The organism is Comamonas sp. SY3, assembly GCF_041730275.1.
Classification (GTDB): Bacteria; Pseudomonadota; Gammaproteobacteria; order Burkholderiales; family Burkholderiaceae_C; genus Comamonas; species Comamonas sediminis.
This window is the reverse complement of record NZ_JBGTYN010000005.1, coordinates 113914-171443: the sequence shown is the minus strand read 5'-3', so window position 1 is coordinate 171443 and position 57530 is coordinate 113914. Positions and strand designations below refer to the sequence as shown.

Genomic DNA, 57530 nt, shown 5'->3' with positions numbered 1-57530 from the left:
GGACTATTCCCAGATCGACTCCCCGATCCAGAAACGGCTGCGCGGCACTGGTCTGGGCCTGTCGCTGAGCAAGCGGCTTGCCGAACTGCTGGGCGGCGAAGTAGCATTGGAGAGCGAAGCGCACAAGGGCTCGACTTTCTATGTCACGATCCCGATCAGCGTGGCGCCTGCGTCCGCGCATGTTTTTGATGAAAGCTCACCCTCCTGAGCGCCATGCCCTCTGTCTCAGCCCGGCTCAATGTCAGCATCGACCGCTCGAAGCACACGGTGCTGGTGGTCGATGACAACCCTGCGACCTGCTATGCCACTGCCCGCGCCCTGCGGGCGGCCGGCTTCAAGACGGTCGAAGCAGGCACCGGACAGGAAGCCCTGGATCTGTCGCTCGGTGATATCTCCGCCGTCGTGCTGGATGTCCACCTGCCTGACATCGGCGGTTTCGAAGTCTGCGCGATGATGCGGGAGCGGGAGCAGACCATGTCGCTGCCGATCGTGCATCTGTCTGCGGCCTTTGTCGCGGACACCGACAAGGTCGCAGGCCTGAACGCCGGCGCCGATGCCTACCTGACCCACCCGGCCGAGCCGGCGATGCTGGTGGCGACCATCCAGGCACTGGTACGTGCCAGAATGGCCGAAGTGCGGGTGCACCGCAGCGAAGCCAAGTTCCGCTCGATCTACGAGCAGGCCCAGAGCGGCATTGCGTTGATCGACGACGACGGGTGCTTTGTGGATGCCAACCCGGCCATGCTGGAGATGCTGGGCCGCAGCGCCGCAGAGGTGTTGGGCCGTCCGGTATCGGCCTTTGCCGCACCCAGTCATCAGGCCCGCATCGAGGCGATGTGCGCCCCCCAAAGCAGCCAGGCCCTGTGGCGCGAGGAAGTGGTGCTGCTGGACGCCACCGGCCAAGCGCTGCATGTGGAGTGGAGCATGGCCGCTCGCGTCAACGGCGAGCTGCGCGTGGCCGCCGTGGCCAACGTCTCCAACCGCATCCAGCTGGAGCTCGAGCGCAAACAGCTGCTCGAGCGTGAGCAGGCGGCGCGCGCCACCGCGGAGCGCTACAGCCGCTCCAAGGATGACTTTGTCGCCGTGCTGTCGCATGAGCTGCGCAACCCGCTGAGCGCCATCATGATGAATGTGCACCAGGTGCTGCGCAAATCACCGCCGCCTGAGTTCGCGAAAAACCTGGACGCGATCAAGCGCAATGCCAGCACGCAGGCGCGCATCATCAGCGATATCCTCGACGTCTCGCGCATCAATTCCGGCAAACTGACGTTGGAGCGGGAATGGGTGGATCCGGCGGCACTGATCACCTCCTCGCTTGACTCGCTGAAGGCGGCGATCGATGCCAAGAAGCTGGTGCTGCATGTGGCGATGGACACCCAAGGCCGCAAGGCACTGGTCGATCCGGCGCGGTTCCAGCAGGTGTTCTGGAACATCCTGAGCAATGCCGTGAAGTTCTCGCAGGATGCAGGCCTGCTCGAGGTGGCGCTGGCCGTGCAGGACACGCAGCTGGTACTCAGCGTGCGCGACCATGGCAAGGGCATCGAAGCGGCCTTTCTGGAGCGCATATTCGAAAAATTCACCCAGGCTGCCAGCCCCGGCAGCCGCCCTGCCAGCGGCCTGGGCCTGGGCATGCCCATCGTCAAGCACCTGGTCGATCTGCATGCCGGCACCATCACGGTGGCCAGCGAAGGTCTGGGTCTGGGTACCTTGGTGACGGTGACGCTGCCGCTGGGCCATGGCGCCCCGAAGGAGCTGCCCAAGCACGAATCTGCGGGCTCTGCCCAGGATGGCGGGCAGGATGAACTGGGCGGCATCCACATCCTCGTCGTTGAAGACGATGCGGAAGTCGCCAATCTGCTGGTGCTGATCCTGCAGGAGCGTGGCGCCAGCGTTGCGCTCGCAGGAGACTTTGACAGCGCGCTGGCGTCGCTGCAATCGTCGCAAGCCGACATCGTGGTCAGTGACATCGGCCTGCCCGGCAAGGACGGTTATGCGCTGATGCGCCATATACGCGCTGCGCAGGACCGCTTTTCCCGCGTTCCGGCGATTGCGCTGACGGCCTTTGGCCGCGAAGAGGACCGGCAGGCTGCGCTTGCCGCAGGCTTTGATGTCCATATGGCCAAGCCGCTGCAGCCTCAGAAACTGGTGGCGCTGATCAAGTCATTGAGCGACAACCCGCGCGCCTGACTGCGCAGGACACGCGTGGGAGGTCCTTTAGCACCTATTGGCGCTGGGCGGCCAGCAGCGTCTCGATGTTGGTCAACATCGCTTCCAGGTCCTCGGGCTCGCAGCTTTTGAGCAGGGCCCGCACGTTGGTGCCGATATTGGTCAGACCCTGCTTGAACTCATAGCCGGATATCAGCAGCACATGGCGTTGGCTGTCATTTACCAGCCACTGCCGGGCCAGATCGCTGCCTGACATACCCGGCAGGCTCACATCGGTCACCAGCACATCAAAGCGTTCTTGGCCATCGAGCGTGAGTGCAGCTTCCGCATCGGCCACGCCAACGATCTTGCGGTGCGGCGCTTCCATCACGGCCATAAAGCCTTCGCGGATGTCTTCGTCATCCTCTACATACAGATAGGTGATCATGGCTTCCATCGTTACAGCATGCTCCGCCGCCGTTGCGGCTGGGAAAAAGCATCTTTAGCCATTCTGCGATCCACAGCCCGCTGTCTCTGCCGGAGCGGTCTGCTTGCAGTGTGGGACAGCGGCCACACCGGCCAGCCATTGGCGCGCGCGTCAGCATGGAAGTTGAAGGCGCCTGCCGGCTGGCAAAGCCCGCCTGGCCTCAGAAGAAGGGCCTCGCAGCAAGCTCCAGTCCCAATACGACCAGGACAAGAAGGAAGCACTGCCGAAAACGCCTGGGGCTGATACGCGCTCTTATGCGGGTGCCCAGCCACATCCCCGCCAACGCAGGCAGCACGCTCAGCGCCGACAGGCCCAGCTGGTGGACGCGAAACACGTCATTCAGCAGCAAGCCTGCCGCAAGGGCCAGGGTCGACACGGTAAACGACAGCCCCAGTGCTTGCACCAGCGCGTTCTTTGGCAGTCCCAGCGCGCCCAGGTACGGGACGGCAGGCACCACAAAGACACCGGTAGCTCCCGTCACCAGCCCCGTGACAAGCCCCACGGCCGGGGACAGCCATGGTTCGGTTCCGCGCGGCACGGACAGCGCCGGTGCCCACAATGCATACAGCGCGTAGACGACCAACGCCGATCCGAGCGCCAGGCCGGACCAGGCGGGGTCGGTGTGCACCAGCAGCGCGGAGCCACCCACGGTACCGGGCACAATGGCCACCAGCATCGGCCATAGGCGCCGCACGAGCCCTGCCACAGCGCCGCCGGAAAAAAGCTGCCAGGCATTGGTCACCAGCGAAGGCATGACCAATAGCGACGCCGCCATCGCCGGGGGCATGACCATGCCCAGCAGCCCCATGGCCACCGTAGGCAGCCCCATGCCGGTGACGCCCTTGACCATTCCGGCAACAACGAAGGTAGCGGTCAGCAACCCGTGGAAAAGCAGATCATTCATTCCAAACCTTGAGGCAGCCCTTTGCACAGCCCTCGCTACAGGGGCTGCACACCGGTCCGTGAAACACCAGGCGTGTCGTGCAGCGGGGCCCATGGCCAGCAAGACAACGCGGCAGCCCCCCGGCGGTCCCAACCAGCCAGCGGGCTTGCAGCGCAACGCCATAGGGTGCTATTGGACGGGTTCGCACACCGCAGCACAATTCGGAATTTGCGGTCCTTGCTTCGGCCCATCCTGAGGATGGCCGCCACCGCGCCCGCAATGGCAGCGGATGCGCAACGCTACCGTCGTCGCACGGGCGGCTGGCACGGCCCGCGAGGCCAAGACCGTTGGCAGGCGGTAGGGTTGGCTGCCAGCGGCCCGGACTGCTTCGCCGCAAAGCAATGGCGAAACAATGATTTACCGCCACACGGAGCCAACCTTATAAACTCAACCTCTGATCACTTCAGGTAGTTCTATGAAAAAGCTTTTCTCACTCGCTGCGCTGGCCTGGGTGCTCAGCGGTTGCGCGGTCTACAGCGACGGCTACTATGACGACGCCGGCAAAAAACCGCATCCCCATGGTTGCCCGCCCGGCCAGGCCAAAAAGGGCAACTGCTGATGGGCAGGCCGTGCGCCGCTGACGGCAGCGGCCACGGAAGGCGTGGGTGCCTGCGTCGGTCAGAGCTCCTTTTTGGCGCGCCTTCCAATGGCTCGGCGACGGACACCGACACCCCTGCCACGGTGCCGCCCGCGGCAGCACCGACGCCTGTGCCCGCCACCAGCCTCCTGGGGCTGGTGGCACTGTCCTCATGGATGGGCTTGGCGGGTGTGGGCGGCTTCTTCAGGCGCCGCAGCTGACGGTGTCAGTACCGCCCCTGGACATGGTCGCGGAGGAACACCGGCAGATCGTTGGACGGGGGCATGAACGGCACCTGGTACATCATGTCGCCGACAAAGCCACGGTGGTAGGTGCCGTGGTTGACGACATGCAGAACGATCTGTTCGCGGGTCATCGCGCCTTGTCCACCGCCGACGAACTCAAAACGGACGACCTTCGCAAGATCGTCGTTCGACCAGCTATCGACCAGGTCGATATACCAGGCATCCATCTCCTGGACAGACGCCCATAAAGCGTCCACCGCGGGCGTGCCATCGGTATTGCGCGCCGTGTAGCGGTGCTTTTTTCCCAGCAGATGGTGGCGGAAGATATCGTCGACGACATAGACATGGTTCAAGGTGTGCACCATGTTGCCAAAGCGCGTGGGCCGCTGGCGCAACGCCTCCCCTTCAGGGAGCTCGCGCACACTGTCGAATGTCAGCCCATTGGCCCAACGCTTGTAGCGCACCAGCATTCTCAAGGTGCTGATCGCCGAAGCCGGGCTGCCCGGGCCATCGCCGTGCGGGAGGGGAAGGGATGCATTCTGCAAGCTGGTTGTCATGACCGAGATCCTTCTATGCTGTCAAAGGCCGCGCAACGCGCCCGCCACATGGGTGCGTGTTTCTCCGCCGACCCACACCTGCTGGGCATCGTCGCGGGCCAGGTAAATGCGGCCTTGCCGGCCCAGGCAGGCGCCCTGGGTGGCCACGTAGTCGTCACCGATGAGACCGGTACCGAACAGCCATTGCGCAAATGCGCCGTTGAGGCTTCCTGTCACGGGGTCTTCAACGATGGCGCCGAGATGGTCGGTAAAAAAGGCCCGGACTTCAAAACCGGAGCCGCTTGCGCCGTGGTGCGGGCCGATGACGCCGATGTCCATGCGGGTCGGCCATCGCCTGGCGGGATCGATCGACCGCACTTTCTCCGCAGACGCCAGCCTGAGCCCCAGCCAGCCGGGCCCGTTGTCGATCCAGGCGGCATCCAGAATGTCGCTGTCGTCCAGACCCAGCAACTGCCGCGCCTGGTCGCGCTCTGCCGGCGTCGGTGGGCCAAAGCGGGCCAGCGGCGGCGCTGCGAATGCCAGCCGCTCGCCGTCGCGGCGAATCCTCACCAGCCCTGCGCCGCATTCCTGCACGATCTGCGCCTGCTGCGCGCGCTCGGGGTGGGCCGCCAGCCACACGTGGCAGCTGCCAAGCGTCGGGTGGCCTGCAAACGGCATCTCTCTGTCCAGCGTGAAAATTCTGACCCGGTAGTCGGCCTGCGCATCGGTGGGCGCAAACACGAAGGCAGTCTCGGAAAAGTGGAGCCAGCGCGTCAAGCGCAGCATCTCAGCCGTGTCCAACCCCTCGGCGCCGGAGACAACGGCCAAAGGATTGCCCGAGCAGGGGCCGGCGCCGAAAACGTCGACGATATGGATAGCCAAAGCCATGGAGAGGTCCCTTCTGATGAAATGGTCGGCGCTGAGGCTGGCGGCGCTTCATCCGCCGCGCATGGCCAGCAGCCTCAGGCCGGCCACCGCAAACACCAGCGAGAGAACGCCCTCGATCCCTCGGCGCAAACGTGCATACAGCGCCACCATTGCCGGGGTCGAGAAGAGGATGGCATAGCCACCGAACACCAGAATGCCCAGGAATACACAGCCGCCCACCACCATCAGCGGCCCCTGGGCAGGGGACTGGTGGCGCAGGCCCAGCGACATGATGGCCACCCAGGACAAAATAGCCTTGGGGTTGCCGATGTGCATCAGCACGCCCTGCCGGTAGAGGGACCGGTAGCGTGGCTGCTCGTCCGCGAGGGCCACCCCACCGGCATCGTGGCCCCGCTTCATCGCGGATTTGGCTGCGCGAGACGCCAGCCACAGCAGATAGAGGCCGCCCGCGATCTTGAGCGCCACCAGCGCCTGTGCATAGGCGGTCAGCACCGCTGAAACGCCGGTCGCCGCCAGGATCGCCCAAAAGAGCGAGCCGGTGACGACCCCTGCGGCCAGGACCAGCGCAGGCCGCCGTCCGCTGCGCATGGCCCTGGCCATGATGGCCATGTTGCTGGGCCCCGGGCTGGCGGTGGCAATCAGGTAGGTGCCATAGACCAGGGCGATCTGGCTTGCGGTCATGGCAGCGAGTCCTTGGCGGGCGTGCGCTCCATGCGCCGGGGCAGCAGGTCGGCGCGATGGACGATATGCAGCATGTTGCCGTCCGGATCGCGCAGGTAGGCGCCGTAATAGCCCGCGCCATAGCGGGGGCGCGGCCCGGGGGCACCGTCATCCCCGCCGCCGTGCTGCAGGCCCCCGGCATAGGCGGCATGCACCGCCTCGATGGACGGTGCAAGAAAGGCCACCATGCTGCCGTTGCCAGCGCTTGCCAATGCGCCATTGAAGGGGCGGTAGACGTAAAAGCGCGGCAAGCTGGCATCTGCCGCGACCCAGCACAGCGCAGCAGGCCCGCCATCGGGCGTAACCGTTCTGCGCGCCAGCCCCAACGGGGTGAGCAGCGCGTCATAGAAGCGGCCACTTCGCTCCAGCTCCCGTGCACCGACCGTAATGTGACTGAACATACCGCCCTCCAGGCCTTCCCGGCACCAACGCCGGGGCGCTTTTCACAACGACAACTGCTCTCTGCAAGCACCAGTCTGTACGTTACACTATTGGATAAATTAAATAGTGTAACGTGACACTAATATTTTTCTGGAGGCGATCCCGTGCTGCTTGCATCCCCCTGGATTCCCCATCTGGCCAGCAAAGGGGCCACCGTGGCCGAACAACTGGCGCTGGCTTTGGCCGATGACATTGTTGAAGGGCGGCTGGTCGCAGGCGATCGGCTGCCTGCCCACCGGGACCTCGCCAGGACCCTGCAGATCGGCTTGGGGAGCGTGACCAAGGCCTACGCACTGCTGGAGCGGCGCGGCCTGACGCGCAGCGTCCAGGGACGGGGCACCTTCGTGGCGATCCAGCAGGCCCATGGCCATCGGCATATCGATCTGTCCAGCAACGCGCCGCCGGCAGCGCTGGGCGCGCGCCTTCTGGCGCGCACGTTGGTGGCGATTGCGCGCAGGATCGATGCAGACCACATCAATCTGTACGCACCGGCGGGTGGACATGATGAACACCGCCGCGCGCTCGCCCACTGGCTGAGCCTGCTGGGTCTGAATGTGGAACCCGCGCATCTGTTTCTGACCAGCGGCGCCCGCCAGGCATTGGCGCTCGCTTTCGACCTGGTGTGTGACCGGCAGGGCCTGGTCCTGACCGAAAGGATCACCTACCCCGGTGCCATCGCGCTGATGCGGCGCAAGGGATACCGGGCGCAAGGGGTGGAGATCGACGCCGAGGGGATGGTGCCCGAGGCCCTTGCTCAAGCACTTGCAAGGCGCAATCGCCATCCCAAGCCCGTGGTGTACGTGACGCCGACGCTCCACAATCCGACCACGGCCTCGATGGGGATCGGGCGGCGGCAGGCCATTGCCGATATCTGCCGCGAGGCAGGGGCCTGGATCATTGAAGACGGCGTGTACGCAGCCTCCTCTCCTGGCTTGCCACCCATCGCGGCCCTGGCGCCCGACATCTGCCTGCATGTGAACGGGCTCTCCAAATCGCTGGGCCCGGGGCTGCAGATCGGCATGCTGGCCTTGCCCGCAAGCCACTGCCCCGCCGCGCAGGCGCTGCTGGCCGAGATGCCGATGGCGCCATCCGCGCTGTCCTGTGCCGTGGTCGATGACTGGCTGGCCTCTGGCGCCGTGGCGTCGATCCAGCAAGACTTGCGCCATGAGGCGCAGCGCCGCACACAGCTGGCCGTCTCACTGCTGGGTTCGAGCGGCCTGGTCGCGCACCCGGATGCCTACAACGTCTGGCTGCCGATGCCACGCGACGCTGCCCAGGCCCTGGTGGCGGCAGCCGCAGCAAGGGGCGTGCAACTGACACCGCCCGACAGCATGGTGCTCAGACCCAGTGACAGTGCGAGCGGCTTGCGCATCTGCCTGGGTGCCGCCAGTTGGGACGATCTGAATGCCGCGTTGGCGCTGCTGGCAGCCCTGCTGAGCGCAAGCGCGGCGTGAAGGGACACGCCAGCGCGCCGAGGGAAAGCGGCAGACCTGCGCCCCGGCCACCATCGGGATGTGCCGCTTGCAGTGGCCGGAGGGCGGCAAGCTCCCCGCCGGGGCGTTGTACGGTTCCTGCCGCTTTTCAAAGACGCATTGCCGCGCATCCCGGCCCGCATCCACCCTCATGAGCGACGGCTGTACGGGGATTTCTAGCCGGCACAGCCTGGAGGCATCCGATCGTGCGCTGCAGGCTGGCTGCCACCGCGCGGCAGCCGCTGCGTCACCTCGGCGATCTCGGCGTCGATCCAGGCCAGACGTGCATGGTCGCTGCTGCCGGGCACCGGCCTGCGAGCCAGCAACTCGGCGCCCTCTTCTTTCAATGCCGTCAGCCTCACCCCCGGGTCCTTCTGGTCATCCGCATGCGTTGACATTTGGTTTTCCTTGTTTTTCTTTGGAAAATTGAATATTCATATTTATGGGGCAAAAACTATCAGCCAGGGCGTGGACTACAAGAACGACAGTCCTGCGCTTACACACCCGTGCATCCCGCCTGTGGCGCTTGCACCGCATGCGGCCTGGCTGCAGCGCTGCACCGGCAGGCCCAGCGCCCGGCTCCGTCCGAAACACAAATGCGCGCAAACGACCCGCCGTCGCAAGCTGCGCTCTGACAGCGCCGCGCCTCGGCGCCCGCTAATCTCAGCGCATCACCCCCACCGCGAAGGCACAAAGGCACTCCCATGGTCAAACTCCCCAGGCCGCTGGCCTATGTGACGGACGCAACTCCGGGGTGGCAGCGCATCCCGCAGGGGGATGGCTTTGTCTACAAGAACCAGCGTGGTCAGGTGATTCGCAACGCCGGTCACCTCGATCGCATCCGCAAGCTGGTGATACCGCCCGCCTACACCGATGTCTGGATCTGTCCGGATCCGCAAGGCCATCTGCAGGCCACCGGCCGCGATGCGCGGGGGCGCAAGCAGTACCGCTACCACCCGCTGTGGCAAGAGCAGCGCAAGCAGACCAAGTTCGACCGCATGGCGGCCTTTGCGGCGAAGCTGGGGCTGATCCGCCGGCGCATTCAGCGCGACCTGAAAGCCGGAGATACCACGCAGACCTCGGTGTCGGCTGCCGTGGTTCGGCTGCTGGACACCACCGCACTGCGTATTGGCAACGACAGCTATGCGCGCGAGAACGGATCGTTTGGCCTGACGACCCTGCGCAATCGCCATGTGAAGATGCGGTCATCGCGCATACAGCTGGCCTTCAAAGGCAAGAGCGGCGTGGAGCAGCGCGTGGAGCTCGAAGACCCCCGCGTGGCCCGCATCGTGCGGCGCTGCCAGGATTTGCCAGGCCAGCGCCTGTTCCAGTACCTCGATGACGACGGCCAGCGCAAGCAACTGCGCTCCGAGCATGTCAACGCCTACCTGCACGAGATTGCAGGGGAAGATTTCAGCGCCAAGGACTTTCGCACCTGGCATGCCAGCGTGCTAGCGCTGTCGCTGGCCTTGCAGTCGCGCAGCAGTGATACGCCGCTGACCGCGCCCGACATCGTCAAGCAGGTGGCCCAGCACCTGGGCAACACGGTTTCCGTCTGCCGCAAGTTCTACATCCACCCGCTGGTGATGGAGGTGTGCGAAGGCCCCGAAGCGGGGGCCCGTTGCGATGCTTATGCGGGCAAGCTGCGGGGCAGCTCGGGATTGCATGCGGCCGAACGTGCGCTGATGGCTTTTTTGGCCGGTAGTAAGGGTAGTAAAAGAGGCGCCAAGCAAGGCCAGTGATCGCGGCAGGCATGGCGCTGCCGCATGCCCGGCAACGGATGCCCACCAAGTTCAAGGGCTTCCCCCTCCCCAGCGTGCACAGCACTTGGGCTAGAGTAGTTACACTCACTAACACTCAACAAAGGGGAGACCGTGTTCAGGCCCGTCATCTGTCTGCTGATTGCATTGGCCGCATGGGCGGTGTACAGCCGCTATGCGCATCAGCAGGCGGCGTCGCTGCAGGGCGATTCCGAGCCTGTGCTCTCCGAGCCGGATACCCCGCGCCCCAGCGTTGCCCACCCGCTGTTCAAGTGCGACGGCCGCACCCGGTGCTCGCAAATGACCTCCTGCCAGGAGGCCACCTTTTTCCTGCAGAACTGCCCTGATACCCAGATGGACGGCGACAACGACGGCGTGCCTTGCGAGCGTCAGCTGTGCACCGTCAACAAACGGCCGTAGCGGGCGTCGGCTGGCCCTCTCCGTCTGCTCTGGCAACACCATGCAGCAGCAGCCCGCCCATTTACCGTAAATGCGTGATGGCAGACCATCCGCTTTGCGTCAAAATGTAGCGATGGCTGTTTCCCCCCTCCCCGTACTGCTGGTTGATGACGATCCGGACATGCTGGCCCGGCTGGGCGAAGTGCTGGGCTCGGTGGGCGTGGGGCGCGAGCAGTTGCTCGGGGCCGGCTCGCTGGCCGAATGCCAGCGATGGGTGACCGCGCCCGACGGCGGCCTGCAGCCGCTGGTGATGGCGCTGATCGACCTGGGCCTGCCCGATGGCAATGGCATCGACCTGATTGGCTGGCTGCGTGCGCGCAACCCCCAGCTGCCGATTCTGGTGGTGTCGGCCTGGAGCACCGAGGAAATGATCCTGGGCGCGCTGCGCGCAGGCGCCAACGGCTATGTGCTCAAGGAGCGCGACGACCTGGAGATTGCGCTGTCGGTGCGCAACGTGCTCAAGGGGGGCGCGCCCATCGACCCCTTCATTGCCCGGCGCATTCTCGACCTGGTGGGACGCCCGGCCGGCCGCCCCGCCACCCCGTCGCAGCCACCCGACCCCGCGCTGCGCGAGGCCCTGACCGAGCGCGAGCGGCAGATCCTGGACCATGTCGCCGCCGGCATGAGCAACCGCGAAATCGCCGAATGCCTGCACCTATCCCGATGGACCATAGACACCCATATCCGGCATATCTACGACAAACTGGCGGTAAGCTCGCGCACGCAGGCCTTGCGGCGTGCGCGCGAGCATGGCTTGCTGCACTGATCGGCCTGGCGGCGCTGTGCCTGGCGCTGCCCGCGCAGGCCCAGGCCCAACCCTGGCCGGGCACGGCCGAGGCTGCGCGCTCCGACTGGGATGCCCAGCAGCCACCCGCTACCGGCTGGGTACCGGTGAAGGTGCCCAACGACTGGAACCAGCAATGGCCTGGCTACAGCGGTGTCGTCTGGTACCGGCTTCGCTGGGACATTGCCGGCCAGCCGCAGACCCAGGGCCTTTACATCCACTACCTGATGCAAGCGGGGGTCATTGCGGTCAACGGTGTGGAGCTGCAGCACGACCCGCAGCTCACCGAGCCGATGACCCGCGCCTGGAACACGCCACGCTACCTGGTGCTGCCGGCGCCCCTGCTGCACAGCGGCAGCAATGAGCTGCTGATCCGCGTGAGCGGCTACTACGCCTACCAGCCTGCGCTGGGCCCGGTCGAGATCGGCCCACCCGAGCTGCTGCGCACGGCGCAGCAGCACAGCTACCTGGTACGGCACAACCTCAACTGGCTGCACCTGGGCGTGGGGGCAACCTTGGGCTGCTTCTTCCTGGTGCTGTGGCTGATGCGCCGGCAAGAGGCCGCCTATGGCTGGTATGCCGCACGCCAGGCCGCCTGGGTGGGCTTTACCGTGAACTTTGTCAGCGCTACGCCCTGGCCCTTCCACAACCTCAACACCTACGCGGCCATGGTGTCGGTTGCCTATGTGCTCTACCACGGCTGCAATGCCATGTTTGTGCTGCGCTTCATGGGCCGCCGCTGGCCCAGGCGCGAAGCGGGCATGTGGCTGGCCATCGCCGTGCTGTCGGCCGCCACCTTGCTGGTGCCCGAGGCGCAGCTAAGAGACATGCGCAACGTGATGGCCTGGGCCTCGTCGGCCCTGCTGTTCACCACCGCTGGCGTATTTGTCGGCCTGGCCTGGCGCAACGGCAACCAGGCGCAGCGCCTGCTGTCGCTCACGGCACTGGCCAGCGCCCTGGCGATGGCGCATGACCTGCTGGTCTTCACCCGCATCGTGGACGACAACTTTTACCTGGCCACCTACACGGAGCCCCTGGCCACGGTGGGCATTGCGCTGACCCTGGCCTGGACCTTTGTCCAGAACACCCGGCGCGTCGAGAGCTTCAACGACGAGATGCAGCACCATGTGGCCGAGGCCCGCGCCGAGCTGACCGAATCGCTGGCTGGCCGCCATGAACTGGAGCTGCTGCAGGCCCGGCTTGGCGAGCGGGTCAACATCGCCCATGACCTGCACGATGGCCTGGGCGGCATGCTGATCGGCAATATCACCACCCTGGAACGCACACGCGGGCCGCTACCGCCCGACCAGGTGCTGGGCATGCTCCGAGGCATGCGCGATGACCTGCGGCTGATCATCGACCTGGCCTCCGCCCAGCACTATGGCGAGCTGTCGCTGGGCGAGCTGCTCGCCCCCATGCGCCACCGCATGAGCCAGCTCTTCGAGGTGCATGGCATCGAGGTGCACTGGCAGCTGAGCCATATCGAGCAACTGCACCTGCCTACCAGCGCCAGCCTGGAGGTGCTGCGGATTCTGCAGGAGGCCCTGACCAACGCCTTCAAACACAGCCAGGCCCAGCGCGTGGACGTGCTACTGGCCCGCGAGGCCGGCCAGCTGCTGCTGCAGGTGCAAGACAACGGCGTAGGTCTGCCTGCGGCCCAGGCAGCCAACACCCCCACGCACGGCACCGGCCTGCGCAGCATGCAGGCCCGGGCGCAGCGCCTGGGCGCGCAGCTGTCGGTGGGGTCGCGAGGGGGGCGGACGATGGTGGAGTTGCGGGTGCCGCTGCCGGCTGAGGCTGAAGTGCGGGATGTACCTCAGGCCTGAAACACTTGCAGGCCGATGTGACCGCAGGATGGAAATGGCTTCACAACGATACTGCGCAAAAAAGACGCTGGATCAACTCATCAGCCGCCGTGGAGATGTGGTTCATCGCTCGAAACCAGTCACCGCCGGGGCACCTGTACCTCACAGGGTCAAACGCGATGACTTGGAAAAAGCCATCCGTTTTTTAACGGGCCTTGTCACTGCCACGGAACATGCTCTTGAGGGCGAGTGATGGTACAAGCGTCGAAAAGGCAAACCGCTGACCTAGCCGCCGCTGCCAAGCCAGCCCTGCTCTAGGGTCTCGTCACCCTGCCCTCCTGCACTACCTCCTCCTCTGCTTATCCAAAAATCTCAGCAGCAGTCACGCGTCATGCAGCGTGGCCCACTCCGGCGAGCGATCGCCTGCAGCCCTCCGCTTGCTGAATTTGCTGCGGCAGCGAAGGCGGAGTTTGGTTGCGGAGTTGGGAATTGAAGCTTCCTATATGGCTAATCGATCAAGCATACCAATATCCATTCGCCATGAAAAAAATTAAATCCAGCATGGGCTTATCGAGGACCAAAGACGGCGAATCAGCGCATGCTGGTCATTAAATGACCAACACTTTCCATCCAAACTATATATCTGCATACATTCTGCTTAGCGCTTGCTTTCAAATTTGCTTAACCTCAGAATAATACCTTGGATTTTTGCGGTACATTCGCCTCCACTTCAAAAAATCAAATACGGATGAACGCAATGATTCGCACGCTGACTATCGTAGGAGCAGCCCTGCTTTTGACGGCCTGCCAACAGGGCCCAAAGCTGACAGACAAGGCACTGCCCGCACAGACTATGACCTATGCAGACGGGGTGTCCGCCTTGTACTACCAAGTCCATGCCGGGGATTGGCAGCAACGCGATACGGTGATATTTACTTATGGTGCAACAGGCTGCGTCAGCATGAAGCATCACACACCTGATTACTTCGAAGCCATTCGCTTCCATGGCGTGCTGTTTGCATTGAACAAGCGGTATGTGGGCGACCTGGACCAGGCGACGACCTGTGGCGAAGATTTCATCAGAGCTAACATCTCAGAGCAGCGCATGAAAGACTTCTCTGAGTTCATCAACACCAAGCTCGACCAGCTCGATTTCAGTCCTAGAAATGTCGTGGTTATTGGTGTCTCGGAAGCAGCCGATGCCGCGGTTCGTGCTGCGGCCTTGAATCCGCGCATCAACCAGTTGGTGGTCATCGGCAGTGGTGGCTACACCATGCGCAAATCACTCCAAGTGATGAAACAGCATGCTCCGTCACATCAGGTGCCTGACGTGGACGCCTTTGCACTGGAATATGCAGGCAAGCCCATTGACCTCAACGACAGCTGGTATGGCAACCCTGTTTACTGGTGGATGGATATTCTGGATGTGGATCCTATGGCGGATTACCTTAAGGTAGATATTCCCATTTTGGTCGGCGTGGGCGAGCAGGACGACAGCCAGCCCTTGGAGTCTGTGCATCATCTGCAGCGCCAATTCTCAATGCATGGCAAACAGAATCTGCAGGTCAACGTATATCCCGGTGTTGGTCACAGTCTCACAGCAGACGCTAAGCGCGACCTGTTTGGCACACTGAATATGCGGCTTGCCAATAGGGCCAGTTTGGCGCATTGAGCTCTCGTGCCCCATCGCAATCCCGTGCAAATAGCCACTGCTGGCTAGGCAGTCGCTGCCAGGCCAGCCGCGCGCTAGGGGCCGGTCTCCCTGCCCTCCTGCACCACCTCCACCTCTGGCTGTCCAAAAATCTCAGCATTAGGCTCCCGTAAGGCAAAGGTGACCCTAAAGCTACCTGTGCCGTCAGAAAGGGCGGCATCTGGCGGCAACTGCGCCGCTGCATCTGTGCTGCTGAAACGCACTGTGCCGCGGTGGCTCGGCATCTCATGGCTCTCGGCATCCAATGCCTTGACCGTAACCCCGCACCTTTGCCCCAAGGAGCCGCGCGCAGGTGGCCATCATGTATTGCACATGACTCGTATTCTTTTGAATCTGTAATTTGAAATGGCGATGGGGCTCGGGTGTGCTGGTTCCTATGGGTTTGGCAGGCTTTTTGACTGCTTGCAAATGAAAAGCCTGGGAAAGAACGGTGGATGGCCACGCCAGAACCCTGCCCTTTTCGACGCCGCGTTGCCACCGACGGGCGCGTCCTCTCTCACTAATTTACGTGATTCGCAGAATCGTTTATTTCCGTAGCATCACCGCGCAACCACTCAGAACCTGCGTCTGGCCTCCAGCGCTGCGGCAGTGAAGCCGCCCCTGCTGGTGCAAGTAGGGGGCAGTTGGGAATGGCGCTGTCGCGCCTGGCTGCCATGTTGAGGGTGCAGCAGCAGAGAAGGCGTGACGAAGAAAAAGCTCCGACCACGCCGGGCCCCATTCCATTTTTATAAGCGGGGGGAGTAGATGTTGAACAGCATGTCAAATGGCTTGCGCGCCAGCAATGGCGAAGCGCCAGATACCAAGGTCCTCCATAAGCGGCAGCTTTTGCTAAAGCTGCGCAGCTGTGGCATTGCTACCGGCTTGAATACCCTCTACGCCCGTGCTTCATCTTGCGCCATGCACACCGCGCTGGCCTCGTGGCAACCGCAGCCGATGCCGGAGGTCCCCCGATGAAAAACTCTGTTCTGCTTCGTTTCATCACCGCGCTCGCTGCGCGGCTGGCTGTCTTGTGCGCGGGGCTGGCATGTGCCGTGGCACAGGCTGCCGGCCCATTTGTTTTTGACCCGCAAAATCCCGCATTGGTGACCGATGGAAGCACGGGCCTGATGTGGCAACGCTGCATCGAAGGTCTGACCTGGGACGCGCAGGCCAATACCTGTACCGGCACCGTGCGCGACTTGAGTCTTGGCGAGGCCTTTGATGCCGTGCGCGCCGCCAACGCGCAAAACGCAGGAGCCGGGCGTGATGGCTTCAACGACTGGCGTTTGCCGGGCCGTGATGAGCTTTATGCACTGGCCACTGGCGAGCCGGATACATCGGGAGCGGCGTTTCCCACCGTGCCCTGGCTCAACTCGCAGCGTCGTGTGTGGTCGAGTTTGCTCTCAGACGGCGACAACACCTGGCTGGTGGATTTTCGCAGCGACGATGCAGGTTTTATGGCGCCAGCCCGCTTTTCAGGCATGGTGCTGCTGGTACGTTCGCCTGACCCCTCCCGGGTGGCGCATATCAATGCTGTTGTCACGGGTCCTGGGGGCGCAGCGGTGCCGTCGCGCTTGCCTGTAGCCTTTGGCGGTGAAGGCAGTGGTGCCCGGTTCGATATTGAGCCGGAGCTCGGCTATCAACTCGACACTGCCACGACCACCTGCCCGCTGCGCCGGATCGACGGCAACCGGATCTATGTAATGGGCTTGCCGAACGCCGACTGCGACTTGAACATCAGTTTCAAGGCCTTGATGATCACTCTCAATGCCGTTGCCGAGCCGGGCAACGGCGGGGTCGTGGCCTGTTCGCCTAACCCGCTGCGCCAAGGCACGTCCACCACTTGCGCTGCCACGGCAGCACCGGGCTACCGGCTTTACCGTTGGGGCGGCATCTGTGCGGGCACCGATACCGCCACGGCCTGCAAGCTCGATACCGTCATGGGCTCGGGCATCGTGTTAGCCAACTTCGAGCCGGTGGCACAGGCGCAGCCTGGAACGATTACCGTCACCAGCGTGGGCGACATCGGCCCCGGTGATGATCTGGGACGCGCGCAGTGCAGTGCCGACAGTGGCGATCGCCGCTGCAGCACCTTGCGCGATGCCATCAACAGCGCTCGCCACGGCGAGAAGATCGTTTTTGCGGCCGAGCTCGACGGACAGACCATCTCGCTCACGCGCCATACCAATTGCCTGAAGCTCAATCAGGAAGCTGGAGCCACTTGCCTGCCTCCTTCCCAGTGGCCGCTGGTGCCAGGATCGTTCACGCAGCGGCATGTCACGCAGTTCGGACCGAGTGCATTCTTCATCAGTGGGAAATCGATCACCATCGACGCCACGGCGGGACTTAGCCAAGGCGTAGTGCTGTCGGCAACCGCAGCCAATGCCGGTTGCTCGGCGGGTTCATGCTTTCGTCTCTTTGACATTGATGCCTCCGTGGGCAGCGGCCTGACCTTGCGGGGCGTCACCCTCACAGGCGGTGTGGCCTGGGGCGGCGGGGGCTTTGCGGGTGGCGGTGCACTGGGGGCGGGTGGCGCCATCTTCAACCGTGGCGTGCTGGTGGCAGAGCGCAGCAGTTTCATCGCAAACCAGGCCACAGGCGGGTACAGCGGGAGCTTCAGCTATGCCGTTGGCTCCGCAGGCGGAGGCGTTGGCGCATCTGCCAGCGCAGATGCAGCGACGGGCGAGCACTTCAGCGGCGGCCCCAACAGCGGTGCCTCGGCAGAAGTGTCCTGTTATGTGGGGCCAGACGGAAAGCCCGTTTGCATGTCCAACGGTGCCGGCGCCTCAGGGGGATTTGGTGGCGGCGGTGGTTACGGCACCGGAAGCAACTGGGGCGGATTTGGAGGCGGGGGTGCGACATCGGTCCCCCGCGGCTTTGGTGGAGCAGCCGGCGGCGGCGGTTTCGGTGCCGGTGGCGGCGGCTATGGAATCGTCAAGGTGGGTGATACAGAACCAAAACCGACCTACCCCCGGGGAGAGGCCGGTGGTTTTGGTGGAGGGGTTGGAGGCAAGGAGGGAGGAGCCGGCGCCGGCATGGGCGGTGCGGTTTTCAACGATGCTGGCACGGTGACGCTGCTCAACGTGAGCCTGCATGCCAACCAGGCAGCCGGGGGACAAAGCTTTAGCTACGGCGCTGGGGGTGCCGGCTATGGTGGTGCGCTGTTCAACTACGCAGGCACACTGCGGCTGGACCATGTCACGCTGTCGGACAACGCGGTTGTCGCTGGCGCCGCTCCTGCTGACAACGGAGCCAACCTTCCATTTGGACGCAGCTCGGATCCGCAGCGCCCTGCACCGGGCGATGCCGACGGCGCCGCCGTCTACAGCCTGGGCGATGCCCAGTGCACCGCTGGCACCAACCCCTGTGCAACAGGCGGCGTAGCGGCGTTGGAGATCCATCGTTCTGCTGCAGTGGGCGCGGTAAGCGGCACGGCGCAGGTGGTGGTGGACGCCATTCGAGACGGAAGCAGTACAAGCCAAGGCACGGGCAATCTGATGAGCAGCCAGCGAGGTTTTGCGGGAGGCAGCACGTCTGTCGCGGCTGCGCGGCTCGCTTCGCAGCCGTCCGTGTTGCACGGCGGCCTGGCCGATGTGCTGGTACCCGAACCGGATAGCCCCTTGCTCGACGGTGTCGGCTGCGAACCAGGCATGACCATGGACCAGCGCGGCGTATCGCGGCCACAGGGCACGCGCTGTGATGTGGGTGCGGTGGAGCGGCGTGTCGGTCTGCGCACGCTGGTCGTCAACGTGACGGGCGCCGGTGTGGTGAGCGGTGTGCCGGTTAGCCCCCATCTGCCGGGCTCGGGTTCATTGGCCGAATGCACAGCCGACCACCCCTGCAGCGCTGAATTTCAGAGCGAAAGCGATCCCGTCAACGTGACGCTTACAGCCCATTCTGATGATGCCCATGTCTTCGTTGGGTGGGCTGGGGCTTGTTCCACGGCGGGTGCATCGCCGGTCTGTGTGTTCGAGCCGCAAGGGCAGCAAACGGTCACAGCCCGCTTTGAGGCCAAGGCCTATTCCATTTCCGTGGTGGCCCAACCAACGGCGGGTGGCACCGTCACTTGTAGCCCCAACCCGGTGCCCCATGGCGCTGACGCCCATTGCATGGCCAGCCCAGCCATTGGCTTTACGTTGGCGGGGTTTGCGCAGGATTGCAGCGGTTCTGATTGCAACCTGCTGAATGTTCAAGCCCCGCAGAAGGTCACCGCGAAGTTCGTTCCAATCACCACCTTTAGCGGCACCACCGTATCGCCGGATGCCGCCGGTGGCGAGGCCACGGCGCATTTCACCGGTGGCGGTGATACCTGCCGGGTCGATGCCGCCAACACCGCCTTCATTGCGGCGCCCGTTGCTCCGCCTGCCGGCCAGCTGTTGCCCATGGGCATGTTCAAATTTCAACTGATGGGCTGTGACACCACCCCCGTCACGGTCAGCATCGACTGGCCGCAACCCGTCGGCGGACTGACCAAGTGGGGGCAGGAACGCGCTGGAGCACCGCCCAGCTATTTCGCGCCGAGCAACCTGCGCGTGAGCGGCAACACCACGACATTCACTGTGATCGACGGGCAGAAAGGCGACGACGACTGGCAGGAGAACGGCACCATTGTCGACCCGGTAGCGCCGACCTCCGTTCAACCGGCCGCAGTACCGGTATCGGTTCCGATGCTGGGGCAGTGGGCAATGCTGGTATGGATGTTGATGACCATTGGCATCGGGTTCGCAGCTTGGCGGCAGCGAAACGCCTAGGGCATGCTGTTGAAGGTGTCTGCGCGCCTTCAGCCGCGCCGCTTGCGAGCAGTGGTCAGACAAGCACGCCGATCCGGCGCTGCCATTGGCCCATGGCGCAATGGCAGGGGCAAAAAAATACCATGCGCCATACCGGCCGCATGGCGCGCATCGCCCCATTTGCGGTGCAGCCAAGCACGTGGCCAGAGTGGAATTTGCAATTTGCAGGGTGGACCAGCTTTGGGTGTTAGTACCAAGCGGCGCCGATCAACCCAACGCCGAGGTCAGCGGGCGGTTGATCACCACATCCTTCATGACCAAGGTCGATGTCATGCGCTGCATCCCCGGCAAGGCCGTCAGCTTCTCGTCGTAGAGCTTCTGAAAAGCAGGCAAGTCCTTGACGACGATCTGCAGCAGATAGTCGGGGTCACCAAAGAGCCGCTGGGCCTGGATCACGTTGTCCAGCTCGGCGACCGCTTTTTCAAAGTCGCGCACGACCTTGCTGCTGTTGAGCGTGACAAACACGATGGCTGCAAATTCCAAACCCAGTGCCGCAGGTGCCAGATCGGCACGGTAACCGCGAATGGCCCCCGCCTCCTCCAAGGTGCGCACCCGCCGGTGGCAGGAGGACAAACTCAGCCCCACCTGAGCGGCCAGGTCGGTGAGGCTCAAGCGCCCATCCAGCTCCAGCGCTGCAAGAATTTTCCGGTCCAGCGCATTCATTCTGTAATAGCTTCCACTTTTCTGTCATTTATCGGAATTTATTGAGAGCACATTCTGCTACATCTTGCCTATCCTTCTGTCCTTTGCTTGACGAGAGAAGTACTGTGCCTTTGACTGCTGTAGCCGCCTTCTGGGCGGTGTCGTTTGCGTTGGTTATCACCCCGGGTGCCGATTGGGCCTATGTCATTTCTGCAGGCCTGCGGGGTCGCCGCCTGGCTTGCGCAGCAGTCGTCGGTCTGGCCTGTGGTGCCTTGCTGGCCACTGCGGCCGTGGCCGCAGGCGTTGGCGCGCTGGTCGCCAGCCACCCCGTGGTCTTGACGGTGCTCACGGTGGCCGGCTCGGCCTATCTACTCTGGATGGGCGTGGCCATGTTGCGCAGCCCTGCAGCCGCAGTCAGTGCGCAATCCGCGCTGGTGGGAGGCGGATGGAAATGGGCATGCAAAGGCGCAGGCATCAGCGGCTTCAATCCCAAGCTGATTCTCTTGCTCCTGGCGTTGCTGCCACAGTTTGTACACGCCGAGAGTGCATGGCCCGTCGCACTGCAGATCATGGTGCTCGGTGCCGTGCATGCGCTGAGCTGCTGCGGCGTGTATCTAGCGGTTGGTTTTACAGCGCAGCGCGTGCTGGGCACACGCCCAGGCGCGGCACTGGTCGTATCCCGGGTGTCAGGGGCGCTGATGGTCGGTATCGCGTTGTTGCTGCTGGCTGAGCGGGCGATGCATTGATGGAGGTAGCGGCAATGGATTAGCAGCTGCGGCACCACCCAACCCACCCAAACTTGGCATTCAGGTCCAAACCAAGAGGAAACACCAGCCCGTCATCCCGCAAATTCACTTGTTTCAGGGATAGGCAACTGCCAAAATTGTGCATATTCTTACTAAAATTAGATTTATATTTCGTATGGTTACATATTGAACGCTGACTGTGGAATCGATTGAGGAAGCCCAAAGAGAGACCTTCCGCGAGCCTATGTCCGGCTCTTTTCAGCTTTGCCCACCGTCGTGCGTCTGATTGCTTTTGCCTGCGATGCAATTCGTGGTTTTCTACATTTGACGGGGGCATCATGGATGCAATCAAGAAACTTGGTGTGCTGAGTCTTCAGCGGCTGCATAGGGGAATGCTCAACAAAACAGTGCGGAGCGCTGCTATGCCCATGTTGCTCGGCTTGCTGGGAATGGTGCTTTATGTTCCCCTGACCCACTCGGCTGTGGGGGCCACTTGCCTTGCCGATACCACCCAATCGGATTTCCTGGCTGGCGTGCCAACAAACGTTGATCTCAACACCAGCCCCGGAGACGCAACACTGACGCACGCGCTGGTTATCGACCAACAGAACACTGAAGGAACCACGACTGGCACAGGTTTTGGGGCATCCAACTGGACTGGCCAAACCTTCATCTCAGGAATGACTGGCCGGCTCACCCAAGCCGAGGTTCAGCTCTTCTGCAATGGTTGCGGAGCCTCTCCTCCCGACCTCATGCTTTCCGTGCGTGCCACAAGTGCCGGACTCCCGACAGGCGTAGACCTCGCAAACACAACCATCCCTGGCACCACATTCGCCAGTGGTACGACAGCCAGTTTTACTGCGACCTTTGGCACTCCCCCCACGCTGACATCCGGAGCGCAGTATGCATTGGTTCTGCGTCCCGTATCGGCACCGACTGGGAGCGGCTATTTCTGGATCCGGTCTTCTCCCAGCACCTACTCCAGCGGCACGCGCGTAGTTGCGACCAACAGTGGTACGTCTTGGAGCACTGACACCACCAGGGATTACAACTTCAAGATTTACATTGACCAAGGCTACTCGTCGGGCAACCTTGTCTCGAGCCTGAAAGACGCTGGCGCAGCCACCGATTGGGACGCGCTGACATGGACATCCATCGCCCCGGCCAACACTTCGGTAGGGTTCCAAGCGGCGGGCTCCAGCAACCCTGCGGGCCCCTTTAATTTTGTCGGGCCCGATGGCACTGCTGATACGTATTTCCAGACTTCCGGTTCATCGTTGTCGCAGTTCAACGGGCTTCGATATCTGAAGTACAAGGCTTATCTGGCCTCGGCAGACACCGCGCTGACACCCACGCTCAATGATGCGACAGTCTGCTTTGTGCCGCTGGCGGACCTCAGTGTCACCCAAACTGACGGTGTGACGACGGCGATCGCGGGTGGCAGCGTGACCTACACCATCACAGCCAGCAATGCAGGCCCAAGCGATGCCATCGGCGCGACCGTGGCGGACACTTTCCCCGCAAGCCTGACGGCAACGTGGACCTGCGCCGGATCCGGTGGAGGCACCTGCACGGCATCGGGCAGCGGCAACATCAACGATACGGTAAACCTTCCCGCCGGAGGCAGCGTCACTTACACGGCCAGCGCGGTGTTATCTGCCGCTGCGACAGGTTCTCTCAGCAATACCGCTACGGTGGCGGCACCCGCAGGCGTTACAGACCCGAATCCCGGGAACAACAGTGCGACCGATACTGACACCATCGTCCGCAGTGCAGATTTGTCGATCACCAACACCGACGGCGTGACCGTAGTGGCGGCGGGTGGCAGTGTGAACTACACCATCACAGCCAGCAACATGGGCCCGAGCAATGTCGCTGGCGCAACAGTGGCAGACACTTTTCCCGCAAGCCTGACCGCTCATTGGACCTGTGTCGGAGCGGGTGGAGGAACCTGTACCGCAGCGGGCAGTGGCAACATCAACGATACGGTGAACCTTCCCGCCGGGGGCAGCGTCACTTACACGGCCAGTGCGGTGTTGTCTGCCGCTGCAACAGGCACTCTTAGCAATACCGCAACGGTGGCAGCTCCCGCAGGCGTGACAGACCCTAATCCCGGGAACAACAGTGCAACCGATACAGACTCGATTTCCGCCTTGCCCCGTTCAGTCGGTGGCAACGTGTCTGGCCTGGCAACCGGCAAATCGGTGGTCTTGCAAAACAATGGCGGTGACAACCTGACTGTGTATGCCAATGGTGTATTCACCTTTGCTACCCAAGTCACCAACGGCAATGCTTATGTGGTGACTGTGTTGAGCCAGCCCGCAGAGCAGACTTGCACTGTGAGTCAAGGCAGCGGCACGATGGGGGTCAGCAATGTGAGTGATGTGGCGGTGAGTTGCGTTTCCAGTTTGGCCATCACGACGACGGGGTTCGGCAGTTTGCAAGTCGGGCAAGCGCTCTCGGACCTGCAGTTGAGCGCATCTGGTGGCAGCGGAAGCTACCTATGGTCTGCAGCCGATGCTGCACAGCCATTGCCTGCGGGATTGAGTCTGTCAGCATCTGGTTTACTGACGGGAACACCCACGTCTGCGGGTAGTTACAGCACCTTGATAACCGTTGCAGATGGCGGTGGAACATCCCAGCGGATGTCCATCACCACCAAGGCCGCCGCTACTGCCAGCCAAGTGTTTACCGGCATGGTGGCTGCGGCTACGCCAACTGCGGCTACACCGGTCCCTTCCATTGGAGCTTGGGGTGTCGGGCTGCTGAATCTGATTGCCGTGCTGAGCATTTTGGGCTTCCGTTGGAGAAACAGGTCTGCCCGTGCTTGAACGCCTGCACCTCAAAGCATCGCCGGGCCAAGTTCGGGTGGCTTGGCTTTTGATGAGACAAAGCTGGCGATGAATGGCTGCTTTGCGAAAGCGTGAGCGTCGGTCTTGGGTCGCTAACCGCCATCCAATTCATCAACGCCCCGTCTCTACGATCATCGCAATAATTTGAGAAGAGACAAAGCGCTCACTCGCCCCATCCGCAACTGAGACGCCAAGAGCTCGGCAAGCCTCTCACCGCTTCCCAGCAAGCCCATAGCTATCCCCCGCCGGAAACGCATTCGTCTCAAAATCCAGCCAGGGCGGGTTCTGCGCGTACATCTCGGCCGTCAGCTCCTTGATCGCCGCGATGTACCAGGAGTCGTCATTGACACGGTGGCTCAGGATGATCGGTGAGGTGGCGCGCTCGTCGTCGATCAGGCGGTAGACCAGGTCCGAGCGCAGCCTTGCCGCTGCGGGCACGATGCAGACACCCATCTCGGCGGCGACCAGGCCCAGGCCGGCCTGCAGCTCGCGCACCTCATGCACCTCGGCGGGCTGTATGCCTTGGTCATGCAGGAGGCCCAGCACATGGTCGGCAAAGCTGGGGCGCGGGTCCTTGGGGTAGACGATGAGGCGCTGGCCTGCCAGCGCGGGCAGGCGGATGCGGCCGGTGTCGGCGGCCAGCGGGGTGCCCGGTGCAATCGCCAGCACCAGCTTTTCTTCGCGCAGCACGGTGCGCGCGACCGAGGTGTCATTGGTGCGGATACGGCCAAATCCCAGGTCGATGCGGCCCGAGCGCAGCTCCTGGATCTGCTGGATCGAGCCCATGTCCACCAGGTGCACGTCGGTATCCGGGTAGCGCTTGCGGAACATGCGCACCAGCATCGGCAGGCCGCCGTACAAGGTAGAGGCCACATAGGCGATCGAGATCGATTGGCGCTGGTTCAGCCCCACCTGGCGGGCCGCGCTTTTCATCTGGTCCACCCGCTGCAGCACCTGCAGCGATTGCTCATAAAACAGGCGCCCTGCTTCGGTCAGGCGCACCGGGCGGCTGTTGCGCTGGATCAGTTGCACGCCCAGCTCGTCCTCCAGCTGCTGGATCTGGCGGCTGAACGGCGGCTGCGCGATATGCATTTGCTCAGCCGCGCGGGTGAAGTTGCGGGTAGTGGCCACGGCCACGAAATACCGGATATGGCGCAGATCCATCAGGGAAAACCATAGATATGGGAATGCAGCGATTTTAAGTCATTGTTTTTTAATACTCAAACCCATCACCATACCTGCAAGGTATGAAACAAGACAAATTTGGTGTTGGATCAAGTGCGGGCCTGCGTCGTTCAATACCACCTATGCAAAACACACACCCGCACCAAGACAGCGCCCGACCTGCGGCATATACGGCAGCAGGCTCCGTTGTCGTCGAACAGGTGGAGACCTTGCTGGTCGATCTGCCCACGATCCGCCCCCACAAGCTGTCGATGGCCACGATGAACGGCCAGACCCTGATGCTGGTGCGCGTGCGGTGCTCCGATGGCACGGTGGGCATTGGCGAGGGCACGACCATTGGCGGCCTGGCCTATGGCGCCGAATCGCCCGAGGGCATGAAGCTGGCCATTGACACCTATTTTGTGCCGCAGATGGTGGGCGCCAACGCTAACCGCGTGCCAGCGCTGATGGCGCGGCTGAACCAGGCCATCCGCGACAACCGCTTTGCCAAGTGCGCGGTCGAGACGGCGCTGTTCGATGCGCTGGGCCAGCGCACCGGCCTGCCGGTGTCCGAGCTGCTCGGCGGCCGCCTGCGTGACCGCCTGCCCGTCGCCTGGACGCTGGCCTCGGGCGACACCGGCCGCGACATTGAAGAAGCGCAGCGCATGCTGGAGACGCGCCGCCACCAGATCTTCAAGCTCAAGATCGGCCGCAAGGCGGTGCGCGATGATGTGGCCCACGTAGCGGCCATCAAGAAGGCGCTGGGCGATCTGGCCTCGGTGCGGGTTGATGTGAACATGGCCTGGAGCGAGCTGGAAGCGCACCACGGCCTGGCCGGTCTGGTGGATGCCGGCTGCGAGCTGGCCGAGCAGCCGGTGGCCAGCGCCGATGTACTGGCCCGCCTCAAAGGCCGCTACCCGATTGCGATCATGGCCGATGAATCGCTGACCGGCCCGGCCTCCGCGTTGGCACTGGCACGCGCGGCCGGGGCCGATGTGTTTGCGATCAAGACAGAGCAATCGGGCGGGCTGCAGGCGTCGCAACAGGTGGCGGCCATTGCCGATGCTGCCGGCATCGAGCTGTACGGCGGCACCATGCTCGAAGGCGGCGTGGGCACCATCGCGTCGGCCCATGCGTTCTCCACCTTCCGCGCGCTGCAATGGGGCACCGAGCTGTTTGGCTCGCTGCTGCTGACCGAAGAGATTCTGGCCACGCCGCTGGAGTACAAGGATTTCCACCTGACAGTGCCCACGGCACCGGGCCTGGGCATCACATTGGATGAAGACCGCGTGCGGCACTTCCGCAGGGACCGCGGCAGCATCACCGTGCCGGTCGCCGCGCCAGCCGCCGCCTGACGCCGCCCATAGACGGAAAGACGGATTGACCCCAAGAATTCATGACAAGGAGACTACGATGAGCGCCCCTATCTTCCACACCCCCGACGTGCAGGATTTTCTGCGTCTGGCCAGCGGCCTCAACCAGGACGGTGGCAACCCGCGCACCAAGCAGATCATCCACCGCATCCTGTCCGACCTGTTCAAGGCCATTGAGGACCTGGATATCACACCCGACGAATACTGGGCCGGCGTGGCCTACCTGAACCAGCTCGGTGCGCGCGGCGAGGCCGGCCTGCTGTCGCCCGGCCTGGGGCTGGACCGCTACTTTGACATGCGCATGGACGCCGAAGACGCCGCGCTGGGCGTGGCCAATGGCACACCGCGCACGATTGAAGGCCCGCTCTACGTGGCAGGCGCCCCCGTGGTGCACGGCCATGGCCGCCTCGATGACGGCAGCGATACCGCCGGCCATACGCTCATCATGCACGGCACCGTCTACGGCGCCGATGGCCAGCCGCTGCCCGGGGCGCAGGTCGAGGTCTGGCATGCCAACACCAAGGGCTTTTACTCGCACTTCGATCCCACCGGCGAGCAAAAGCCGTTCAACATGCGCCGCACCATCATTGCCGATGCGCAAGGCCGCTACAAATTCCAGAGCATCGTGCCCATGGGCTACGGCTGCCCGCCCGATGGCCCCACCCAGGCCCTGCTCAACCAGCTGGGCCGCCACGGCAACCGCCCGGCGCACATCCACCTCTTCGTCACGGCCGATGGCCACCGCAAGCTCACCACGCAGATCAACATCGATGGCGACCCGCTGGTGTTTGACGACTTTGCCTACGCCACCCGCGAAGGCCTGGTGCCGCCGCTGACCGAGCGCAGCGACGAGGCCAGCATCCGCGCCCACGGTCTGAGCGGCCCGTTTGCAGAAATCGTCTTCGACATCCGGCTCAGCGCGCTGGTGGACGGTGTCGACAACCAGATCGTGGACCGCCCGCGCCTGGCAGCCTGATCGCCTGACGCACCGCAGGCGGGGTACTGCCGAGCAGGCAGTGCCCCAGCCCCGAGACCCATCCTCCCGCCCCTTGCCTGTCGCGCCGCACTCTGCGTTGCGAGGCGGAGCTGTACCCCCAGGAGACCTCACCATGACCACGATTGCCTCTGCCGACCGCTTCGGCGCCGTCGAACAGCTGCTGGATACGGCACTGCAAGACGACAAGGACGCCGGCGTTTTCCGCTGCCGCCGCGACATCTTCACCAACCCCGAGCTGTTCGAGCTGGAGATGAAGTACCTGTTCGAGTCGAACTGGGTCTACCTGGCGCACGAGAGCCAGATCCCCGACAACAACGACTACTACACCACGTCGATCGGCCGCCAGCCCATCATCATCACCCGCGACAAGCAAGGCGAGCTGCATGCGGTGATCAACGCCTGCGCACACAAGGGAGCGATGCTGTGCCGCAAGAAGCACGGCAACAAGGGCAGCTTCACCTGCCCCTTCCATGGCTGGACCTTCAGCAACGCCGGCAAGCTGCTCAAGGTCAAGGACGAGAAGACCACCGAGTACCCGATCACTTTCAACAAGAACGGTTCGCACGACCTGACCCGGGTGGCGCGCTTCCAGAACTACCGGGGCTTTCTGTTTGGCAGCCTGAACGCCGATGTGCAGCCGCTGGAGGACTACCTGGGCGAGACCCGGGTCATCATCGACCAGATCGTCGACCAGGCGCCCGAAGGCCTGGAAGTACTACGCGGCAACTCCAGCTACATCTATGACGGCAACTGGAAGATGCAGATGGAAAACGGCTGCGACGGCTACCACGTCAGCTCCGTGCACTGGAACTATGCGGCCACGATGAGCCGCCGCAATGCCGAAGGCACCAAGGCCACCGATGCCAACAACTGGAGCAAGTCGGTCGCCGGCGTCTATGGCTTCGAGAACGGCCACATCCTGCTGTGGACCAACACCCTGAACCCAGAGGTGCGCCCGATCTGGAACCAGCGCGAGGAACTCGCCCAGCGCGTGGGCCAGGAGCGCGCGGACTTCATCGTGCGCCAGACCCGCAACCTCTGCCTCTACCCCAATGTGTTCCTGATGGACCAGTTCGGCACGCAGATCCGCGTGGCCCGCCCGTTGAACGTGAACCAGACGGAGATCAGCATCTTCTGCTTTGGCCCTAAGGGCGAAAGCGCACAAGACCGCGCCACCCGCATCCGCCAGTACGAGGATTTCTTCAATGTCTCGGGCATGGGCACGGCCGACGACCTGGAAGAGTTCCGCGCCTGCCAGGCAGGCTACGCCGGCAGCGCCGTGCGCTGGAACGACATGAGCCGTGGCGCGCCGCTGTGGATCGAGGGCCCCGACGAGAACGCGAAGAAGATGGGCATGCGCCCCTTGCTCAGCGGCGAGCGCAGCGAGGACGAGGGCCTGTTTGTCTGCCAGCACGACTACTGGGCCAAGACCATGCGCAAGGCCGTGCAGCAAGAGCGCGCAGGAGCCCAGCCATGAGCAACGACAGCCACAGCAACACGGCAGACCACCGCGCCATCTGCGCCTTTCTGTACCGCGAGGCCCGCTACCTGGACGACCGCGAATGGGAGCCCTGGCTCGCACTCTACGCGCCCGATGCCGAGTACTGGATGCCCGCCTGGGACGACGATGACCAGCTCACCGACGACCCGCACAGCCAGATCTCGCTGATCTACTACCCCAACCGCAATGGGCTGGAGGACCGGGTCTTCCGCATCAAGACCGAGCGCTCCAGCGCCTCGATGCCCGAGCCACGCACCAACCACATGATCACCAATGTGGAAGTGCTGGCCGAGCAGGCCGATACGGTGGAGCTGCGCTACAACTTTCACACGCTCAGCCACCGCTACAAGCAGACCGATCACTTCTTCGGCACGGTCTTTCTGACCCTGCGCAAAGTGGCCGGCAGCTTTCTGATCGCCCGCAAGAAGATCGTCCTCAAGAACGACTACATCCGCCAGGTCATTGATGTCTACCACATTTGACACGCCAGGAGACCAGCATGAACAGCTATCGCATTGCCCTGAATTTTGAGGACGGGGTCACCCGCTTTGTGGACTGCGGCGCCCATGAGAAGGTGCTCGATGCCGCTTTCCGCAACCGCATCAACCTGCCGATGGACTGCTCGGACGGCGTCTGCGGCACCTGCAAGTGCAAGGCCGAAAGCGGCACCTACGACCTGGGCGACGACTACATCGACGACGCGCTGACCGAGGACGAGGCCGGCCAAGGCCTGGTGCTGACCTGCCAGATGGTGCCGCAGTCCGACTGCGTGATCGCGGTGCCGGTACCCTCCACCGCCTGCAAGACCGGCACCGGCCAGTTCAGCGCCACGGTGAGCGCGGTGCAGCCCCTTGGCGATGCCGCCTATGAACTGGTGCTGGATGTGGCAGACGCCGCACCCGCGTTTCTGCCCGGGCAGTACGTCAATATCAGCGTGCCGGGCAGCAACCTGCACCGGTCCTACTCGTTCAGTTCCGCGCCCGGCGATGGCCGCATGAGCTTCCTGATCAAGCAGGTGCCGGGCGGCCTGATGAGCAGCTGGCTCCAGGGCGCCCGCGCCGGCGAGCCGCTGCAGATGACCGGGCCACTGGGCAGTTTCTACCTGCGTGCAGTCACGCGGCCGCTGCTGTTCTTGGCGGGCGGCACGGGTCTCGCGCCCTTCCTGTCGATGCTGGAGGTGCTGGCCCGCAACGGAGCAACCCAGCCCATCCACATGGTCTATGGCGTCACGCGCGATGCAGACCTGGTACTGGTCGAGCGCCTGCAGGCCTATGCGCTGCAGATCCCGGGCTTTACCTTCAGCACCTGCGTGGCCGATCCGCAAACCGGGCATGAGCGCCAGGGCTATGTCACCCACCACCTGCCCGCCCAGGCGCTGCATGGCGGCAATGTGGATGTCTACCTCTGCGGCCCGCCGCCCATGGTGGATGCCGTGCAGCTGCACTTCAAGGCCGAAGGCATAGTGCCCGCCCACTTCCATTACGAGAAGTTCACGCCCACCCAGCCGGTGGCCGCCGTGGCGGAGGCCCTGGCATGAACGCGCCGCTGCACCCCGCAAGCTACCCACGCTTTGCCGGCAAGGTGATGGTGGTCACCGGCGCGGCCCAGGGCATTGGCCGGGGCGTGGCGCTGCGCGCCGTGGCTGAAGGCGCCAAAGTGCTGTTGGTCGACCGGGCCGACTTTATCGCCGAGGTGGCGGCCGAGGCGGGCAGCGCCAATGCCGCTGGCCTGGTGGCCGACCTGGAAACCTACGAAGGCGCGCAGGCCGCCATGGCGCGGGCGAGCCAGCTGTTTGGCGGCATCGACATCCTCGTCAACGGCGTGGGCGGCGCGATCCGCATGCGCCCTTTTGCCGAGTTCGAGCCCGCGCAGATCGACGCAGAAATCCGCCGCTCGCTGATGCCAACGCTGTACGCCTGCCATGCCGTGCTGCCGCATCTGCTGGCACGCGGCGGCGGCACCATCGTCAATGTGTCGTCCAACGCCACGCGCGGCATTCGCCGGGTGCCGTACTCGGCGGCCAAGGGCGGCGTCAATGCCTTGACGCAGTCGCTGGCGATGGAATACGCACCGCAGAACATCCGCGTCGTCGCCTCGGCCCCCGGCGGCACCCATGCGCCGCCCCGGCGTGTGCCGCGCAATGCCGCAGGCGACAGCCCTGAGGAGCAGGCCTGGATGCGCGAGGCCGTGCAGCAGGTGACCGAGTCCAACTACTTCAAGCGCTACGGCAGCCTCGATGACCAGGTCGGCCCGATCCTGTTTCTGGCCTCCGACGAGGCGGCCTACATCACCGGTGCGGTGCTGCCTGTAGCCGGTGGCGACAACGGCTGAGCTGCTGACCCGCCGCCGACCGCCCTACCCACGCTAAAAAAGAAAAACCGCGCCCGCGCAGCACTGCAAGGCTGCAGCAATGCGCGGGCCCAGGAGACACCATGACTGATCGCCAAGCCATTGTTCCGCCCGGCATGGAGGCGGTGTACGAGCAGATCGGCTATGCCCCGGCCATCCGGGTCGGGCAGACCGTCTATGTATCCGGCCAGATCGGCCGCACGCCCGGCTTGGAGCTGGTCGAAGACCGCGAAGCCCAGATCACGCAGGCCTTTGCCAACCTGCAGCGGGTGCTGGAGGCCGCAGGCGCCAGCCTGGCCGATGTGGTCGATCTGACCAGCTTCCACACCGATATGCGCGACCTGCCTTTGTTCATGCAGGTGCGCAACCGTTTCTTGCGCAGTGACCCGCTTCCCGCCTGGACGGCGGTGGGCGCGCACATGCTGGGCGGCGCGCCCGGCTACATCGTGGAGATCAAGGCCATTGCAGTGATACCGACCCATGCAGCCCAACCGGGCTGAACCCCCCAGCCCCTATAAAAGGAGACAGAGATGACAACCTTGGACGTCAACCAAGTCATAGACAACGCCCGCTTTACGCGCTTCCACTGGATGGTCACCCTGCTATGCGGCTTGCTGCTGGTGTTTGATGGCTATGACCTGTTCATCTACGGCGCCGTGCTGCCGGTGCTGATGAAGGAGTGGAGCCTCTCGCCGGTGCAGGCCGGCGCCCTGGGCAGCTATGCGCTGTTCGGCATGATGTTTGGCGCCTTCATCTTTGGTCCGCTGGCCGACCGCATCGGCCGCAAAAAGGGCGTGGCGATCAGCTTTGTGCTGTTCAGCATCTCCACCTTCATGAGCGGCTTTGCCACCTCGCCGACCGAGTTTGGCATCTTCCGCTTTATCGCCGGTCTGGGCTGCGGCGGACTGATGCCCAATGCCGTGGCCTTGATCAATGAATACGCGCCCAAGCGCGCCCGCAGCACCCTGGTGGCGCTGATGTTCAGCGGCTACTCGCTGGGCGGCGTGCTCTGCGCGGGCCTGGGCATCTACATGCTGCCGCGCTTTGGCTGGCAGTCCATGTTCTTGGCCGCCGCCCTGCCGCTGGTGCTGCTGCCGCTGATCTTGTGGAAGCTGCCCGAGTCCGTGGGCTTTTTGCTGCGCCAGGGCCAGCAGGCCAAGGCGCGGCAGATGCTGTCGCAGGTAGCACCCGGTGTAGCCCTGGGCAGCGATGTGCATTTGCTGCAGACCGATGCCAAGGGCGCAGGCGTGCCCATGCTTGATTTGTTCCTCAAGGGCCGCGCCATGGGCACCTTCATGATCTGGCTGTCCTTCTTCTGCTGCCTGCTGATGGTCTATGCACTGGGCTCCTGGTTGCCCAAGCTGATGGCGACGGCCGGCTACAGCCTGGGGTCTAGCCTGTCGTTCCTGCTGATGCTGAACTTTGGCGGCGTCGTCGGCGCCATTGCCGGCGGCTGGCTGGGGGACCGCTTCAGCCTGCCCAAGGTGGTGCTGGCCTTCTTTGCGCTGGGCACCGTGGCCATCGCGCTGCTGGGCTTCAACAGCCCCATGCCGGTGCTGTACTTGCTGATCGCGATAGCCGGCGCCACCACCATCGGCACGCAGATACTGCTGTATGCCAACACCGCCCAGTTCTACCCACAGGCCATCCGCTCCACCGGGCTGGGCTGGGCCTCGGGTGTCGGGCGCACCGGCGCCATTGTGGGCCCGCTGCTGGGCGGCTGGCTGATGGCCGCAGCGCTGCCGCTGCAGATGAACTTCCTGGTATTTGCCGTACCGGGCCTGGTGGCGGCGCTCGCGATCGGCTTCTTCATCCTTTACTACCGTGGCAAGCAAGAGGCGCCCCAGGTCGTCGTTGCTGCCGTGCGCCCCGCCGTTTGATCGCTCCTTAGGAAAAAACCCATGCTCTATCTCGTTCATATGGTCGTCAACATCCCCGCCAGCGTGCCCGCCGAAGAGGCCGCGCGCATCAAGGCTGCGGAAAAAGCCTATTCGCAGCAGCTGCAGGAATCCGGACAATGGCCGCACCTGTGGCGTGTGGTGGGCGAGTATGCGAACTACAGCGTCTTCGATGTAGCCAGCAACGACGAGCTGCACAGCACGCTGAGCCAGCTGCCGCTGTTCCCCTACATGCAGATAACAGTGACGCCTTTGGCCAAGCACCCCTCCTCCATCCGATAAGCAGACAGGCAAACGCAGATGACCATGCAACGCAGAACCCTGGCCCTGCTGCTGGCAGCGCTGGCGCTGCCAGGCGCGGCAATGGCACAACCCGATGCCGCCTGGCCGGCCAAGCCCATCAAATGGGTGGTGCCCTTTCCGCCGGGTGGCGCGATGGATGTGATTGCCCGAACTTTAGGTGATAGAGCCGCACGCGAGCTGGGCCAGCCCTTTGTGGTCGAGAACCGGCCCGGCGCCGGTGGCAATATCGGCGCCGACTATGTCGCCAAGCAACCTGCCGATGGCTACACGATCATGATCACCTCGATCGGCATGGCTACCAACCCGGCGCTGTACGCCAAGCTGGCCTATGACCCGGTCAAGGACGTTGCGCCCATCAGCCTGCTGGCGGTGGTGCCCAATGTGCTGGTGGTCAATGCCGCCCGCAGCCCCGACACATCGGTGCAGGATGTGCTGGCCCATGCGCGCCGCAACCCCGGCAAGCTCAGCTATGCCTCCGCTGGCAACGGCACCTCCATCCATCTGGCCGGTGAGGTGTTTGCCTCTACCGCCGGGGTGGCGCTGATGCATGTGCCCTACAAAGGCAGCGGCCCGGCCATTACCGACATGCTGGGCGGCCAGGTTGACTTGATGTTTGACAGCATCACCTCGGCGCGGCCCCATATCCAGTCGGGCAAGCTGCGCGCGCTGGGTGTGACCACTGCCAAGCGCTCCTCCGCGCTGCCCGATGTGCCCACGATTGCCGAAGCCGGCCTGCCCGGCTACGAGGTATCGCCCTGGTTTGCGGTGTTTGCGCCAGCCGGCACACCGCCCCAGGTGGTCGCGCGCCTCAACCAGGTGCTCAACGGCGCGATGCAGCAGCCCGATACCCTCAAAAAGCTGGAAAGCGTAGGCGCCGAGCCCATCGGCAGCACGCCCCAGGCACTGGCCACGCACCTGCAGCAGGAGCTGGCGCGCTGGGGCAAGCTGATCAAAGAGCGCGGCATCCGCCTGGATTGAAGCCGCAGCTTGGCCTGGAAGAAAACGTCCAAGGCGCCATCGACACTGACCTGCTGCCCCAGTTACAGCAGTTGCAGCAAAGCAAGGCGGCCATGCTGCGCGCCGCTTGGCGCCAGACCATCCCAGCGCTGCCTGCGTTGCTGGAGCGGTATGCGGACCAGTGGCCGCTGTTGCCTGCCGAGCTACCTGGAACCAGCGCTTGCAAGGGGTGTGCCGCTCGTCACCGCCTCGGCGGTCTGGCTTTGCAAATAGTCCAGCATGGCCCGCAATTTAGGGGGTACATGGGGGCCTGGTGCATGCAAGGCATAGGCGGTCCGAGGGGCATAGCTTCCCACCAACTGCCAGCCGGGCAGCACCTCCACCAGACTGCCCTGGGCGAGATGGTTGCAGGCCACGAATTCGGCCATGAGCGCAATGCCAGCGACGGCATTGGATTGCAGCGCGTTGAGCAAACCATGGCTGCTGGCAATCGTGATGGGCGTGTTTAGCCGCAGCTTGACGGGGGGCGCAGCAGGGCTCGCAACGCAAGCGAGTTCCACCACGTTCTGAAATGGCCCATAACCCAGGCTCATGCAGCGATGGGCCATCAGATCCTGGGGTTCGGTGATGGGCGGCCGGGTCTGCAGGTAGGCTGGGTGCGCGACCAGCAGATAACGAATGCGCTTGAGCGGCCGAGCCACCATCGCGGGCGGCAGCGCATCGGCACCGCTGATGCGGATCGCCAGGTCCAGCCCTTCGGCGGTCAGGTCGAGCAGTTCATCGCGCATGGTCAGCTGGACTTGCACTTCGGGAAAAAGCGCGCAGAAACCGGGCAGCAGCGGGGCCAGCCACCAATCGCCAAAGACCAAGGGGGCACTCATGCGCAACACGCCCTGCGGCTGTTGGCGGTGCGCAGTGGCACGCGACACCGCAAGCTCGGCGCTTTGCAGCATCAGCACACAATCGGCGTGCACGGCCGCACCTACCTCCGTCAACGACAAGGACCGGGTCGTGCGGTTGAGCAGCTTCACCCCCAGCTCGGACTCCAGGCGGCCTACACTACGGCTCACGGCACTGGTGGTGAGGCGCAGGTGGCGTGCCGCACCGGCAAAACTATGCTGGGCCACCACCTGGACAAATACCTGCATGTCGGCGAGCGGAAGAGAGTCGGTATTCATGGGCATCGATCGTTGCATCACAGGCAACAATTAATTGTTTTCAAGCCATATTGTCAATTCTATCGAAAGGCCTGACCATCGCAATCCTCTTATCTCCTCGATGAAATCATGAACTCCTCAAGCGTAGCGGGCATCCCTCCAGTCAAGGCCAGTGCATTCACTGCAGTGCAAGGCGGCGGCACCTGGCGCATGGTGGCCGCAATGGCTCTGTCAGGGACGATCGGGCTGGTCGTCATCGAAAGTGGTTTGCCGGTAGAGCATGTCGTCCTGCTGCGCTGCCTGCTTGGCGCGCTGGGATTGGGCCTGTGGATCCTGTGGCAACATGCCTGGGTGCCGCCGAGCAGGTCGGGCTGGCTCTCCATGGTGCTCGGTGGCGCGGCCCTGGTCGCCAACTGGGTGGCGCTGTTCCATGCCTATGCCTACGTGGGAATCGCCGTTGCCACCGTGGTCTACCATGTGCAGCCTTTCATGCTGGTACTGGCGGCAGCGCTGGGCGGCGAGGCGATCGGTTGGCGCAAGCTGCTATGGATGCTGCCGGCACTGTGCGGCGTGGTACTGAGCAGTGGGCTGGGCACGGATGCCGTGGCCAGTGTGGCCCCGTCCACGAGCGCGCCGGTATGGGGAATAGCGCTGGCGCTGCTGGCTGCCGCGCTTTACACCGTCACCGTCATCACCACCCGGCGGGTCAAGAACATCGCGCCTGCGCAGATTGCGATGGTGCAGATGCTGGCAGGCGGCGCCGCATTGGCATGCTGGTCCGCCCCTGCGCTGTTGCAGGCCATGCGCCACAGCACCGGTCTTCCCAGTGCCAGCACCGTGGTCTGCGTGCTGATTCTGGGGCTGCTGCACACCGCGTGGATGTATGGACTGATGTACGGCGCGTTTCAGCGGCTCAGCGCCCCGGCAGTGGCGATGCTGAGTTTTATCTACCCGGCAGTTGCGTTGGCCGTGGATCTTCTCTGGTTTGGCACCCACCCCACCGTGCCTCAGTGGTTGGGCATGGGCACCATCGTGGTGGCGGTGCTGGGCTATCGTTGGCAGGATCTGCGCCCGCAGACTGCATGATTGCGCGCTGGCAAGACGGTGCCATGCGCGGCATGGAGCGCGGGCTCCTGCCTATCCACCTGGCGCCTCCAGGGGCACACCGGCAAGGCCTGAGGCCGGGATGCGCTTCCCAGGAAAGTGGGCGCATGGCCGCACAGCGGGTTAAATGGCACCCCTTTATCGCAGCTAACACCGCGGAGCTTGCATTTTCAGCGCCACAGGCATTCAAACCCTCCCATTATCCGAGCGAGAGCGCGCCTGGTATTTTTGATTTCATTCAAAACTCTTTGTTTATTTCTACGTGATTGTCCGAATGGAGTAAAAGACAATCATGCCTCAAAGTTATCCGGCCCCAGCATGAGGTGTTTTGCAGCCATCCGATATCCATATCATGGAATATTGCCGCCATAGTCATGCCTTCTATTACCCAATAGACCCGCATCAAGAATATATATTATTTTTTTGTGATGGCGGCCATTCACCCCCTTGACTCAATAAGCACTGCCTCTTTATAGGCGCCCAGCCATCCAATGACCAGTCGAATGAATGGCTCTGCTTTCCCTGGCTATTGACCTCCCAGCGTGCAGCTGGAGACGGTATCCATACCAAACCAATGATTACCATCCCCTCATAACAGATCTATGGGGTTCAGGAGTATTTCCCATGTGGTTCAAACGTTTTATTGGCTCGTCTTCTGCCAGGCGAAGCCTGGTCATCACCGGCTTGCTCGCCCTTACCGGTATCGCACAGGCCCAGACTATCTCGACAGTGGCGGGCACCGGCACCGCCATTACTCCTATTAGCAGTTGCGGCAGTGGGGCCGCAACCCAGGTCAATCTGGAGTACGGCGGCAACGATATCGCAGTGGACAGCCAAGGCAATTTATACATAGCCGAAAGCAATGTCATATGCAAGGTAGATACCAATGGAAGCATCACCACGTTTGCGGGCAATGGAGCAGCGGGAAACAGTGGGGACGGTGGCCCTGCCACCAGCGCCTCCTTCAGCGATATCACCGGGCTCGCGTTCGACAACGCTGGCAACCTGTATGTGGGCTCGATGGCGGGAGGGATTCGCAGGATCGATGCCAGCGGCACGGTGACCTTGTTCTCTGACTTGAATGGCCGCAGTCCATTCGGAATAGCGGTGGACAGCAGCGGCAACCTCTACACGTCGCTGGCATTTCAACACCTCGTTGTCAAAGTAGAGGGCGGCGGCGCCATCACCACGGTTGCGGGCGTGGGCTCTGCGGGCTACAGCGGCGATGGAGGAGCCGCCACCAGCGCGGCCCTGAACTTCCCCACCGGGCTCGCCTTTGACGCAGCGGGCCATCTGCACATGGCCGATGTACAGAACCGGGTCGTGCGCAAGATCGGTGCCGGGGGAATCATCAGCTCGGTGCCAGGAGCAAACTTCAGCAATGACATGGGAACCAGCCGCTACTCCTCGGGACTCGCTTTTGACCATGTCGGCAATCTCTATATTTCCAACGGGCAGGATAACAACGTCCTCAAAGTGGACGCCAATGGCGTCAACACGGTAGTGGCCGGAACCGGTGCTGCCGGCTATTCGGGCGATGGGGGTCCTGCTACCAGTGCACAACTGAGAGGCGCTTCGGCGGTCGCGTTCAACAGCGCAGGCGCCCTGTTTATCAGTGACGCCTATAACGGGGTGGTCCGCAAGGTGGTGTTTTCCGACTTGGTGATGGCAGTCGCCTTGCCTGGCAACGCTACGGTTGGCATGCCGTACAGCGGCACGGTCACCATCACCAACAACGGCTCGGGACCGGCAGATGCCGCTGCCTCGGTGTCCATCACAGGCCTGCCCAATGGACTCACGCTGGGCAGCTGCGATGTGGCCCATCTGGCCGCCGGCGCCAGCGTTACCTGCAGCGTAAATGGCACCGCCACCACCGCAGGCAGCTTCGCTGTGACGGCGGCTGCCACGGATACGGCCGATCTCGACCCCCGCAACAACAGCGCCGTCGCCACCATTGCCGTAGGTGCTTTTCCAGACCTGGCCGTGAGCACCAACCTCCCCGCAGGCACGGTTGGAACGGCTTATAGCGGCAGTATCACCATCACCAACGGTGGTACGGCGCCTGCCAGTGCAAGCGCTGCCGCTTCGGTGACCGGCCTGCCCGCAGGCCTGGTGTTAGGCGCCTGCAATATTGCCAATCTCGCAGTCGGCGGCAGTGTCACCTGTGCCATCACCGGCACGCCCACAGCGGCAGGCAGCTTTGCTGCCACAGCGGCTGTGACCGATAGCACAGACAGCAATACCGCCAACAACACGGCGCTGGCAACGCTGACCATCGTTGGCGGCGTCCCCGTCAACGCGGTAGCCACCCCGGTGCCTACGCTGGGCCAATGGGGCTCGATACTGCTGGTGTTGTTGATGCTGATGGCCAGTGGCTGGCGAACACGCCGGCCTGCGCAGCGCGTGCCTGTGCCACCAGCGTCTTGATGGCGCAAAGCCGTGCAAGGCGCAACGGCAGTGGATGGCCATAGCAAAGCCTGTCCTGCGCTGGAACGCTGTCGATGGGCAGGACGCCCATCGGGGCCTGATGGCTCCCATGGGTTAATGCAGGTGCCTATCCATCCAGGGCGCCGTTCGGCGCGCCCACCCTGGACCATTGCCGCAGGGTCCAAGGCGGCTCATCAGCAGGGCGCACCGGTCTTCTAGCGCTTACTTTTGAATGAACGCAAGCAGATCTGCGTTGATGGCATCCGCGTTTTCGGTATGCATGCCGTGCGAATAGCCCTTGTAGATTTTCAACTCGCTGTTGGCCAGCAGCTGGTCTTGCAGCACCGCCGCGTTTTTATAGGGCACCACCTGGTCGTCATCGCCTTGCAGCACCAAGGTGGGCACGGTGATGGCCTTCAGGTCGGCCGTCTGGTCCGTTTCTGAAAATGCCTTGATGCCTTCATAGTGCGCTTGGGCGCTGCCCATCATGCCTTGGCGCCACCAGTTCTGGATGGTGCCCTGTACCGGTTTGGCCCCAGCGCGGTTATAGCCGTAGAAGGGGCCAGTGGGCACATCGATGTAGAACTGCGCACGGTTGGCGGCCAGCGCGGCGCGAAAACCGTCAAAAACCTCCATCGGTGTGCCTTCGGGGTTGGCCGGGGTCTTGACCATTAATGGTGGCACGGCGCTGATGAGGACGGCCTTCGCCACCCGTCCCTGGGGCTGGCCATACTGGGCCACATAGCGCGCCATCTGCCCACCGCCGGTGGAGTGGCCCACATGGATGGCCCGCTGCAGATCGAGATGCTCGGCTACTGCCGAAGCGTCCGCCGCGTAATGGTCCATATCATGGCCTTCGCTGACCTGGCTGGAGCGGCCATGGCCACGGCGGTCATGCGCAACCACGCGAAAGCCCTTGGCAAGAAAGAACAGCATCTGGTTGTCCCAGTCGTCAGCACTCAGCGGCCAACCATGGTGAAAGACGATCGGCTGTGCGTCCTTGGGCCCCCAGTCTTTGTAAAAAATCTGGACGCCGTCTTTGGTAGTGACAAAGGACATGAAAAACTCCTAGCGGTTGACGAAAATGAAGGGTGCCAAGCCTGTGAACGTTAAAACAAGGCTGTTGCACCGCTGTGTAAGACGTTGTCAGTGGGCCGCGTGCGGCAATGGCCCGGTTGGGTCCCCTGGCATGGCGGGTGGAGGGCGCGCATCACCAACCGCCTCTGCAGCACTGGCCTTGCCGGCGCAGTAAGCTTCAACGTGCAGGGACGTTCAATGCATCACGAGAATGACGTATGAATATTGGTGAACTGAGCAAACGCACAGGTCTGTCCACATCGCGCATCCGCTTCTACGAGCAAAGCGGCCTGCTGCCAGCGGCGCAGCGGGGCTTGAACGGCTACCGCAGCTACCCGCCGGAGATGGTGCAGATGCTGGGGTTGGTGGTCATGGCGCAAAAGGTGGGTTTCAGCCTGGAGGACATTCGCGCATTGCTGCCACGCGGCCTGCAAGGCTGGGACCATGACAGGGTCGTGGCCACCTTGCGCCAGAAACTGGCCGACATCAAGGCCATGGAAAAACAGCTGCAAACCAGCAAAAGGCAGGTGCAGGCCTTGTTGGCCGACATAGAGGCGCGGCCAGATGACATGGATTGCCAAGACAACGCGCGCCGCGTGCTCACCCATGTGCTGGCACAGCCGTCTGCATCCCTGCCCTCTGCATCCGCTGCCCAAGAGAAGATGGGCCAGCTGATGCGTGCCGGGCGCAAGCAGCGGGCCAACGGCGCCGGCAGCTGAGCAGGTCTTCAAATCGCATTGCGCGGCAAACACCTCCCGGGCCGGTCCGGCTCCGCTCTGGCAGCCCTAGCGCCCTGGCCGGCACAGGGTGGCCGCCATCCTCGCGCTGGGCGGCGCCCTGCAGGGAACGCGGGGTACTCAGGAAGGCGCTTGCGCGATGTGCCTCAATCCCTGTTCGTAGCTGGTGACCACAAAATGCGGAAAACGACGCCGGAACTTGGACGAATCAAAATCAAGGTCGTGCGCGTAGCGGGGTAGCAGTTCGCGCAGCTCGCGCACCGGCTTGGACACCAAGCTCGCAGCCACCAGCGCCCAGTGGCTCAGCACGCGGAAGCGTGGCGCCACCCCGAAAGTGGTGGCGGCCAGGTGTACAAAGGCTTGGTAAGTCAGGCGCTCGTCCCAGCAAGGCAGGTGCCAGGTCTGGCCGTATGCATCCTCCGTATTGCCAATGATCGCCATCGCGCGGCTGGCATCGGGCGTCCAGATCAGCGTACGCAGCGTGTCGTCCCGTACCGGTACCTTGGCCTTTCGGCCAGCCTTGAGCGGCGCAATCACCAGCGTGTTGGTGACGCTCTGTGTCTTGCCGGGGCCATAGAACTCTGGCGCACGGGCAATGGCGACGGGGATATCGCCGCGCTGCATCTCGGCCAGCACCATCTCGGCCATCGAGGCCCGCACGCGGCCCTTGCGCCCTGTCGGGGCAAAAATGGTTTCCTCGGTTTGCCGCTGCGCGCTTTGCGGATACATATAGGTGTTGTCAAAGTAGACAAACTTGGCCCCCGCTGCCCGGCTGGCATCGAGTGCGTTACGCAGCATGGCCGGAAATTGCGTTTCCCATAATCCGCTGTCCGGCGGCAGGCCAGCGGTGAAATACACGACCTCACTGCCACGCACTGCGTCCAGGGTCTGTATGGCATCGAGCAGGTCGGCACGGACCAGTGCGTCGGTACCGTTGACCTTGCGCGGCTGGCGGCTGACCAGGCGCAGGTTCTGCGTGTAGTGGCGCTTCAACGCACGCGCCAGCTCGGTCGCGATTTGGCCATTGGCCCCCAAGATGGTTTGCATGTCTACCCTTGCAGCATCGGATGTGGTGAGAAGACAGCGAGCTTAAGGTTCAAGTTAAGTTGAATGTCAAGCGCTCACGGCACCCGTCCGGCTTCGGGCAGAAGACCAGACCGCAGGCTTTGCGCGCCAAAGGGGCATCGCCCACCTGCCGAAGGCCGTACACAGGCCCGCCGCCGCTGGTTGGCACGGTTACCGCGCTGAGGGCCGCCGCCCGCTGCGCTGGGTGGTGTTGCGCAAACCGATGCCGAGAGACGGCGAGCTGCTGGCACTGCCCAGCTGGGCTCCCCTGCCGCACCATCGTCAAACCCCTTGCCAGTGCATTACTGCGGCATGTGCGCCGGTATCAGTCCCTGGGCGCGTAGCGGGGGCGCCTCGTAGACGGAATCCTCGGCCGGGTAGCGCAGACCCGGTATCCCCGCCGCCTTGGCGCTGGCCCAGAGGATGCTCTCGCCTGCTGGCAAGGTATCGATCTGCTCGGTGTAGATCGGGTCATCGAAGGCGCTCCTGGCCGTGGTGAAACTCCACCCGCGCTCCCGGAATGCCCGGATCAATTCATCGAGCGCGGCAGCATTGATCCTGTTGGTGTGCAGCAGCATCACATGGGCTGGACTGCGGCCCAGGACCTGCCGGGCCAGACCGTCGTAGTAGGCCGCGCGGTCCAGCAGATGTGCGATGTACGCGGCTTTCACCTGGTCGGCCTTGGCGGCATTTGCTTCGTTCAGCCAGGCCACATACACCTGGTTGTAGTACCAGTCGCTCGCGTCGATCGACACCGGAGCCGCCCTGTAGCCTGCGGCCTGCATCCACAGGCGCATGCCGTCCCGCTTGGCCAGCGTGTTGCCTTCCTTGAGGTACGGAAAGCGCAGCATCTTCGTCCAACCAGGTACCCGGCTCAGCACGGCGCCGGCCTCCTTGACATCGCCGATAAAGTCCGCAAGCGGCACTTGAGGCGATCCCAGGCTGCGGTGCCGGGATGTGTGGTTGCCCACGGCGTGGCCTGCACGCCCCCAGTCCCCGATGAGGTCCAGCCCCTCACCCCGGCCGGTGCGCACCAGTGACGGAAACACCATGGACGAGATGCCCGCATCGCCGAGCGACTTCAGGATCTGCCGGTTCCACGATGCGGCCGCAGGCTCGGTTGAAGGGTCCAGGCCATCATCAAACGTCAGCGCCAAGGTCTGGGCCGGAACGCAGGACGCGCTGAAAAGCAAAAGAACGGCGGCAAGCGCGCGACGCAGCACGACCATGGCGATGCCCTTCTTACTGGTCGGTGGTGGGCAAAAGCCCAAGGAGCTCTTGGCGCGCACGCAGCCCTGCGTTGGGCTTGAGGGCTTGCGCATCCTGGATCAGGCGCACAAACGCCAGCCTGCGCGCGCCCCTGGTCGCCCAGCCGACGTACCAGCCATACGCGTGGTTCGCGTCATAGCGGTGGTCGCTGCCCGGCGACCCGGTGCCCGTCTTGCCATGCACAGTCCAGCCGTTGACCTCGGTGCCGTAGTTCGAAATGCCGGCGGTCATGTCATAGGCATGTGCACTCACCGGCAGTTGGCGGCGCACGATCTTGCGCATGAACGCGAGCTGTTCCTCGGCCGAGATACGCAGCGAACTCATCACCCAGACCCCGTTCTGCCCCGGTTCATCGACCGGTACCGCAGAGACATCGGCATTGCCATATTCGAAAGCCTTCACATAGTGCGCGAAGCGCTCCTGCCCTAGCCGCTTGACCACCTGCTGCGAGTACCAGAAGACCGAATCCCGCATCCAGGTGGTCGGCGTGATGTCCCGCCGCCAGGCATCGCCCGCCCAATCCGGATAGCCCGCCTGGTACGGCAAGGCAGGCTCTGCAGCATCCTTGAGCACTCCCGCGTCATAGCCCATGAGGCTGATGGCGAGCTTGAAAGTCGAGGCAGGTGTCACGCGCTCGGAGCAGGCCGGGCCTTGCTGCACCAGCAGCTGGCCGGAATCGGCGTCTGCCATCAGCGTGCATAGCGTACGCGCGGTGGCGAAGGGCGCTGAAAGAACGAAGATCACTGCGGCGGCAGTGGTCTGGAGAGCGCGTTTGCACATGTTGAAGGTTTCCAAAAGAAAGGAGAGGACTACGGCGCCGGGCATGCCGGTGGAGCGTCCTGCGGGCCCTGTCACCCCAAGAACCCGAAGATGCCGGCCCAGTGTGGGGGTAGTGTCGCCGTGTTCTGGCCTCGCGCGTGGCGTATTTCACAAAATGGCTTCGGCGCAAGCGCGCCAGGCCCCCCCCCAGGCACCGCCGTAGCGGGCTTCAGCCGCCACTCAAAGACTGCCCGACGCCACCTCCACCAACAACCCCTCCCCCGCCATCACCGAGATACTGCCCCCGCCCAGGCCTGCCAACAGCGCAAACCGGCCGAGGTGGCTGCTGCATCACCTGGAAGAAAACGTGCAAGGCGCCATCGACACCGAGTTGCCGCCCCAGCTGTAGCAGTTGCAACTGGCCTTGGCCCAGGAGCAAAGCGGCCGCAGCACTGCAAGGCGGCCATGCAGCGCGCCGCTTGGCGTCAGACCATCTCAGCGCTGCCTGGGTTGTTGAAGTTGTACGCGGGTCCGCTGTCTGTGTGGTCTGCTGAGGTTGCTGCGCTGGTTGAGGTAGAGATCCGCGAGCCACTGCGAGGGCATTTGGGGGGGCTATGGGTTGCCGGTGCTGCCAACGGAAGCCGCTGCCGTGGTGCTGCCAGCGGGTGTTACTGGCCCTGATGCGCTTTACGCGGCTTTGCAAAATGCTGTGTGCGTGCAGATGGTGGCTGCGTTTGCTGCCGCGGTGGATGCTTGCAGCCATGCGCTGGAGCCGATGCTGGCGCAAACCGAGAAGATGCAGGCGCACCTGCGACGGTGCGCGCAGGATCTGCAGGATTTAGGCATGTCGCTGCGTGGCTGAGTGCAAACGGCCTCAAATCTCCCACATCTCTCCTGACGAGGTACTTAGAGTCATCGCTTGAAATCCCATTCGGGCTTCGGGCAACAACTGCCCCTGTTTTTCAAAGGTGTGGACGATGCTCAAGAGCCGTATGGTTGGGTGTTTGCTGGTCGTATTTCTCAGCGGCATGGCCACTGCGCAAACGGTCACGACCTTTCCACCCGGCAGCCCTCTCTATGAAGCCGTCAAGGAGAACCTTCTCCAAAACGGCAACAAGGATCTGAGCCCAGGGACCGTCAACCAGCACATCCGGGCATCTGCCGTTATCGCCCAACTCAACAAGGAACTGGAGGACTACTTTGCTGACCGCCACATGCAATCCGAGATGGACAATACCCGGGCGGGCTATCCATCGCTAAAGGTATATGTCAAGAACCTCCGCCCTCAGGACCAAAAGTACATCGACTCCCAGCCACAATATGCGCTAGTGAAGCTGGTCAACAGCCAGCTCAACAAAACCGAGGCAGAGCAGATCAACCAGTCCATTGGCGAAACGCTGGCCAAGGATGCAAGGCTGCTGGAACTCCTATACAGCGGCCACTACGATCCGGCAACTGATCGCTTCATCGTTAAAACCTTGACCGATGAGACCAGGGAATTGGAAGCTGCACTTCAATCGCTGAAAGAGCGCTTCAAGATCAGGATCGCTTACTTGAAAGTTGAGGGGGCCTCGGCAGTGCGGCCTCGGCTGCTGAGCGCGGATTGATCTTGCTGGGTGCTTGCCGCGGCCATGGACTTGATTGAAGAATTAGTCGTATAGACCTAATCTGGTGATCGTCATCTTCAAGGGCCTAATTCACTTGCTACGGGCTTGGCATGTAGATGCTGATTGCTAATGTCTGCTGTGCAGCGGTTGCTGCCACCCATCGATTCATCGCACGTGTTCGGTCACAACTTCATAGCGGTCACCCGCTTACTGATGTTCGGGTCGGCCCAGTGATTGCGTTCAGAGCAGCAGCCGACGCTGGCTGTCAGGGCACGCCAAATGACTTCAAGATGCCGAATCTCCCATTTATCTACGTTCTGATATCAGATTTCTCTAAGCTCACACTGATGGCTTTAAGAAATCTGGTAACGCATTGGGTTGAGTATAGAAAATATGGGATACCACTTTTTTACGGAACGCCATATCTAGCGCTGCTGCGAAGTCCGTGACGTTCGCAGTGACTTGCTCCTTCCGAAGCAACCCACGCCAGTGTGGCCGCTCATCACTCGACGACTCCCAGTTCAGCAGCTGGACGAGGGTCGTGTGAGCGAACTGCATTCCCTCAGCTCCAGCCACATAGTGTCGGTGAACGTGAGTGTCGGCATGCTCCTCCTTTTCATCCAGATCCCATGCGGTGAATAATGACTGGACTTCGCCATCAAGGTCTGTGCAGCGGCCACCCTCGCTATTGGTGAAGTACACATCGTCGATAGTCATCGCCCACTGCTCGACGTACCCGATTTCAGTCTTCTCGCTGCTAAGCAGCTTGTCCTTGCGAAATCTAAGATGTACCCCGGCACCCGCGCCAATCTTGTAGGCAACGTCGCCAGCAAGGGAGCAGAGGAGGTTTTCCTGCATCGCAGTATTCAGCGTGATGTTGAAGTTCTTGGCCGCTTTCTTCATGTGCCTCACCTCGAACAGCATCCAAACGGTGTGGAACTTCCACGCGACGAGTAGAGGCATTCCTACTAGATCGGCGTAGTTCTGAAGGCGTTCGAGATAGTCTGGCCTGAAGGACAGCCGGGGCTCGTTCTTCGACTTCACCTCGATCAGTACAGGGGTCTTGCTGGTCTGGGTCGAGAACTTGGCAAGCAGGTCGGGGACCTGGAACTCCTGCTTAGACGAGATTGGCACTTGATGCTGGTCAAGCTTGTGTAGTAGCTGGCACTTTCCAAGCCAAGCGCACACGACTGAGAACTCGTCCTCGGCCGGCAGCCCGATGTCCAAGCGGCGAACCTGCTCCGCTACTGCGGCAGCATCTACGTTATATCCCAGCTCTGCCAGAACGTCTTGGATTAGCCTCGGTAAGTCAGGCGGCGCTGCCTGCCTCTTGGTTACGATCTGCACTGCCCAATCCACCACATACAGCAAAGCTTGGAAGGATAGCTGATCTGGCATTCGGAGAAAAGAAAGACGCCAACGGCTTTATTTAGCAAGCACCGGCAGTTATTCTATGGATGGCAGACCTCTTTCGGAACAACCGTATCACCTGCGAAGCGGGTGGCGATACGCAGGTTCATAACTATGTGGATGGCTGCGTGATGGCAACGGTAGGTGCAGCCTCTAGCCTCGCAGAATGCGGCTGTCCCAGAATGCGGCTGTCGCAGAAACGTCTATGGGGCAGGGTTTCGTCTACTTCGGCGCAATGCGCAACCGAGCGAAGAAGCTTGCGACAGTCATCAAGCTACCAAACTGCACTTTCGTAATCTTCGGCCTAGTAGTTGGGTAGCAGCCGTGTTCTTGAACCGAACTGGGCGCTTGAATCCTCTGCCCGCTTAAAGCATGCAAGCCTTAACGCTGCCAAACAGCATCGCTGTAGACCCAGCACTAATTCCTCATCCGTTGTGAGACAGCTTAGCGCCGATGGTATGCAGCAGGCGCAGGGAAGCGATCTCAGCGGGATCGCTGGTCCAGTACATCAGTAGCTCCCGGTTGCCGATACTGTCGCAGTCAAAATACGAACAGCGTTCAATCAACGACTGGCTTTCTGCCAAAAGCTCAGCCAAAGGCTGGTATTCATCGGTGTGCACCAAGGCCGCGATCCGACGGGCCAGCGTGTGAAGCCATAGATTCACGCCATGTGCACATGAATAGGCTCGCCAGTCGATCTGGGCGCTTAAGGGTTTGCGGATCGTTCGAGCAAGCAATCGGAAGACCTTCCACAGCTCATTGAACAGACTCAGTCGATCTTGTGGCACCAGGTGCAGTGTCAGGGCCGCGAGCTCATCGCTGAACGCAGCATCGCCATCCAGGGTGAATGACACATGCCCCTCTTTCAGGACCGCACGCCATTTACGTGTGATGTCACCCATCCAGGCCCGGGATACTTGCGCCACATCGATCGTCTTCGACTCCAGCATGGAAATGAGCAGCGACTCCAGGATCCACGGGCTGAAATGGTGCAACTCGCCAAGCCGCCCTCTCAAAGGGTCAAGAATGTCCTGCAACTGTTGGTCCGTCAGGGGCGTTTTTATCGATTGCGTGAGCTTAGCGATTAGATGTTCTTTGACCGCGGAGCCCACATAATTGGCCTCGTTGATCAGCCAGCACAACACCGTTCGCTGAACACCCCTGGGCTCTATCAGGTCGATTTTGCCCAACGCATCGATGCCGAAATTTCCATGGTTGATGGCATCCTTGAAGGCATGCACCCCTACCCACTGGAGCAGGCTCACTGGACATTGCAAAAGGGCTTCAACACGCACAGGATTTTTATCGAATCCCAACGTAAAGCAGATATGTTTCAAGGCCTCGATAACCAGTGCACGTCGCCTGGGTTGCTCGTCAAAGGGCTCTGCGCAGGTTGTCCCCAGCCACTCGATGACATCTTGGGGGGCTTTCAACCATAGGATCTTGAGCGCGTAGTAATCGCCCCAAGCGATGTCTACCGGAGGGTCGCAAAAAACCCTGGCGGGCTCGGAACTGGAAAGCAAAAGCGCGGAAAAACTCTTGGCCCGGTAGTATTCAATGTCGATGTAGCTCGTCTTGACCTTGGGTGGCAGGGCGTCGCTTCTCGACACGTTCAAATGTGCACAAAGCTGCTGCTTCACCGCCTCAGGCAATGGCGCATCACGGTCTTCGAACAACTCACCGGCAGGTGTATGTGCAAGCACATATCCCATGACATCCCATGCGCTATGGAATTGCTCCATAGCAAAACCAGTACTCCAGAACTTGGACGGCATACGAAGGAAGCGGTCCAGATTCAGTTCGCCGTCTTTCAGATGGCCTTTGGCCTGCATCCTTTCTCTCAGCGCCTGGCCAGACAATCCCGCCACATCAGGATCATCCAGCCACCATGCCAACACATCCCCTGACCGTGCGGGATCAACAATAGACGATGGGTGATTAGGACCCAGTGTAGATTGTTCGTCTTCAGGCCTGAAGGCAGTGGAATCAAAGATCAGCTTGGCTGTTGGCGCGATTTTGCCATCACCATGTAGGGTAATTTGAATGGTTTTGTCTGCGAACTCAAATACGCTAGGAAGAACATCCGCAGGTATCGGAGTAGCCAGGAGGGGAAAATTCTCGTTAGCGCGCTGGATGGAGTTGGACAGGTGATAGCCCTCTAGCGGGCGGCCATCAACCGCACGGATCAGGATCATTCGGTCGTGCAACCTGCTTTCGGGAACGGCAAGCACTCGCAGGTGCACGTTACCAAAATAACCTTTACCCCAACCGGCACAGCTGGCCAGGAGTCGTTGCATGCGCGTGGGCTGGGCGGACCCAACCAGTCCCTCTTCCTTGCCGTTTTTTTCCGTGGTGATGATCAGGTATCTCCCAGTCTCGGAACCCATTGTGTGCAAAAGGTCGATGCCGACATCTTCCATATAAGGATCAATCCAGGCGATCTCAGCATCATGGTGCCGCTCGAATATCTTTCGCAGCCAATCGACAAGACTCATACGACTCATCCCACCGCTGTCCGAAAGCGTGAGAAAGAAGTTTCCCTTGGAGTCCTTCGGAAGCAGGTCGTGGATGCGATCCTCCATGGACCTGTTCAGATTGATCCATGGATCGTTGGAATCGCCTCCATAGGTGGAACTTGACGCGTGCGCCGCGCGCCCCACGCGCGCAGCCGCTTGCAGCCTAGCTTTCTCCCTGAGAGGCACCTGCCTCTTGAGCCAATCGATCGGATCAGCTCCGCGAGTCGAATCGAGCAATTGCATTTGAACATTTATGCTTCGCAAGAAGTAATTTCCCGTCTGCAGCAGTATCCAAGAGCCGCTGCCCTGGTCACCAAGGGCGTATATTTCCAGGGTGAATGCAGTCGCTGCTTTGATCCTGCTGCCATCGATAGCAAATGAGTGCTCTAGTGGGTATGGTGTACTCCTTTCCAGGCGGATCACGCAGGAGTCCTGCACGCCGCCGTCGCTGTAGAGAGTCAATATCACCATCAAATCGGCAGGCTCTCGGGTCAGTGGTTCGAAAAGCTTGAGCGAAGGCTTTACCCCCTTCAGGGTGACCGCATATTTGCGGCGCTCCGTGGGAGTAAGGCCTGGCGCACAAAGCAATTCAAAATCACCCAAGCGCCACGCATCAAGATCCGCAAAATTCATTCCGGTATCTGTATCCAATGCCGAGCAGACGACATTGGCGATCTTTCGGTCCCACCCGTCGGCAACGGTCAAGGCATGGGACTTCTCTTGCGAAAAAACGGCCGCACTGTCGACGCTCGCAAAGCTAGTGGGGCTCAGACGGCGGGAGCGTAGGTCAAAATAGTCTCTGGTCGGAAGATGAATCACGGGACGCACCTGTGGGCGTGCGCCGAACACGGCCTCACCGACTTTGCACAGCTGCTCCTGTTTGACCCAAATGCCCGCGCACGCACTCGCCTCTCGAAAGGAGACTCCGCCGGTAAATGCCTGCAAAAAAGCCTTTAGCTGTTTAGCCTCGGCATGCAGCGTCAACGCATGAATAATGGCGAAACCGTTGTCACCCAAAGGATTACTTCCGGAGCTTGTGCCGATCCATCCATCGGACTTGTAGGTACCAGGCAATGACCTCCCATAGACAAACCGTAGCTCGCTGCCGTCCTCGCTCTTTACCTCCAAAATCCACACCTGTGTGGTACTGAGCGTTCCGTCATCACCGAATAAGTCGTAGAGCCTAAAATCCGAAACCAGGGTATCCAAGGAAGGGTTCATTTCTCAGTGCGTCGGTTGTCTAAGGTACTGCATATCTTACATATGCTTGGCAGACTGCATTACGCTCCAGATGGTTCGCTGTTTTTAAGGAATTGCCGTGTCTGGAGAATGCGGTATTCGGTCGGGCACAGCCGCTCACTATGGGCGCGATGAGTTGTTATCGAAGCGCGAACAGGTTGCTCTGTGTTGAATCGCCGGTGATGGAGATGCGGAGGTCGTTCGACCTTCCCAGCCTGCAATGACAGCTGTCCGCGGCGCCACACATTCAGGCGCGCTCGGCGACCGGCAGCAACCAACTTAAGATTGCCATGCTTCTACGCAATCGACGCGTTCGCAAGTCACTATACCCAGCAATCCTCATTCGAGCGAACGAATGGCGCTCAACCCGCCTATAGAAGTTACATCATGCGCTGAAAGGGGCCTCAACACATCCGCCACGAAGACAGATCGTTGCACCCTCAAAACCCCCTCCCCTCCACCTCCAAAAACAACCCTTCCCCCACCATCACCGGCGCCAGCCAGGCCTGTACCAGCGGCAACTCATACGCGTAAAAATAGCGCGCGCAATCGAGCTTGCCCTGCAAAAAGACCTGCTGTCCCGCATCGGCCGCCGCCATGCCCTCATGCGCGTTGACAGCGATATCCAGCCACAGCCAGGCTAGCATGACATGGCCGAAGGCGGTCATGTAGGCGGTGGCGTTGGCAAGGGCCAGTTGGGCGTTGCCGCTGGACCAGGCGGCATCGGTGGCGGCTTGCAGGGTTTCGGTGGCGGTGGCCAGGCGGTCGGCCCAGGGGGCGCATGCGGGGACCGTTTTGGCAGCGGCGACGGTTTGTGCGATCTCAGCCTGCAGCAAGGCCCAGGCGGCGCCGCCGTCCATGCGCAGCTTGCGGCCCAGCAGGTCGAGGGCCTGGATGCCGTGGGTGCCTTCATGGATCATGTTGAGCCGGTTGTCGCGCCAGTGCTGCTCCACAGCGTAGTCGTGCGTGTAGCCGTAGCCGCCCAGCACCTGGATGGCGAGGCTGTTGCCCTCCTGGCACCACTGGCTGGGCCAGCTTTTGGCGATGGGGGTGAGCACCTGCAGCAGCAACTGGGCGGCATCGGCCTGCTGCGGTTGGCCAGCGCGCTGGGTATCGACCAGCTTGGCGCAGTACAGCTGCAGCGCCAGCGCGCCTTCGGCATAGCTTTTTTGCGCCAGCAGCATGCGCTTGACATCGGCATGCTCGGCAATGGGTACCTGGGGCTGCTGCGCGTTCTTCACCACCTTCTGGCCGGCAGCGACCGGGCGGCCCTGCGGGCGCTGGCGGGCATAGTCGCGCGATTGCAGGTAGCCGGCGTAGCCCAGCATCGTGGCGCCCAGCCCCACCTGGATGCGGGCCTCGTTCATCATGTGGAACATGCACTGCAGGCCCGCGCCCTGCGCGCCCACGCGGTAACCAATGGCCCCGCCCTGCTCGCCATAGTGCAGCAAGGTGTTGACGGTGCCCCGGTAGCCGAGCTTGTGGTTCAGCCCGGCCAGTGCAATATCGTTGCGCTCGCCGGTCACCCGGCCTTCGGTATCGACCAAAACCTTGGGCACGATGAACAGCGAGATGCCGCCCACGCCTGCGGGCAGTTGGCCGCTGTCGTCAGGCACCTTGGCAAGCACCAGGTGGACGATGTTCTCGCCCATCGCATGCTCGCCGCCGGAGATCCACATCTTGCGGCCCGTCAGCCGGTAGCGCGGGCCCAGCGGGTCGTCGGCAAAGCCGGCGCCATCGGGCACGGCACGCGTTGTGATGTCCGACAGGCTGGAGCCGGCCTGCGGCTCGCTGAGGTTCATCGTGCCAAAAAAGCGGCCTTGCAGCTGGGGCAGCGCAAAGGCCTTTTGCTGCGCGGGCGTGCCATGGGCCATCAGCAGGCTGGCATTGGCCGCCGTCAGCATTGAGTAGGCCTTGAGGGCGATGCTGGCGGCCGAGACCATGCTGTTGGCCGCCATCTCCACCACACAGGGCAGCTGCATGCCCCCTACCTCGTAGTCGTGCGATGCCGCCAGCATGCCCGATTCGGCATAGGCAGCGCATGCCGCCGGTGTGCAGTCGGGCAGATGCAGCTGCTGTCCGTCAAAATGCGGCTCCTGCTGGTCGACCAGCCGGTTGAAGGGCTCGAACTTGTCGGCGGCCAGGCGCTCGCACAGGTCCAGCACCGCGCCATAGGTCTGGCGGTCGTGGCCGGCATAGCGCGCATGGCGGCTGAGCGCTTCTACCTCCAACCAGTCATAGAGCAAGAAATCCAGGGTCTGGCGGATGCTGGCGTAGTCAAGTTGCATCTCAGGCCACCTCAAACAGCGCAGCGGCCCCCATGCCGCCGCCTACGCACATGGTGGCCACCACATAGCGCACACCCCGGCGCTGGCCTTCCAGCAACGCGTGGCTGGCGATGCGGGCGCCCGTCATGCCATAGGGGTGGCCGATGGAGATGCCGCCGCCGTTGACATTGAAGCGCTCGGGATCGATGCCCAGCTGGTCGCGGCAGTACAGCGCCTGGCAGGCAAAGGCTTCGTTCAGCTCCCACAGGCCGATGTCCTGCACGCCCAGCCCGTGCTGGGCCAGCAGCTTGGGGATCGCATAGATGGGGCCGATGCCCATCTCTTCCGGCGCGCAGCCTGCTACTGCCATGCCCCGGTAGATGCCCAGCACCTCCAGGCCCCGGCGCTCGGCCAGTACCGAATCCATGACCACGCAGGCGGAGGCGCCATCCGACAGCTGGCTGGCATTGCCGGCGGTGATGACGCCGCCCTCGATCACCGGTTGGAGGGCGGCCAGCCCTGCCAGGCTGGTGTCAGGTCGGCTGCCTTCGTCGCGGGCCAGGGTCACGTCCTGCAGGCTGACCTCCTTCGTGAGCTTGTCGGTCACCGCCATCTGGGTGCTGAAGGGCACGATCTCGCGGTCGAACAGGCCGGCGGCCTGGGCGCGCGCGGTGCGCAGCTGCGACTCCAGCGCATAGGCATCCTGCGCCTCGCGGCTGATGCGGTACTGGCGCGCCACATGCTCGGCCGTTTGCAGCATCGGCATATAGGCATGGGCCGCATGGGCGATGACGGCCGGGTCGCGCTCGCGGCTGGCCCATTCCATGTATGGCGTTTGCACGGCGGTGATGTTCTCGCAGCCGCCTGCCACCACCACCTGCATGCCATCGACCAGTACCTGCTTGGCTGCGCTGGCAATCGCCATCAGGCCGGAGGCGCATTGCCGGTCTACCGTCTGGCCCGCCACGCTCATCGGCAGGCCTGCGGCCAGCAAGGCATTGCGTGCCAGGTTCATGCCGGCGGTGCCCCCGGTCAGCACGCAGCCGACGATCACATCGTCCACCTCCGCCGGGTCCACCCCGGCGCGCGCCACCGCGTGCTCGATGGTGTGGCCCATCAGGTGGGGCGAGCGGGTGTGGTTGAGCGAGCCCCTGTAGGCCCGGCCGATGCCCGTGCGGGCGGTGGAAACAATGACGGCGTCTTTCATGGCGGTGCTCCTGGATGCTGATGGGGTTGCGGCGCTGAGGCGCTGGTGCTCAGGCCCTCAGGCCGCTTGCAGGCTGTCAAATCCCTGGCGCTCAGCGGCCAGCCGCTGCAGCAGCGGCGATACGGTCCAGTAGCCATAGCGGTTGCCGCGCGTTGTGGCCTGGTGTTCCAGCCGCTCCACGATCTGCGCCAGGCCGATCTGCTCGGCCATGAACATCGGCCCGCCCCGAAAATCCGGAAAGCCATAACCGGCCGCCCAGACCACATCGATATCGCTGGCGCGGTAGGCAATGCCCTCGTCCAGAATCTTGCAGCCTTCGTTGACCATGCTGTAGAGCAGGCGCTCGACAATCTCCTGCGCCGCAATATCGCTGCGCTGGGCAATGCCATGCGCCTGGGCAAGTTCTGCAGCAATGCGGCCCGCCTCGGGGTCGGGCAGCGCCTGGCGGCCCTCGTAGCGGTAGTAGCCCAGGCCGGTTTTCTGGCCAAAGCGGCCCAGTTCAAACATCTTGCGCACCACTGCGCGGTAGCTGGCATCGGGCGGCAGGCCGCCGGCCTTGCCGCATTCGATGACGGTCTTGGCGCCCACATCGAGCCCGGCCATATCCAGCATGCGGCAAGGGCCCATCGCCAGGCCCAACGCCTGCACCGCCTCATCAATCTGCGCGGGGCTTGCGCCTTCCATCAGCAAAAATTCGGCCTCGCGCAGGTAGACCTCGGCCATGCGGTTGCCAATAAAGCCAAAGCAGACGCCCGATACCACCGGCGTCTTGCCGATCTTGCCGGCCAGGTCGATGACGGTCTTGAGCACCTGCGGGGCGGTGTGCGCGCCGCGCACCACCTCCAGCAAGCGCATGATGTTGGCCGGGCTGAAAAAATGCATGCCCACCACATCGGCTGGCCGCCCAGTGGCCAGGGCCAGCGCATCCACATCCAGGGTCGAGGTATTGCTGGCGATGATGGCGCCGGGTTTGCAGACCTCGCCCAAGCGGCGGCAGACCTGCAGCTTCAGCGCCATGTCCTCAAACACCGCTTCGATCACCAGATCGCAGGGCGCCAGCGCCTGGTCGTCCAGTGAGGTGGTCAGCAAGGCCAGGCGCGCGCTGGCCTGGTCAGCGTCCATGCGGCCCTTGGCCACCTGGGCTTCGTAGGTCGATCGGATCAGCTGCAGCCCACGCTCCAGCCCTGCAGCTGCGGCATCCACCAGCACGGTGCGGATGCCGGCGTTCAAAAAGCACATCGCAATGCCGCTGCCCATGGTGCCGGCCCCCAGAATGCCGACCTGCTCGATCTTGCCGGCCGGCACCTGCCGCTCCAGACCGGGAATCTGCCGGCTGCAGCGCTGCGCAAAAAACAGATGGCGCAGTGCGCGCGACTGCGCCGATGGCAGCAAGCGGTTGAAGGCCTCGGCCTCGGCGCGGGCGCCACTGGCAAAGTCCCCATTCAGTGCCTGCTGCACGCACAGCACGATGGCCTCCTTGGCGGGGTACTGCGGGCTCTTGCGCGCAGCGTCCAGCGCCGCTGCAATGGCCTGCCTGTGCTCGCCGGGCGGGGCAGTTTGCGCGCTCAGGCGGCGCGGCTGGGCGCCGCTGGCCAGAAGCTGGCGGCCAAAGGCCAGGCCGAATGCCAGCGGGTCGCCCTCTTCCACCGCATCGACAATGCCGCTGGCCAGCGCCTCTTGCGCGGGCACCGGGCGGCCGCTCAGCATCAGGTCCAGCGCCAAACTTGCGCCCACCAGGCGTGGCAGGCGCTGGGTTCCGCCTGCGCCGGGCAGAATGCCCAGCTTCACCTCGGGCAGGCCCAGCCTGGTGCCCTGTTGCGCCACGCGATAGTGGCAGGCCAAGGCCAGCTCCATGCCGGCGCCCAGTACCGTGCCATGCAGGGCCACCACCACCGGGCGCGTCTGCGCCTCGATGCGGTTCAGCAGCGCATTGATGGCCTCGGCAGAAAAGGCCGGGTTGTCGAACTCTGCAATGTCCGCGCCCGCGACAAAGGATGGGCCCTCGCAGTAGATCAGCAGCAGCGGCAGCGAGGCATCAGCCTCAAACTGCGCCAGCGCGGCGCTCAGCCCCGTCAGCAGGCGGTGCGAGAACAGGTTCAACGGCGGGTGGGAGATGCAGATACGGCCTATCCCGTCTGCGCTGTGAAAGGTGACGTTGCTCATGGCTGGCAGATCTTGGTGGAAGACAAAAATGCCCCCTGCAGGGTGCAGGCAGGCACAGCGCCTGGATGGCCGCAGGGCCATCCAAGGGTTCGGGGACTGAGGTTATCAGTGCGCGGCGTTTTCCACTGTTGCGCTGGCGTCTGCCGCGCGCTCGCGTTCGCGCGTTTGCGCAAAGTGGTAGCCGCTGAAGCCCTTGTGGATGGCCGCCAGGCAGTGCTCGCGGTACTTCTGAAAGCCTCCGGTAAACATCGTCAGGCCCGGGGCCTTGCCCTGCACGTTAGCGCCCACGTACCAGGTCTTGGCCTTGGACAGCAGGGTGCGCGGCGCCAGCGCATGCACCAGGTCCATCCAGGCCTGTTCCTCTTGCGCGCTCGGCTCGATGCTGCCCAAACCTTGGGCCTGCAGGTAGCGGATGGCGGCAGCCGTCCAGTCCACATCGTTCTCGCTGGTGCGCACCACATTGGCCAGCGCCGAAGGGCCGTTGGGCCCGGTGGTCATGAACAGGTTGGGGAAGCCATGCATCATGATGCCCAGGCACGAGGTCGCGCCCTCCTTCCACTTCTGCTGCACCGTCAGGCCGTCACGCCCTTCCACCTCAAAGGCCAGCAGCGCGCCGGTCAGGCCGTCGTAGCCGGTGGCAAAGATCAGCACATCCAGCTCCACCTCGCCTGACTGCGTGCGCACGCCCTTCTCGGTGATGGACACGATCGGGTCCGTGATGCAGTCGCGCAGATGCACATGGGGCTGGTTGTAGGTTTCGTAGTAGCCGGTGTCCAGGCAGGGGCGGCGCGCAAAGATGGGGTAGCCGCGCGGCTTCAGCGCCTCGGCGGTGGCCGGGTCGTCTACCGCTTCGCCAATCTTGCCGCGCACAAACTCGGCCACTTCCTCATTGGCCTGCTCGTTCTGCATCAGGTCGGCAAAGGTGCCCAGCATCGCCAGGCCGCCTTGCAGCCAGGCATCTTCCAGCAGCGCCCGGCGCTGCGCTGGCGTCACGCTGAAAAA

General features: G+C 62.9%; 48 protein-coding genes (2 of these 48 only partly in view). 28 read left to right on the top strand and 20 right to left on the bottom strand.

The annotated features are described in order from the left end of the window. A protein-coding gene (locus tag ACCQ08_RS09020; protein ID WP_373449634.1) for a sensor histidine kinase crosses the window boundary here: on the top strand, positions 1-208 show its final stretch. 668 nt of this gene lie to the left of the window's left edge; only the last 208 of its 876 coding nucleotides appear in the window; the start codon falls outside the window, past its left edge; the stop codon is at positions 206-208. A 5-nt stretch (positions 209-213) separates the two neighbouring features. Further along, positions 214-2187 carry a response regulator gene (locus tag ACCQ08_RS09015; RefSeq protein ID WP_373449568.1) on the top strand — a complete coding sequence of 658 codons (1974 nt, stop codon included), beginning with the start codon at positions 214-216 and terminating at the stop codon, positions 2185-2187. 34 nt (positions 2188-2221) lie between these two features. Here the strand turns inward: ACCQ08_RS09015 and ACCQ08_RS09010 are convergent, their stop codons facing one another. Further along, positions 2222-2593: a response regulator gene (locus ACCQ08_RS09010; protein WP_373449567.1), complete on the bottom strand. Its 372-nt coding sequence runs from the start codon at positions 2591-2593 to the stop codon at positions 2222-2224. A gap of 199 nt (positions 2594-2792) precedes the next feature. Further along, entirely contained in the window at positions 2793-3536 is a 744-nt protein-coding gene (locus ACCQ08_RS09005) for a sulfite exporter TauE/SafE family protein (protein WP_373449566.1), read from the bottom strand. Between the two features lie 454 nt (positions 3537-3990). On the opposite strand from ACCQ08_RS09005, the gene ACCQ08_RS09000 reads away from it, so the two are divergent. Further along, entirely contained in the window at positions 3991-4134 is a 144-nt protein-coding gene (locus ACCQ08_RS09000; RefSeq protein ID WP_369460067.1) for a hypothetical protein, read from the top strand. A gap of 244 nt (positions 4135-4378) precedes the next feature. On the opposite strand, the gene ACCQ08_RS08995 is transcribed toward ACCQ08_RS09000, so the two are convergent. The 4 genes from ACCQ08_RS08995 to ACCQ08_RS08980 are packed head-to-tail and all read right to left on the bottom strand — an operon-like array spanning position 4379 to position 6942. After that, the gene (locus ACCQ08_RS08995) at positions 4379-4954 is read right to left on the bottom strand and encodes a DinB family protein (protein WP_373449565.1); all 576 of its coding nucleotides are present in this window, start codon (positions 4952-4954) and stop codon (positions 4379-4381) included. A 21-nt stretch (positions 4955-4975) separates the two neighbouring features. Then, positions 4976-5821, bottom strand: a complete 846-nt coding sequence (locus tag ACCQ08_RS08990) for a PhzF family phenazine biosynthesis protein (protein ID WP_373449564.1) — start codon at positions 5819-5821, stop codon at positions 4976-4978. A gap of 48 nt (positions 5822-5869) precedes the next feature. Beyond that, a complete protein-coding gene (locus tag ACCQ08_RS08985) occupies positions 5870-6502 on the bottom strand; it encodes a LysE family translocator (protein WP_373449563.1) in 633 nt (210 codons plus the stop codon). After that, complete coding sequence (locus ACCQ08_RS08980; RefSeq protein WP_373449562.1) at positions 6499-6942, bottom strand: VOC family protein; 444 nt, start codon at positions 6940-6942, stop codon at positions 6499-6501. The genes ACCQ08_RS08985 and ACCQ08_RS08980 overlap by 4 nt, the downstream gene beginning before the upstream one ends. A 144-nt stretch (positions 6943-7086) precedes the next feature. On the opposite strand from ACCQ08_RS08980, the gene ACCQ08_RS08975 reads away from it, so the two are divergent. After that, a complete protein-coding gene (locus ACCQ08_RS08975) occupies positions 7087-8436 on the top strand; it encodes a PLP-dependent aminotransferase family protein (protein WP_373449561.1) in 1350 nt (449 codons plus the stop codon). Between the two features lie 194 nt (positions 8437-8630). Here the strand turns inward: ACCQ08_RS08975 and ACCQ08_RS08970 are convergent, their stop codons facing one another. Then, the gene (locus ACCQ08_RS08970; protein WP_373449560.1) at positions 8631-8852 is read right to left on the bottom strand and encodes a hypothetical protein; all 222 of its coding nucleotides are present in this window, start codon (positions 8850-8852) and stop codon (positions 8631-8633) included. 306 nt (positions 8853-9158) lie between these two features. Between ACCQ08_RS08970 and ACCQ08_RS08965 the strand changes: the two genes are divergently transcribed. From ACCQ08_RS08965 to ACCQ08_RS08935, 7 genes are all read left to right on the top strand, one after another. Then, positions 9159-10196 carry a DNA topoisomerase IB gene (locus tag ACCQ08_RS08965; RefSeq protein ID WP_373449559.1) on the top strand — a complete coding sequence of 346 codons (1038 nt, stop codon included), beginning with the start codon at positions 9159-9161 and terminating at the stop codon, positions 10194-10196. Between the two features lie 132 nt (positions 10197-10328). Then, a complete protein-coding gene (locus ACCQ08_RS08960; protein WP_312461236.1) occupies positions 10329-10634 on the top strand; it encodes an excalibur calcium-binding domain-containing protein in 306 nt (101 codons plus the stop codon). A 112-nt stretch (positions 10635-10746) separates the two neighbouring features. Then, complete coding sequence (locus ACCQ08_RS08955; RefSeq protein ID WP_239812518.1) at positions 10747-11439, top strand: response regulator transcription factor; 693 nt, start codon at positions 10747-10749, stop codon at positions 11437-11439. Next, positions 11337-13283 (top strand): ATP-binding protein, encoded by a 1947-nt coding sequence (locus ACCQ08_RS08950; RefSeq protein WP_373449558.1) that lies wholly within the window; start codon positions 11337-11339, stop codon positions 13281-13283. Before ACCQ08_RS08955 ends, ACCQ08_RS08950 begins: the two co-directional genes overlap by 103 nt. Then, on the top strand, positions 13267-13515 hold the full coding sequence (locus tag ACCQ08_RS08945) for a HEPN domain-containing protein (RefSeq protein ID WP_373449557.1): 249 nt from the start codon (positions 13267-13269) through the stop codon (positions 13513-13515). Before ACCQ08_RS08950 ends, ACCQ08_RS08945 begins: the two co-directional genes overlap by 17 nt. A 504-nt stretch (positions 13516-14019) precedes the next feature. Continuing rightward, positions 14020-14934: a dienelactone hydrolase family protein gene (locus ACCQ08_RS08940; protein ID WP_373449556.1), complete on the top strand. Its 915-nt coding sequence runs from the start codon at positions 14020-14022 to the stop codon at positions 14932-14934. A 989-nt stretch (positions 14935-15923) separates the two neighbouring features. Continuing rightward, positions 15924-19703: a DUF1566 domain-containing protein gene (locus ACCQ08_RS08935; protein WP_373449555.1), complete on the top strand. Its 3780-nt coding sequence runs from the start codon at positions 15924-15926 to the stop codon at positions 19701-19703. A 246-nt stretch (positions 19704-19949) separates the two neighbouring features. On the opposite strand, the gene ACCQ08_RS08930 is transcribed toward ACCQ08_RS08935, so the two are convergent. Further along, on the bottom strand, positions 19950-20405 hold the full coding sequence (locus ACCQ08_RS08930) for an Lrp/AsnC family transcriptional regulator (protein ID WP_312415769.1): 456 nt from the start codon (positions 20403-20405) through the stop codon (positions 19950-19952). Positions 20406-20509: 104 nt separating this feature from the next. On the opposite strand from ACCQ08_RS08930, the gene ACCQ08_RS08925 reads away from it, so the two are divergent. Both ACCQ08_RS08925 and ACCQ08_RS08920 read left to right on the top strand, forming a co-directional pair. Further along, positions 20510-21130, top strand: a complete 621-nt coding sequence (locus ACCQ08_RS08925) for a LysE family translocator (protein ID WP_373449554.1) — start codon at positions 20510-20512, stop codon at positions 21128-21130. 338 nt (positions 21131-21468) lie between these two features. Beyond that, on the top strand, positions 21469-23961 hold the full coding sequence (locus tag ACCQ08_RS08920; protein ID WP_373449553.1) for a DUF11 domain-containing protein: 2493 nt from the start codon (positions 21469-21471) through the stop codon (positions 23959-23961). A 231-nt stretch (positions 23962-24192) separates the two neighbouring features. Here the strand turns inward: ACCQ08_RS08920 and ACCQ08_RS08915 are convergent, their stop codons facing one another. Continuing rightward, complete coding sequence (locus ACCQ08_RS08915) at positions 24193-25146, bottom strand: LysR family transcriptional regulator (protein WP_312461214.1); 954 nt, start codon at positions 25144-25146, stop codon at positions 24193-24195. A gap of 143 nt (positions 25147-25289) precedes the next feature. On the opposite strand from ACCQ08_RS08915, the gene ACCQ08_RS08910 reads away from it, so the two are divergent. From ACCQ08_RS08910 to ACCQ08_RS08865, 10 genes are all read left to right on the top strand, one after another. After that, positions 25290-26501, top strand: coding sequence for a muconate/chloromuconate family cycloisomerase (locus tag ACCQ08_RS08910; RefSeq protein WP_373449552.1), 1212 nt, complete (start codon positions 25290-25292; stop codon positions 26499-26501). A gap of 58 nt (positions 26502-26559) precedes the next feature. After that, the gene (catA, locus tag ACCQ08_RS08905; protein ID WP_313333061.1) at positions 26560-27495 is read left to right on the top strand and encodes a catechol 1,2-dioxygenase; all 936 of its coding nucleotides are present in this window, start codon (positions 26560-26562) and stop codon (positions 27493-27495) included. A gap of 133 nt (positions 27496-27628) precedes the next feature. After that, the gene (locus tag ACCQ08_RS08900; protein WP_373449551.1) at positions 27629-28993 is read left to right on the top strand and encodes a Rieske 2Fe-2S domain-containing protein; all 1365 of its coding nucleotides are present in this window, start codon (positions 27629-27631) and stop codon (positions 28991-28993) included. Continuing rightward, entirely contained in the window at positions 28990-29499 is a 510-nt protein-coding gene (benB, locus tag ACCQ08_RS08895; RefSeq protein ID WP_373449550.1) for a benzoate 1,2-dioxygenase small subunit, read from the top strand. The genes ACCQ08_RS08900 and benB overlap by 4 nt, the downstream gene beginning before the upstream one ends. A gap of 17 nt (positions 29500-29516) precedes the next feature. Then, a complete protein-coding gene (gene benC, locus ACCQ08_RS08890) occupies positions 29517-30554 on the top strand; it encodes a benzoate 1,2-dioxygenase electron transfer component BenC (protein WP_373449549.1) in 1038 nt (345 codons plus the stop codon). Then, on the top strand, positions 30551-31348 hold the full coding sequence (gene benD, locus ACCQ08_RS08885; protein ID WP_373449548.1) for a benzoate diol dehydrogenase BenD: 798 nt from the start codon (positions 30551-30553) through the stop codon (positions 31346-31348). Before benC ends, benD begins: the two co-directional genes overlap by 4 nt. A 101-nt stretch (positions 31349-31449) precedes the next feature. Continuing rightward, complete coding sequence (locus ACCQ08_RS08880; protein WP_373449547.1) at positions 31450-31866, top strand: RidA family protein; 417 nt, start codon at positions 31450-31452, stop codon at positions 31864-31866. Between the two features lie 30 nt (positions 31867-31896). Next, a complete protein-coding gene (locus tag ACCQ08_RS08875) occupies positions 31897-33246 on the top strand; it encodes an MFS transporter (RefSeq protein WP_373449546.1) in 1350 nt (449 codons plus the stop codon). A gap of 21 nt (positions 33247-33267) precedes the next feature. Further along, a complete protein-coding gene (catC, locus tag ACCQ08_RS08870) occupies positions 33268-33546 on the top strand; it encodes a muconolactone Delta-isomerase (protein ID WP_373449545.1) in 279 nt (92 codons plus the stop codon). An 18-nt stretch (positions 33547-33564) separates the two neighbouring features. Continuing rightward, positions 33565-34545, top strand: coding sequence for a tripartite tricarboxylate transporter substrate binding protein (locus tag ACCQ08_RS08865; RefSeq protein WP_373449544.1), 981 nt, complete (start codon positions 33565-33567; stop codon positions 34543-34545). 182 nt (positions 34546-34727) lie between these two features. Here ACCQ08_RS08865 and ACCQ08_RS08860 read toward each other — a convergent pair whose 3' ends face one another. After that, positions 34728-35702 carry a LysR family transcriptional regulator gene (locus ACCQ08_RS08860; protein ID WP_239812531.1) on the bottom strand — a complete coding sequence of 325 codons (975 nt, stop codon included), beginning with the start codon at positions 35700-35702 and terminating at the stop codon, positions 34728-34730. Between the two features lie 108 nt (positions 35703-35810). Here ACCQ08_RS08860 and ACCQ08_RS08855 point away from each other — a divergent pair, with 108 nt between their 5' ends. Continuing rightward, the gene (locus ACCQ08_RS08855) at positions 35811-36767 is read left to right on the top strand and encodes a DMT family transporter (protein WP_373449543.1); all 957 of its coding nucleotides are present in this window, start codon (positions 35811-35813) and stop codon (positions 36765-36767) included. Between the two features lie 642 nt (positions 36768-37409). Further along, complete coding sequence (locus tag ACCQ08_RS08850; RefSeq protein ID WP_373449542.1) at positions 37410-39212, top strand: IPTL-CTERM sorting domain-containing protein; 1803 nt, start codon at positions 37410-37412, stop codon at positions 39210-39212. Positions 39213-39434: 222 nt separating this feature from the next. On the opposite strand, the gene ACCQ08_RS08845 is transcribed toward ACCQ08_RS08850, so the two are convergent. Next, a complete protein-coding gene (locus ACCQ08_RS08845) occupies positions 39435-40271 on the bottom strand; it encodes an alpha/beta fold hydrolase (protein ID WP_373449541.1) in 837 nt (278 codons plus the stop codon). Positions 40272-40507: 236 nt separating this feature from the next. Here ACCQ08_RS08845 and ACCQ08_RS08840 point away from each other — a divergent pair, with 236 nt between their 5' ends. After that, on the top strand, positions 40508-41008 hold the full coding sequence (locus tag ACCQ08_RS08840; protein WP_373449540.1) for a MerR family transcriptional regulator: 501 nt from the start codon (positions 40508-40510) through the stop codon (positions 41006-41008). A 138-nt stretch (positions 41009-41146) separates the two neighbouring features. Here ACCQ08_RS08840 and ACCQ08_RS08835 read toward each other — a convergent pair whose 3' ends face one another. From ACCQ08_RS08835 to blaOXA, 3 genes are all read right to left on the bottom strand, one after another. After that, positions 41147-42073: an NAD-dependent epimerase/dehydratase family protein gene (locus ACCQ08_RS08835; protein ID WP_373449539.1), complete on the bottom strand. Its 927-nt coding sequence runs from the start codon at positions 42071-42073 to the stop codon at positions 41147-41149. Between the two features lie 320 nt (positions 42074-42393). After that, entirely contained in the window at positions 42394-43320 is a 927-nt protein-coding gene (locus ACCQ08_RS08830) for a polysaccharide deacetylase family protein (RefSeq protein ID WP_373449538.1), read from the bottom strand. Between the two features lie 13 nt (positions 43321-43333). After that, complete coding sequence (blaOXA, locus tag ACCQ08_RS08825) at positions 43334-44140, bottom strand: class D beta-lactamase (RefSeq protein WP_373449537.1); 807 nt, start codon at positions 44138-44140, stop codon at positions 43334-43336. A gap of 628 nt (positions 44141-44768) precedes the next feature. Here blaOXA and ACCQ08_RS08820 point away from each other — a divergent pair. Together ACCQ08_RS08820 and ACCQ08_RS08815 are read left to right on the top strand one after the other, a co-directional pair. Further along, positions 44769-44981: a hypothetical protein gene (locus ACCQ08_RS08820; protein ID WP_373449536.1), complete on the top strand. Its 213-nt coding sequence runs from the start codon at positions 44769-44771 to the stop codon at positions 44979-44981. Between the two features lie 115 nt (positions 44982-45096). Continuing rightward, entirely contained in the window at positions 45097-45726 is a 630-nt protein-coding gene (locus ACCQ08_RS08815; protein WP_373449535.1) for a hypothetical protein, read from the top strand. 339 nt (positions 45727-46065) lie between these two features. On the opposite strand, the gene ACCQ08_RS08810 is transcribed toward ACCQ08_RS08815, so the two are convergent. From ACCQ08_RS08810 to ACCQ08_RS08785, 6 genes are all read right to left on the bottom strand, one after another. Then, positions 46066-47073 (bottom strand): restriction endonuclease, encoded by a 1008-nt coding sequence (locus ACCQ08_RS08810; protein ID WP_373449534.1) that lies wholly within the window; start codon positions 47071-47073, stop codon positions 46066-46068. Between the two features lie 488 nt (positions 47074-47561). Next, on the bottom strand, positions 47562-50873 hold the full coding sequence (locus ACCQ08_RS08805; protein WP_373449533.1) for a VPA1262 family protein: 3312 nt from the start codon (positions 50871-50873) through the stop codon (positions 47562-47564). A gap of 458 nt (positions 50874-51331) precedes the next feature. Then, positions 51332-53179, bottom strand: a complete 1848-nt coding sequence (locus ACCQ08_RS08800) for an acyl-CoA dehydrogenase (RefSeq protein WP_373449532.1) — start codon at positions 53177-53179, stop codon at positions 51332-51334. Position 53180: 1 nt separating this feature from the next. Then, entirely contained in the window at positions 53181-54365 is a 1185-nt protein-coding gene (locus ACCQ08_RS08795; RefSeq protein ID WP_373449531.1) for an acetyl-CoA C-acyltransferase, read from the bottom strand. Between the two features lie 57 nt (positions 54366-54422). Then, positions 54423-56528 carry a 3-hydroxyacyl-CoA dehydrogenase NAD-binding domain-containing protein gene (locus tag ACCQ08_RS08790; RefSeq protein WP_373449530.1) on the bottom strand — a complete coding sequence of 702 codons (2106 nt, stop codon included), beginning with the start codon at positions 56526-56528 and terminating at the stop codon, positions 54423-54425. Between the two features lie 105 nt (positions 56529-56633). Then, positions 56634-57530 carry the 3' portion of a flavin-containing monooxygenase gene (locus ACCQ08_RS08785; protein WP_373449529.1) on the bottom strand. It continues 768 nt past the right edge of the window, so the window shows 897 of its 1665 coding nt (coding positions 769-1665); the start codon falls outside the window, past its right edge; its stop codon occupies positions 56634-56636.

Bases quoted from the DNA above. Each gene is read 5' to 3' on its own strand.
- ACCQ08_RS09000 (WP_369460067.1), top strand. From the start codon at position 3,991: ATGAAAAAGCTTTTCTCACTCGCTGCGCTGGCCTGGGTGCTCAGCGGT.
- ACCQ08_RS08880 (WP_373449547.1), top strand. From the start codon at position 31,450: ATGACTGATCGCCAAGCCATTGTTCCGCCCGGCATGGAGGCGGTGTAC.
- ACCQ08_RS08855 (WP_373449543.1), top strand. From the start codon at position 35,811: ATGAACTCCTCAAGCGTAGCGGGCATCCCTCCAGTCAAGGCCAGTGCA.
- ACCQ08_RS08900 (WP_373449551.1), top strand. From the start codon at position 27,629: ATGACCACGATTGCCTCTGCCGACCGCTTCGGCGCCGTCGAACAGCTG.
- ACCQ08_RS08850 (WP_373449542.1), top strand. From the start codon at position 37,410: ATGTGGTTCAAACGTTTTATTGGCTCGTCTTCTGCCAGGCGAAGCCTG.
- ACCQ08_RS08965 (WP_373449559.1), top strand. From the start codon at position 9,159: ATGGTCAAACTCCCCAGGCCGCTGGCCTATGTGACGGACGCAACTCCG.
- ACCQ08_RS08940 (WP_373449556.1), top strand. From the start codon at position 14,020: ATGATTCGCACGCTGACTATCGTAGGAGCAGCCCTGCTTTTGACGGCC.
- ACCQ08_RS08840 (WP_373449540.1), top strand. From the start codon at position 40,508: ATGAATATTGGTGAACTGAGCAAACGCACAGGTCTGTCCACATCGCGC.
- ACCQ08_RS08945 (WP_373449557.1), top strand. From the start codon at position 13,267: ATGTACCTCAGGCCTGAAACACTTGCAGGCCGATGTGACCGCAGGATG.
- ACCQ08_RS08795 (WP_373449531.1), bottom strand. From the start codon at position 54,365: ATGAAAGACGCCGTCATTGTTTCCACCGCCCGCACGGGCATCGGCCGG.
- ACCQ08_RS08955 (WP_239812518.1), top strand. From the start codon at position 10,747: ATGGCTGTTTCCCCCCTCCCCGTACTGCTGGTTGATGACGATCCGGAC.
- ACCQ08_RS09010 (WP_373449567.1), bottom strand. From the start codon at position 2,593: ATGATCACCTATCTGTATGTAGAGGATGACGAAGACATCCGCGAAGGC.
- ACCQ08_RS08915 (WP_312461214.1), bottom strand. From the start codon at position 25,146: ATGGATCTGCGCCATATCCGGTATTTCGTGGCCGTGGCCACTACCCGC.
- ACCQ08_RS09005 (WP_373449566.1), bottom strand. From the start codon at position 3,536: ATGAATGATCTGCTTTTCCACGGGTTGCTGACCGCTACCTTCGTTGTT.
- ACCQ08_RS08830 (WP_373449538.1), bottom strand. From the start codon at position 43,320: ATGGTCGTGCTGCGTCGCGCGCTTGCCGCCGTTCTTTTGCTTTTCAGC.
- ACCQ08_RS08970 (WP_373449560.1), bottom strand. From the start codon at position 8,852: ATGTCAACGCATGCGGATGACCAGAAGGACCCGGGGGTGAGGCTGACG.
- ACCQ08_RS08950 (WP_373449558.1), top strand. From the start codon at position 11,337: ATGGACCATAGACACCCATATCCGGCATATCTACGACAAACTGGCGGT.
- catC (WP_373449545.1), top strand. From the start codon at position 33,268: ATGCTCTATCTCGTTCATATGGTCGTCAACATCCCCGCCAGCGTGCCC.
- blaOXA (WP_373449537.1), bottom strand. From the start codon at position 44,140: ATGTGCAAACGCGCTCTCCAGACCACTGCCGCCGCAGTGATCTTCGTT.
- ACCQ08_RS08920 (WP_373449553.1), top strand. From the start codon at position 21,469: ATGGATGCAATCAAGAAACTTGGTGTGCTGAGTCTTCAGCGGCTGCAT.
- ACCQ08_RS08980 (WP_373449562.1), bottom strand. From the start codon at position 6,942: ATGTTCAGTCACATTACGGTCGGTGCACGGGAGCTGGAGCGAAGTGGC.
- ACCQ08_RS08860 (WP_239812531.1), bottom strand. From the start codon at position 35,702: ATGAATACCGACTCTCTTCCGCTCGCCGACATGCAGGTATTTGTCCAG.
- ACCQ08_RS08805 (WP_373449533.1), bottom strand. From the start codon at position 50,873: ATGAACCCTTCCTTGGATACCCTGGTTTCGGATTTTAGGCTCTACGAC.
- ACCQ08_RS08910 (WP_373449552.1), top strand. From the start codon at position 25,290: ATGCAAAACACACACCCGCACCAAGACAGCGCCCGACCTGCGGCATAT.
- ACCQ08_RS08865 (WP_373449544.1), top strand. From the start codon at position 33,565: ATGACCATGCAACGCAGAACCCTGGCCCTGCTGCTGGCAGCGCTGGCG.
- ACCQ08_RS08935 (WP_373449555.1), top strand. From the start codon at position 15,924: ATGAAAAACTCTGTTCTGCTTCGTTTCATCACCGCGCTCGCTGCGCGG.
- ACCQ08_RS08985 (WP_373449563.1), bottom strand. From the start codon at position 6,502: ATGACCGCAAGCCAGATCGCCCTGGTCTATGGCACCTACCTGATTGCC.
- catA (WP_313333061.1), top strand. From the start codon at position 26,560: ATGAGCGCCCCTATCTTCCACACCCCCGACGTGCAGGATTTTCTGCGT.
- ACCQ08_RS09015 (WP_373449568.1), top strand. From the start codon at position 214: ATGCCCTCTGTCTCAGCCCGGCTCAATGTCAGCATCGACCGCTCGAAG.
- ACCQ08_RS08875 (WP_373449546.1), top strand. From the start codon at position 31,897: ATGACAACCTTGGACGTCAACCAAGTCATAGACAACGCCCGCTTTACG.
- benB (WP_373449550.1), top strand. From the start codon at position 28,990: ATGAGCAACGACAGCCACAGCAACACGGCAGACCACCGCGCCATCTGC.
- ACCQ08_RS08995 (WP_373449565.1), bottom strand. From the start codon at position 4,954: ATGACAACCAGCTTGCAGAATGCATCCCTTCCCCTCCCGCACGGCGAT.
- benD (WP_373449548.1), top strand. From the start codon at position 30,551: ATGAACGCGCCGCTGCACCCCGCAAGCTACCCACGCTTTGCCGGCAAG.
- ACCQ08_RS08790 (WP_373449530.1), bottom strand. From the start codon at position 56,528: ATGAGCAACGTCACCTTTCACAGCGCAGACGGGATAGGCCGTATCTGC.
- ACCQ08_RS08815 (WP_373449535.1), top strand. From the start codon at position 45,097: ATGCTCAAGAGCCGTATGGTTGGGTGTTTGCTGGTCGTATTTCTCAGC.
- benC (WP_373449549.1), top strand. From the start codon at position 29,517: ATGAACAGCTATCGCATTGCCCTGAATTTTGAGGACGGGGTCACCCGC.
- ACCQ08_RS08800 (WP_373449532.1), bottom strand. From the start codon at position 53,179: ATGCAACTTGACTACGCCAGCATCCGCCAGACCCTGGATTTCTTGCTC.
- ACCQ08_RS08835 (WP_373449539.1), bottom strand. From the start codon at position 42,073: ATGCAAACCATCTTGGGGGCCAATGGCCAAATCGCGACCGAGCTGGCG.
- ACCQ08_RS08990 (WP_373449564.1), bottom strand. From the start codon at position 5,821: ATGGCTTTGGCTATCCATATCGTCGACGTTTTCGGCGCCGGCCCCTGC.
- ACCQ08_RS08930 (WP_312415769.1), bottom strand. From the start codon at position 20,405: ATGAATGCGCTGGACCGGAAAATTCTTGCAGCGCTGGAGCTGGATGGG.
- ACCQ08_RS08845 (WP_373449541.1), bottom strand. From the start codon at position 40,271: ATGTCCTTTGTCACTACCAAAGACGGCGTCCAGATTTTTTACAAAGAC.